The organism is Clostridium sp. 1001283B150210_160208_E6, from assembly GCF_015669365.1.
Classification (GTDB): Bacteria; Bacillota; Clostridia; order Clostridiales; family Clostridiaceae; genus Clostridium; species Clostridium paraputrificum.
This window is the reverse complement of record NZ_JADPAA010000004.1, coordinates 57,672-102,760: the sequence shown is the minus strand read 5'-3', so window position 1 is coordinate 102,760 and position 45,089 is coordinate 57,672. Positions and strand designations below refer to the sequence as shown.

40 protein-coding genes and 1 other annotated feature (1 of these 41 only partly in view) are annotated in these 45,089 nt (G+C 30.6%); of the genes, 3 read left to right on the top strand and 37 right to left on the bottom strand.

The features are described 5' to 3' along the window. Positions 1-304: 304 nt before the first annotated feature. Both smpB and rnr read right to left on the bottom strand, forming a co-directional pair. The gene (gene smpB / locus I4V16_RS06615; protein WP_027098730.1) at positions 305-775 is read right to left on the bottom strand and encodes an SsrA-binding protein SmpB; all 471 of its coding nucleotides are present in this window, start codon (positions 773-775) and stop codon (positions 305-307) included. A gap of 36 nt (positions 776-811) precedes the next feature. Further along, positions 812-3,040, bottom strand: a complete 2,229-nt coding sequence (gene rnr, locus I4V16_RS06610) for a ribonuclease R (RefSeq protein WP_195966593.1) — start codon at positions 3,038-3,040, stop codon at positions 812-814. Between the two features lie 298 nt (positions 3,041-3,338). On the opposite strand from rnr, the gene I4V16_RS06605 reads away from it, so the two are divergent. Further along, on the top strand, positions 3,339-5,162 hold the full coding sequence (locus tag I4V16_RS06605) for a hypothetical protein (protein WP_195963257.1): 1,824 nt from the start codon (positions 3,339-3,341) through the stop codon (positions 5,160-5,162). 96 nt (positions 5,163-5,258) lie between these two features. On the opposite strand, the gene I4V16_RS06600 is transcribed toward I4V16_RS06605, so the two are convergent. The 4 genes from I4V16_RS06600 to I4V16_RS06585 form a co-directional block, all read right to left on the bottom strand. Then, positions 5,259-7,283 (bottom strand): sodium-translocating pyrophosphatase, encoded by a 2,025-nt coding sequence (locus I4V16_RS06600; protein ID WP_099328981.1) that lies wholly within the window; start codon positions 7,281-7,283, stop codon positions 5,259-5,261. Positions 7,284-7,434: 151 nt separating this feature from the next. Next, positions 7,435-7,665 carry a preprotein translocase subunit SecG gene (gene secG, locus I4V16_RS06595; protein ID WP_049178285.1) on the bottom strand — a complete coding sequence of 77 codons (231 nt, stop codon included), beginning with the start codon at positions 7,663-7,665 and terminating at the stop codon, positions 7,435-7,437. Positions 7,666-7,838: 173 nt separating this feature from the next. After that, a complete protein-coding gene (gene eno / locus I4V16_RS06590; protein WP_099328980.1) occupies positions 7,839-9,131 on the bottom strand; it encodes a phosphopyruvate hydratase in 1,293 nt (430 codons plus the stop codon). A gap of 151 nt (positions 9,132-9,282) precedes the next feature. After that, positions 9,283-9,909, bottom strand: coding sequence for a hypothetical protein (locus tag I4V16_RS06585; RefSeq protein ID WP_049178908.1), 627 nt, complete (start codon positions 9,907-9,909; stop codon positions 9,283-9,285). 176 nt (positions 9,910-10,085) lie between these two features. Here I4V16_RS06585 and I4V16_RS06580 point away from each other — a divergent pair, with 176 nt between their 5' ends. Beyond that, positions 10,086-10,304 (top strand): hypothetical protein, encoded by a 219-nt coding sequence (locus tag I4V16_RS06580; protein WP_049178909.1) that lies wholly within the window; start codon positions 10,086-10,088, stop codon positions 10,302-10,304. On the opposite strand, the gene I4V16_RS06575 is transcribed toward I4V16_RS06580, so the two are convergent. From I4V16_RS06575 to I4V16_RS06485, 19 genes are all read right to left on the bottom strand, one after another. Then, the gene (locus I4V16_RS06575) at positions 10,288-11,535 is read right to left on the bottom strand and encodes a HAMP domain-containing sensor histidine kinase (protein ID WP_111918360.1); all 1,248 of its coding nucleotides are present in this window, start codon (positions 11,533-11,535) and stop codon (positions 10,288-10,290) included. The two genes, I4V16_RS06580 and I4V16_RS06575, sit on opposite strands and share 17 nt — an antisense overlap. Then, positions 11,535-12,221, bottom strand: coding sequence for a response regulator transcription factor (locus tag I4V16_RS06570; RefSeq protein WP_049178911.1), 687 nt, complete (start codon positions 12,219-12,221; stop codon positions 11,535-11,537). The genes I4V16_RS06575 and I4V16_RS06570 overlap by 1 nt, the downstream gene beginning before the upstream one ends. 438 nt (positions 12,222-12,659) lie before the next feature. Continuing rightward, positions 12,660-15,188 (bottom strand): ABC transporter permease, encoded by a 2,529-nt coding sequence (locus I4V16_RS06565; RefSeq protein WP_099328977.1) that lies wholly within the window; start codon positions 15,186-15,188, stop codon positions 12,660-12,662. Between the two features lie 11 nt (positions 15,189-15,199). Next, on the bottom strand, positions 15,200-15,865 hold the full coding sequence (locus I4V16_RS06560) for an ABC transporter ATP-binding protein (RefSeq protein ID WP_099328976.1): 666 nt from the start codon (positions 15,863-15,865) through the stop codon (positions 15,200-15,202). A gap of 149 nt (positions 15,866-16,014) precedes the next feature. Further along, on the bottom strand, positions 16,015-17,550 hold the full coding sequence (gene gpmI, locus I4V16_RS06555; RefSeq protein ID WP_049178914.1) for a 2,3-bisphosphoglycerate-independent phosphoglycerate mutase: 1,536 nt from the start codon (positions 17,548-17,550) through the stop codon (positions 16,015-16,017). A 211-nt stretch (positions 17,551-17,761) separates the two neighbouring features. Continuing rightward, positions 17,762-18,508 (bottom strand): triose-phosphate isomerase, encoded by a 747-nt coding sequence (gene tpiA, locus I4V16_RS06550; RefSeq protein ID WP_195966592.1) that lies wholly within the window; start codon positions 18,506-18,508, stop codon positions 17,762-17,764. A gap of 268 nt (positions 18,509-18,776) precedes the next feature. Next, entirely contained in the window at positions 18,777-19,955 is a 1,179-nt protein-coding gene (locus I4V16_RS06545; protein WP_027098744.1) for a phosphoglycerate kinase, read from the bottom strand. Between the two features lie 109 nt (positions 19,956-20,064). Beyond that, positions 20,065-21,075, bottom strand: a complete 1,011-nt coding sequence (gene gap / locus I4V16_RS06540; protein ID WP_027098745.1) for a type I glyceraldehyde-3-phosphate dehydrogenase — start codon at positions 21,073-21,075, stop codon at positions 20,065-20,067. Positions 21,076-21,138: 63 nt separating this feature from the next. Next, positions 21,139-22,176 carry a sugar-binding domain-containing protein gene (locus tag I4V16_RS06535; RefSeq protein WP_049178915.1) on the bottom strand — a complete coding sequence of 346 codons (1,038 nt, stop codon included), beginning with the start codon at positions 22,174-22,176 and terminating at the stop codon, positions 21,139-21,141. A gap of 274 nt (positions 22,177-22,450) precedes the next feature. Next, positions 22,451-23,833 carry an RNA polymerase factor sigma-54 gene (gene rpoN / locus I4V16_RS06530; RefSeq protein ID WP_049178916.1) on the bottom strand — a complete coding sequence of 461 codons (1,383 nt, stop codon included), beginning with the start codon at positions 23,831-23,833 and terminating at the stop codon, positions 22,451-22,453. 201 nt (positions 23,834-24,034) lie between these two features. Further along, positions 24,035-24,883, bottom strand: a complete 849-nt coding sequence (locus tag I4V16_RS06525) for a DegV family protein (protein ID WP_049178917.1) — start codon at positions 24,881-24,883, stop codon at positions 24,035-24,037. A 20-nt stretch (positions 24,884-24,903) separates the two neighbouring features. Next, a complete protein-coding gene (gene trmL, locus I4V16_RS06520) occupies positions 24,904-25,365 on the bottom strand; it encodes a tRNA (uridine(34)/cytosine(34)/5-carboxymethylaminomethyluridine(34)-2'-O)-methyltransferase TrmL (RefSeq protein ID WP_049178918.1) in 462 nt (153 codons plus the stop codon). A gap of 107 nt (positions 25,366-25,472) precedes the next feature. Continuing rightward, positions 25,473-26,480, bottom strand: a complete 1,008-nt coding sequence (gene splB, locus I4V16_RS06515) for a spore photoproduct lyase (RefSeq protein WP_049178919.1) — start codon at positions 26,478-26,480, stop codon at positions 25,473-25,475. 61 nt (positions 26,481-26,541) lie between these two features. Further along, entirely contained in the window at positions 26,542-27,384 is an 843-nt protein-coding gene (locus I4V16_RS06510) for a Cof-type HAD-IIB family hydrolase (RefSeq protein WP_161954383.1), read from the bottom strand. A 19-nt stretch (positions 27,385-27,403) separates the two neighbouring features. Continuing rightward, positions 27,404-28,843, bottom strand: a complete 1,440-nt coding sequence (locus tag I4V16_RS06505; RefSeq protein ID WP_099328974.1) for a VanW family protein — start codon at positions 28,841-28,843, stop codon at positions 27,404-27,406. Between the two features lie 186 nt (positions 28,844-29,029). Then, a complete protein-coding gene (locus I4V16_RS06500; protein ID WP_099328973.1) occupies positions 29,030-29,974 on the bottom strand; it encodes a glycoside hydrolase family 25 protein in 945 nt (314 codons plus the stop codon). Between the two features lie 66 nt (positions 29,975-30,040). After that, a complete protein-coding gene (locus I4V16_RS06495; protein ID WP_049178923.1) occupies positions 30,041-31,540 on the bottom strand; it encodes a HAMP domain-containing sensor histidine kinase in 1,500 nt (499 codons plus the stop codon). Then, positions 31,530-32,237 carry a response regulator transcription factor gene (locus I4V16_RS06490; RefSeq protein WP_049178924.1) on the bottom strand — a complete coding sequence of 236 codons (708 nt, stop codon included), beginning with the start codon at positions 32,235-32,237 and terminating at the stop codon, positions 31,530-31,532. Before I4V16_RS06490 ends, I4V16_RS06495 begins: the two co-directional genes overlap by 11 nt. 120 nt (positions 32,238-32,357) lie before the next feature. Then, complete coding sequence (locus I4V16_RS06485) at positions 32,358-32,963, bottom strand: CoA pyrophosphatase (RefSeq protein WP_049178925.1); 606 nt, start codon at positions 32,961-32,963, stop codon at positions 32,358-32,360. 126 nt (positions 32,964-33,089) lie between these two features. On the opposite strand from I4V16_RS06485, the gene I4V16_RS06480 reads away from it, so the two are divergent. Then, positions 33,090-33,269 carry a hypothetical protein gene (locus tag I4V16_RS06480; RefSeq protein ID WP_049178926.1) on the top strand — a complete coding sequence of 60 codons (180 nt, stop codon included), beginning with the start codon at positions 33,090-33,092 and terminating at the stop codon, positions 33,267-33,269. A gap of 35 nt (positions 33,270-33,304) precedes the next feature. On the opposite strand, the gene I4V16_RS06475 is transcribed toward I4V16_RS06480, so the two are convergent. From I4V16_RS06475 to I4V16_RS06420, 12 genes are all read right to left on the bottom strand, one after another. Continuing rightward, the gene (locus I4V16_RS06475) at positions 33,305-34,210 is read right to left on the bottom strand and encodes a D-alanine--D-alanine ligase (RefSeq protein ID WP_099328972.1); all 906 of its coding nucleotides are present in this window, start codon (positions 34,208-34,210) and stop codon (positions 33,305-33,307) included. Positions 34,211-34,400: 190 nt separating this feature from the next. Next, positions 34,401-34,778 (bottom strand): RidA family protein, encoded by a 378-nt coding sequence (locus I4V16_RS06470; protein WP_049178928.1) that lies wholly within the window; start codon positions 34,776-34,778, stop codon positions 34,401-34,403. 17 nt (positions 34,779-34,795) lie between these two features. After that, complete coding sequence (locus tag I4V16_RS06465) at positions 34,796-35,968, bottom strand: aminotransferase class I/II-fold pyridoxal phosphate-dependent enzyme (RefSeq protein ID WP_195966591.1); 1,173 nt, start codon at positions 35,966-35,968, stop codon at positions 34,796-34,798. Then, complete coding sequence (locus I4V16_RS06460) at positions 35,968-36,726, bottom strand: MurR/RpiR family transcriptional regulator (protein WP_099328970.1); 759 nt, start codon at positions 36,724-36,726, stop codon at positions 35,968-35,970. The genes I4V16_RS06465 and I4V16_RS06460 overlap by 1 nt, the downstream gene beginning before the upstream one ends. Positions 36,727-36,756: 30 nt before the next feature. Then, positions 36,757-38,046, bottom strand: coding sequence for a PTS sugar transporter subunit IIC (locus I4V16_RS06455; protein ID WP_099328969.1), 1,290 nt, complete (start codon positions 38,044-38,046; stop codon positions 36,757-36,759). A gap of 175 nt (positions 38,047-38,221) precedes the next feature. After that, a complete protein-coding gene (gene nth / locus I4V16_RS06450; RefSeq protein ID WP_099328968.1) occupies positions 38,222-38,881 on the bottom strand; it encodes an endonuclease III in 660 nt (219 codons plus the stop codon). Continuing rightward, on the bottom strand, positions 38,882-39,586 hold the full coding sequence (locus I4V16_RS06445) for a lysophospholipid acyltransferase family protein (RefSeq protein ID WP_195542048.1): 705 nt from the start codon (positions 39,584-39,586) through the stop codon (positions 38,882-38,884). A gap of 25 nt (positions 39,587-39,611) precedes the next feature. Then, positions 39,612-40,628 carry an oxidoreductase gene (locus I4V16_RS06440; protein WP_099328966.1) on the bottom strand — a complete coding sequence of 339 codons (1,017 nt, stop codon included), beginning with the start codon at positions 40,626-40,628 and terminating at the stop codon, positions 39,612-39,614. A 254-nt stretch (positions 40,629-40,882) separates the two neighbouring features. Next, a complete protein-coding gene (gene queG, locus I4V16_RS06435; RefSeq protein ID WP_099328965.1) occupies positions 40,883-41,869 on the bottom strand; it encodes a tRNA epoxyqueuosine(34) reductase QueG in 987 nt (328 codons plus the stop codon). A gap of 3 nt (positions 41,870-41,872) precedes the next feature. Next, complete coding sequence (gene epsC / locus I4V16_RS06430) at positions 41,873-42,457, bottom strand: serine O-acetyltransferase EpsC (protein ID WP_049178941.1); 585 nt, start codon at positions 42,455-42,457, stop codon at positions 41,873-41,875. Positions 42,458-42,483: 26 nt separating this feature from the next. Further along, complete coding sequence (cysK, locus tag I4V16_RS06425) at positions 42,484-43,392, bottom strand: cysteine synthase A (protein WP_099328963.1); 909 nt, start codon at positions 43,390-43,392, stop codon at positions 42,484-42,486. Positions 43,393-43,521: 129 nt separating this feature from the next. Then, positions 43,522-43,757 (bottom strand) — a binding site (T-box leader). A 130-nt stretch (positions 43,758-43,887) separates the two neighbouring features. Then, positions 43,888-45,089, bottom strand: partial view of a CBS domain-containing protein gene (locus I4V16_RS06420; protein WP_049178943.1) — the 3' portion only. It continues 61 nt past the right edge of the window; the window shows 1,202 of its 1,263 coding nt (coding positions 62-1,263); the start codon falls outside the window, past its right edge; its stop codon occupies positions 43,888-43,890.

The following is a 45,089-nucleotide window of genomic DNA, read 5'->3' as shown; positions in this document are numbered from 1 at the left end:
TCGCTCTCACAAACTCAACTTAAAATCAAAATCCTATTCCCACAAATAAAACTTTCATAATTACCACTGCCGATCTATATATTCCAGAAACTCTAGCGATAGCAGAGTTTCCTCTTCAACTTTATTATCTCTTTTATCCTGATTATCCTTTTTACCTTTTTACCTCCTTACTTTACTACAAAAAAAGGCAGAGAAATTACCAAGCAATTTCTCCACCTTATCTCTCTTACTCACAGAGTACCCTCATATTACTAAATCATAGATTTAGATATTCAGGCATCTTTATTCTCTTTTTTTATCCTAACTAATATCTGCCACTATTTTTAATAGCTCTATCCATATCTCTCTTAGCAGCTTTTTCTAGCATAGAATCTCTCTTATCATAATTCTTCTTACCTTTACAAACCCCAAGAGCAACCTTAACTCTACCATTCTTTAGATAAAGTGATAATGGAATTAAAGTATATCCATCCCTTTGAACTAATCCTTGAAGTCTAAAAATTTCTTCCTTATGAAGTAATAACTTTCTATTTCTCATAGGATCAACATTAAAAATGTTTCCTTGTTCATATGGGCTTACATGCATTTGCTTTATAAGAATTTCACCATTCTCTATATCTGCATAGCTATCCTTTAAATTACACTTACCTCCTCTAATTGATTTAACTTCTGTACCAACTAGAGCTAATCCTGCCTCCATAGTTTCTTCAATAAAGTAGTCATGACGTGCTTTTCTATTTTCAGCTAAGGAATTACTATTCTTTTTTCTTACCAAATTTCTCACCTACTTAGCTTTTATTTCTTTTATAAATTATAATATATTATCATCTGTTTCTTCAACGTCTTCCTCTTTAAGTTCTTGCTTAACTTCAGATATTTTTTCAGCTAATTCCTTGCTAGCCTTAATTTCTTCCCTAATATATTCATCTTCTACCATATCAAAATATATTTCACGGTTTGGAATATCTACCTTGCTACATCTAACCTTAACAAAATCACCTAATCTATAAATCTTCTTACTTCTTTCACCCATTAAGCATAAATGATTTTCATCATAAATATAGTAATCATCATCTAAAGCTGTTATATGAATTAGTCCTTCAATTGTGTTAGGTAATTCTACAAACATACCAAAAGAAGTAACTGAAGATACAATACCTTCAAACTCTTCTCCAATTCTATCTAACATATATTCAGCCTTCTTAAGGTCATCAACTTCTCTTTCTGCCTCTGTTGCAATATTTTCTGTTTCACTAGATTGTCTTGCTGCATAATCAACAAGAGCTGTTAACTTCTTACTTCTATCATCATCTATCTTACCATTTATAAATTCCTTAATTATTCTATGAATTTGTAAATCTGGATATCTTCTAATTGGTGAAGTAAAGTGGCAATAATACTTAGCTGCAAGACCAAAGTGCCCTACACATTCAGGAGAATATTTTGCTCTCATCATGCTTCTTAAAAGTAAAGTACTTACAACTGTTTCTTCTTTCTTACCCCTTACCTTTTCTAAAATTTCTTGAAGATTTCTAGGTTTAACCTCTCCATTCCATTTAACAATATAGCCTAGGTTATATATAAATTCTCTAAACTTTTCAAGCTTTTCTTCATCTGGATCTTCATGAATTCTATAAACAAATGGTAAGTGACTCCAGAACATATGCTCAGCCACTGTTTCATTACAAACAAGCATAAATTCTTCTATTATTCTATTTGCTATTTCTCTTTCATAAGGCTTAATATCAATAGGCTTACCAAATTCATTTAATATAATTTTAGATTCCTCAAACTCAAAATCTATAGCCCCTCTTTTTGTTCTCTTCTTATATAAAATATTACAAAGTTCTTCCATTGCTTTAAAATCATCTAAAAGATAGTCATATCTCTTACTTAGCTCTGGATCATTATCCTTAAGTATCTTAGTTACATCTGTATAAGTCATTCTTTCATTTGTTCTTATTACAGATTCAACAATTTCATGGTCTAAAACCTTACCACTACCATCTATGACCATGATACAAGAAAGTGTTAATCTATCTACCTTAGGATTTAATGAACAAATACCATTAGATAACTTCTTAGGAAGCATAGGTATAACTCTATCTATTAAGTATACTGATATACCTCTCTTTAAAGCTTCCTTATCTAAAGGATTCTTTTCTCTAACATAATGAGATACGTCTGCTATATGAACCCCTAATCTGTATCTTCCATTATCAAGTCTTTCTATAGAAACTGCATCGTCTAAATCCTTAGCATCTTCTCCATCAATAGTTACCATTCTAACATCTCTAAGATCTTTTCTTCTCTTATATTCTTTTAAAGGTATTTCCTCGTCAATACCTGCTGTAAAAGCTTGAACCTTAGGTGGGAACTCTTCTGGAAGACCATACTTTTTAATTATAGTTAGAATATCTAACCCCTTATCACCCTTTTGTCCAAGCACTTCTTTAACTACACCTTCAGGACTTCTTCTCTTCTCTGGCCACTTAGTAATTTCTACAACTACAACATCTCCGTCTTTAGCACCATTTCTGTCCTTTTTAGATATAAATATATCTTGGCTAATCCTTGTATCTTCTGCAATTACAAATCCAAAGTTTTTGCTGTCTTCATATACACCAATAATCTTTGTATTACCTCTTTCTAGAATTTGAATTACTTCTCCTTCTCTCTTCTTTCCGTTCTTATCTTCCCTAGTAATTTGTACAAGTATTCTATCTCCATTCATAGCTCCATTTATAAAAGAACTTGGAATAAAAACATCCTTTTCTCCCTCTACTTCTGGAATTAAGAAACCAAATCCTTTAGCATGAGCTTGTAGTTTACCTGTAATAAGTCCTAATCTTTCTGGAAGCGCAAACTTATCTTTTTTAGTTCTAAAAATAAGCCCTTCCTTCTCCATTGTTTTTAATGTCTTTTTAAATGCTCTATATTCATCAGGATTAATGTCAAAAACTGAAACTAGTTCTTGAATATCCATCGGTCTATATGCTTCTTCACGCATGAATTCTAATAATGTATCTTTTATTCCCATTATTACCTCCTATATATTTGAATAATATTTCATTAATTATATTTCCCATTCTAAAAATAACTAATCTATTTATTATATTACCATATTGCACTACTTTAGGATACTTTCATATATTCTACTACATTCTTTATTTTGTGACATTTGCTTTCTAAATATTATTCATGAGTAATATTTAGAAAGGATATTTTAAAAGTTTTTGTCAACTTTTTGTGAACGATTTGTAACTTTTCTTATTGATAGCATTCCCATTAAATGGATATAATTGTATTTGTATTTACATTTTGTGGGAGGTAAATTTATGAAAAGAAAATTTTTATCATTAATTCTTGCAGCAGCTCTTACAACCTCATTAGTAATAATGCCTGTTGTTTCTACAAGTGCTGCTGAAGAAAAATCCAATTCAATTTTGACTTTATACAGCGATACTGAAGATTACAAAATTTCTAATGATTCTTTATTAGTTAATGCAATTCGTGGTGGTCAATTTACTATTATGACCACTGGAGGAGACCCAACAAATGATAATGATAATGACGTCAGATTATTGTTTGGATATACAAATGCTGAAGTTCTAAAAGTAGGTGATGATTTAGAGGTATTAACCACAGGTGACTTAGGTGAATATACTGGAAGCTGGCAAAATACTTCAAAAAGCGGAAATTCTATAAAATCTTCATATCAATCTGATAAAGGCATTAAAGTAGATCGTAATTTAGGCTTAGCTAAGAGTCCAGGATCTTCTTATGAAGACTCTACTGCTATGACTTATACTTTCACTAATACTAGTAATGAAGCTAAAACTTTCTCATTTAAAACAATGCTTGATACTTATGTTGGTACAAATGATCGTGCACCTTTTAATGTTCCTGGTGTAGGAAGCTTTGATACAGGAAAAGAACTTACTGGTACTCAAGTTCCAAATTATTGGTTTGCTTATGATAATTTAGAAAATCCTTCAGCTGTAGCTAAATATACTTTTTCAAGAGATTCAAAACCAACTAAAGTTCAATTTACTAATTGGTTAGCTGATGATGCAAGCAATATATGGAATAATGAAATAAACGAAGATTACCACAATGGGGATAGTTGTGTAGTTATGTATTGGGAAGATATAACTATTCAACCTGGCGAAACTAAAACTATTACAAGTAACTATGGAGCATCTTCTTTAAATTCTCAAGTTAATAGTGATATATCTGTATCTGTTTTAAATAATAATACTATAGAAGCAAATGAAGATGGAACTTATCCAACTTACGAAACAACTGCAACTGTAAAAAATAGTGGTGATATTCCATTAAATAATGTTACTTCAGCCATTGAAATTCCAGAAGAATATAGAGATTTATTATCTATTGTAGGAGATGCTACACATAATATAGGAACCTTAGCACCTGATCAAAGTGCTAATTCAGATATCCAATTAGAAGTGGCTGAAGGTACCTATTATGATGATATAAATGCTTATTTTAATGTAATTGTTAAGTCTGATTCTACAGAAACTAAGATTGTAAAACAAAATCTTACTATAAAGGCTAATGCTGAACGTAATATTACAGCTTCTTTAGCTGGCGGAGAAAATGTATCTATTAATCCAAATGAAGATAATGAATATACCCCATATAAAGTTGATGTAACAATAAACAACAATGCTGAAGAAGATCCTAATTTTAATAATGAACCAAACGTTCATGTTGATTTAGAAATTCAAGAAGAATTTAAGGATGATTTAACTTTATTACCACTTCCAGTTATGGGTGAAGAAGGTGAAAGTGAAGAAGACTCATTAAATCACTTTATTCCAGTAGCTCCAGGTTATGGTGCTGGAGATGGATGGAACTTAGCTATAAAACCTAGCTATGAAGATAGGGTTATAACTTATAATGTTAAAGTAACTTATGGTGATGAAGCTCCAATAGTATTAACTCAAACATTAACTATTAAAGGATTAACTCCTCCACCAACACCAGAAGTTCCAGAAACTCCTGTTACACCTGAAGTTAAACCATCTGAACCAGTTAAAACTGGAGACCCTTCAAACATTGCAGGGCTTTTAATAGCATCTATGACTTCATTAGGTGGCGTAGTAGCATTAAGAAAGAAATATAGACCAAAACATTAGTTTAAGATAAGAAAAAAATTTAAATAATAAAGATAATAAGGATGTAGTTTAATTACTAAATCCTTATTATCTTTTTCTATTTTTTAACCAATATAATTATTTAATTAGATTAAGAAGTATTCCTCCATACTTAATGATAAGTGGTGCAAATACTAATGAAACTATTGTCATAAGCTTAATTAATATATTCATGGATGGACCTGATGTATCCTTAAATGGGTCTCCAACCGTATCTCCTACTACACCTGCTTTATGAGCTTCACTTCCCTTACCTCCATGAGCTCCACCCTCTATATATTTCTTTGCATTATCCCAAGCTCCACCTGCATTTGACATCATAATAGCCATTAGAACACCTGTAACTACTCCCCCAGCAATAAGCCCAGCTAATGCTTCTGCTCCAAGAATAAGACCAACACCTATTGGAATTACTATTGCTAATATTCCAGGTAAAACCATTTCCCTTAATGCAGCTTGAGTTGATATCTCAACACATCTTGAATAATCTGGCTTTTCTGTTCCTTCTAATATGCCTCTCTTTTCCTTAAACTGTCTTCTTACCTCTTCAACCATTTGAGTTGCTGCTTTTCCTACAGAAGACATTGTTAATGCCCCAAATAAGAAAGGTAGCATTCCACCAATAAATACTCCTACTAATGTTGTTGGTTCTAAAAGATTAATTTTTTCTAAGTTAACAGCTTGAGCATATGATGCAAATAGAGCTAGGGCTGTAAGTGCTGCTGAACCAATAGCAAAACCCTTGCCAATTGCTGCTGTTGTATTTCCTACAGAGTCCAATTTATCAGTAATCTCTCTTACCTCTGGATCTAGATTTGCCATTTCAGCAATTCCTCCAGCGTTATCAGAAATTGGTCCATATGCATCAACTGCTACTGTAATAGCTGTTGTTGATAGCATACCTACTGCTGAAAGGGCAATACCATAAAGGCCTACTTTAGCATCTGACGCTCCTCCTACACCAAAGTAAGCTACTAGGATTCCAATTGCAATTAATATTATTGGAATAACTGTTGATTTCATTCCTACTGATAATCCTGAAATAATGTTAGTTGCTGCTCCTGTTTCTGATTCATCAGCAATAAGTTTTACTGACTTATAATCTGAGGATGTATAAACTTCAGTTATCTTACCTATTATCATTCCAACAGCCAGTCCAGCTATTACCGGAATAAATAGTTTTAGTGAGTTAAACATAGAATAACAAGCTATTGCTCCAAATATAACCACTAGTATTCCTGATATTGTACTACCTGTATTTAATATTTTCTGAGGGTTATTACCCTTTATATTTTTAACAAATAATATTCCTATAATAGAAGCTATAATTCCAAGCCCTGATAATATCATAGGATATATTGCTCCATCTCTTCCTGATACATTGGTTAATAATGACCCTAAGGTAATTGCAGATATTATAGAACCTACATATGATTCAAAAAGATCTGCTCCCATACCAGCAACATCCCCTACATTATCTCCTACATTATCGGCTATAACAGCAGGATTTCTTGGGTCATCTTCCGGTATACCAGCTTCAACTTTTCCCACTAAGTCAGCTCCAACATCAGCAGCCTTAGTATAAATGCCTCCCCCTACTCTTGCAAATAAAGCTATTGAGGATGCTCCAAGTCCAAAACCCGTTATATATTCTGTATTTAAATCAAAAATAATTGTAAGTAATCCTAATCCAAAAAGTCCTAGTCCAACAACAGATAAGCCCATAACTGTTCCACCTGAAAAAGCTACAGACAAAGCATCTTTAATTCCTGTTTTTGCTGCTTGTGCTGTTCTAACATTAGCTTTTACTGCAACTCTCATTCCAACATAACCTGCTAAAATAGAGAATACTGCTCCTATTAAAAACGCCACTGCAGTTTGCACTTTAAGGAATATTGCTATAGTAAGGCCAACCACTACTATGAAAACAGCTAAATATCTATACTCTTTCTTTAAAAAAGCCATAGCTCCCTCTTCAATATGTCCAGCTATTTCCTGCATTTCATTGTCCCCTGGATCCTTTTTAACAATTCCTTTTATAATGAAAATATTTCCTAGTAGAGCTGCTATACCACAAAGTGCAGATATTATTAATAAGTTCACTTTATCATCTCCTTAATAAAAATTAGCAGTCCATTATTATCTCACTATATGCTATTCATCTTCTCCATAAAAGAGTCACAAGAAGATTAGGAAATTTTATTTTAAAGCAAAAAAATAAACAGCTACATAAATAGCTGTTAATTTATCTTATTTATATTATGTTTAATACTAAAGTAGTAGCTGCAAAAAGAACCATTGAAATAACTGTTAATCTTTCTAACATTACTTCCTTTGTTCTTACTTTATTTTTAGCATAGAAAGTTTCATTTTTGCTTCCTTGTACTAATCCACTTAAAGCATCTGATTTACTTGGTTGCATTAATATAGATACAATAACTATTAATCCTAATATAACTTCTACAACTAATAATGCAGTTTTCATAGGAACACCTCCTGCTTAGTAAGCCTAATAAATACATATTACAATAAAATTATCATATCACACTATGCATTTTTTTACAAATATTTTTAAAGAAGTTTTCTTAAATAATAGCATAAAAAAAGTAATAGAAGTAATAATTAACCACTTCTATTACTGATTTTAATCTTTTTAAACTATTTAATATTAAAGAAGGCTTTTCTTCCTCTAAATTCAGCTACATCTTCTAATTCTTCTTCAATTCTAATTAATTGATTGTACTTAGCAACTCTTTCAGATCTTGCTGGTGCCCCAGTCTTAATTTGACCTGCATTAACTCCTACAACTAAATCAGCTATTGTTGTATCTTCAGTTTCACCAGATCTATGAGAAACTACTGCAGTCATTCCTGCTCTATTAGCCATTTCAATAGCATTTAAAGTTTCAGTTAATGTACCTATTTGATTTAATTTAATAAGAATTGAGTTAGCTACTCCCTTTTCAATTCCCATTTCTAATCTTTCAGTGTTAGTTACAAATAAGTCATCTCCAACTAATTGAACCTTCTTACCTAATCTTTCAGTAAGTAACTTCCATCCTTCCCAATCTTCTTCTGCCATACCATCTTCAATTGAGATTATTGGATACTTGTTAACCCAATCTTCTAAGAAGTCTACCATTTCTTCAGCAGTTAAAGTCTTTCCTTCGTTTTCTAAAACGTACTTTCCATCTTTGTAGTATTCAGAAGAAGCTGCATCAATTGCAATGAACATATCTTCTCCAGGCTTATAACCTGCTTTAGTTATAGCTTCTATTATAACATCTATAGCCTCTGCATTTGATTTTAGGTTAGGAGCGAACCCACCTTCATCACCAATTGCAGTTGAATATCCTTTTTCATGTAAAGTCTTTTTAAGAGTATGATATACTGTAGCACACATTCTCATAGCATCTGAGAAAGTCTTAGCCCCTACTGGCATAACCATAAATTCTTGTAAATCAACTGAGTTATCTGCATGAGAACCACCATTTATAATGTTCATCATTGGAACTGGTAATACCTTAGCGTTAACTCCACCGATATATTGATATAAAGGTAATCCTAAAGAATTAGCAGCTGCTTGTGCACATGCTAAAGATACACCTAAAATAGCATTAGCTCCAAGTTTTCCTTTGTTTGGAGTACCATCTAATTCAATCATTGTTTTATCAATATATGTTTGGTCAAATACATTACAACCTATTAATTCTTCAGCGATAGTTTCATTTACATTTCTTACAGCCTTTTCAACGCTCTTTCCTAGATAGTTGTCTTTATCGCCATCTCTTAGTTCTACAGCCTCATATATACCAGTTGAAGCCCCTGAAGGTACAGCTGCTCTTCCTACAGTACCATCGTCTAAATAAACTTCAACTTCAACTGTTGGGAAACATCTAGAATCTAGAATTTGTCTTCCAACAATATCAACGATCTCAACATAACTTTTCATAACTCTTCCTCCTTAAAAACTTATATATTTCTAATATTTGTTAGTTCAAGTAACAAGAATAGTATTTACTAAATATTATTCTTATATTCATAAAATTAATTAAGAGGGCCTCAAAATAACTCACTTTTACTTTGACTCCCTCTTGTAAAAACTATAAGTATAAATCTTCATCATCTCTTTGGTATTTCTCTTTTTGACTTTCTTTTTGCCAATACTTATCAAACTTATTCTTCCATTCCTTAGCTTTCTTCTTATCAATCTTTTCCATATACTTTATGAAATCATCTAAAACTTCAAGCTTTAAAAAACCTTTCATTAAATGTCTTGGAAAATTCACTTTTCTTTTATAACACTTTTTAGGGTCAATAAGCATTATTGTACAATCATCTTTTACATATACATCTTTGCATCTTGTGTCTATTTTAGAGAAGTCTAACCTTTTAAATTCTTTTATTAGCTTATAGATATTTCTTGTTAGTTCTAAGTTTAGCCCGTTTTTCTTTATGTATTTATCAAGCTGAATCCCCTCTACCATTTCTCTTACAATATATAATTTGCCTATCTTATATATTCTAGGAAAGTATTTAGACCCGTTAGTCCTTGAAAGAGTATATGATTCGTCACTACAGACCTTTTCTTCAACAAAAATTTTTATTACCTTATTCTCAGGCAACTTATACACAACCCCATTATTTCCTTGTCCTAAGAATATAGCTTCTCTAAATAACTCTTCTGTTTTATCATCAAAGCTTGCTGAATAACAATGATATTTTTTCATAGAATCTACCTTTATATTATTTTGATATATTTATATGTTTAATAATCACATAATATGAAAAAACAAAATACCATTAACTTAATTATTACTAATTTGTAATTCTTGTAGTAATCTCCTAGTAATATTGATCGCTTATTATTAAAACATAGAATCAAATAAAAAAGGTGGTAATAAAAATGAAAAATTTACTAAATAAAGATGATATTAAAACTATTTTATTAGGAAGCATGGCTTTTGGTATTATGACTGGTGTAGGTAATACACTTGCATATTTAAGAGGAAACTTTTCAATGGAAAGTATTATGATAGGATTAATCTCAGCTTTATCAGCAATTATTCCGTTTACCATAGTTATGATTATATTAAAAAAGTTTGATTTTAATCCATTTCTATAAAACTAATAATAAATGTAGTTCCTTCTCCCTCTTCACTAATAAGCCTTATTTCTCCACCTAATTCTTCAACTATACTTTTAGATAAGGATAAACCAATCCCTATACTCTTTGGATCTGTACTACTTTCACCCTTATAAAATCTCTTAAATACCTTTTTTCTAATATCCTTAGGTATTCCAGGTCCATTATCTTTAATATAAATATTCTTTATAATTTTCCCCTCAGAAACTCGAATTTCTATTTCTCCGCTATCCTGAGTATGTTCTATAGCATTCTTGGTAATATTAGATATGGCTTCACCTAACCACTCTCTATCATGCACAACCTCACAGTCTAAATCTCCAGTTACTATAAGCTTTTGATTTTTTCTTTCAGCTTCTCCAATTAAAGAAGAAACTGCTAGCTCTATAGTTTCCCTTAAAGGTTGTCTTTCTCTTTTAAAGTTTACTGCTCCTGCCTCTAACCTTCCAACTTTTAAAAGATTCATTATAAGCCATTCCATTCTTACTTCTTGCTCATCACACTTATCTAAAAACTTTGCCCTATCCTCCTTAGGCATATCCTCATTTTCCTTCATTAAATCTGTAAACATAACCAAAGATGCTAATGGAGTCTTTAATTGATGAGAAATATCCGATAAGAAATCTTTTAAATTATCTTTATCTTCATTTAATTTTTGAATAGAATTATTAACTCTTTCTCCCATATAATTAAGAGAAGTTGTAAGTATAGCTACATCTCCCTCTTTATACTTAGGTTCAATCTTCTTAAATTTACCATTTGAAGTGTCTGAAATATTTTTTACTATATTATCAACTTGGACATATATATCCTTCAATTCTTTAATAAATATTAAGTAAAGCATTATAGTAAATAGAATAATTATTGGTATGAATATAACTAGTATCTCTGTATAAAATTTATTTGTAACCTCATTAACCATTATAGATAAGTCATCATCATATCCATAACTTTCAAGTATCTCCTTAGCTTCTACTAACTCATTTCCATCCTTTATCTCATAAAATCCTTTAATAACTTCTGATATTTCCTTATTTTCTATAACACTACTAATAACAGAAATATTTTGATCAAGTAAAGTTTTGTTTATATTCTCAACAACATAGTAAGTTGCTCCAAATATTGATATAACTCCAACTAAAAAAATAATAAGAAATTTTGATGTTATTTTCTTAGCTTCTGGATTATTATATAACCTTTTTAAATTCATTATTTTTCACCTATCCACTTATAACCTATTCCTCTAACAGTTTCAATATAAGGATTTTCCTTATCCTCTTTAAGTTTTTCTCTTAATCTTTTTATATATACTGTTAATGTGCTCTCTTCAATAAAATCTCCTTCTATATCCCAAAGCTTTTCTAACAATGTCTTTCTAGTTAATACATTTCCAGAATTCTCTATTAAAAGTAAAAGTAATTTATATTCTACTGAAGTTAATTGAAGTTTTTCTTCTCCCTTATAAACTTCATATTTTAAAGGCAACACTTTAATATCTCTAACAATAATTTTATTATCTTCTTTATCTTTAGATACTACACCTTTTCTTCTAGCAACTGCATTTATCCTAGCTACTAATTCTCTAACTCTAACTGGTTTAGTTATATAATCATCAGCACCTAAATCTAATCCCATAACTATGTTAACCTCTTCGTCACAGGCAGTTAGAAAAATTATTGGAACCTCACTATCTACCCTAACCTCTTTACATAACTCATATCCATTTCCATCTGGTAAATTTACGTCTAATAAAATAATATCTATATGTGAATTACTTATCTTTTCTTTTGCATCTTTTATTTTTCCTACTGTATGGACATTAAATCCTTCATTTTTTAGAGAATATTCGATTCCCATTGCTAAAGTAATATCATCTTCAACTAATAAAATATTCATTTACCTCTCCTTAAAATTATTATTCCATTTTATTCTAATATATTTCCCCGGAAATTACAAAAACCCCTTCTCTTATTTTACATTTTGTGGTAGAGAGTGCCTATGATTACTTCAGGAGGCCTATCATGAAAACTAAAACCAGGTTGATACTTATTATAATTTTATGATTATGAATTTCCAGACAGTCATAGTGATATATATAAATTCATAATTTATTCGTGGTGAATTGTAGGAATAGTTCTGATATTCCAAATAAAAAACCTTTATAAGATAAGAAAGATGCCTGAGATAAATGAGATAATAAAGATAATAAAAAAACTTTGCACCTGCAAAGTTTTTTTATTTAAGGAGAGAAATTGCCAAGGGCAATTTCTCCTCCTAATCCCTATTATCCTTTTTAATCTTTTTATCTCTATTATCTCTTACCTTCTTACCTGCCTACTCTTCTTCACTTATTCCCTCAACTATAGTAAGCTTCTTAAGTTTATTCATTGGAATAACAGTTGCAATATAAGTTACTCCTATTGCGCATATTATTGAAATAGCGAATGCAATAAAGTCAAAGTTATATTGAACTTCTGCAAAACCTGCTCCAAGTTTAACTAATAATCCTAGAAGCACTGCTGATACTCCTCCACCAATTATAGCTGATAAGATTCCATAAAGGGTACCTTCAAGCAATACGCTCTTCTTAAGTTGCTTTTCGGTCATACCTATAGCTTTTAAGGTAGAAAACTCTTTTCTTCTTAACAATAAATTGGTTGATATTGTATTAAAAATATTAACTACTGAAATTATTGTAACAATTGCTATAAAGCAATAAACAAAGAATTCAATTTGTCCATATATGCTGTCTACTTCTTTTAGTAAATCTCCTAAATCTTGATAAACAAGTTCCTTTTCATCTGCTACATTATTAAAATACTCAAGTGCTTTTTCTCTTGCTTCCTCGTCTCCCTCAAAGTCAAAGAACAGACCATTATAATTAAAATCCTTAACCATAGTCTTAAACAAATCTTCATGGAACATTAATTGTGGTGCACTATAAAGTGTATTTCCCATTAATGGTTCTCTATTAGCTATAGCAACAACCTCCAATTCATAGTAATCCTTATTCTTTATTGCTTCTTCTATATTTCTACTAGCATTTTCTACATTTCTACTATAATTATCTAATTTAGGTATTCTGATCTTGTCTCCAACCTTATATTTAGTAGCCTGTACTGATTCTATATCTCCATCTTCATTACGTATTTGGTAGCCATCTAAAAGAATTACTCCATTTTTCTTAAGCTTATCTAAATCTACTTTTCCATCAACTATATATCTGTCTATAATATTTAATTCATCATTTCCCCCAACATATATTTGTGTTCCACTAGCATCTATCATATCTGACGAAGGGAAATTATCGTAAAATGGATTTCTTCCTACTTTGTTAGCATAATCTGGGTTCACACTATCTTTTGGTATAGCTAAATTAGCATAATCAATATAAAATTTATATTCTTTTCTTATAAAGTCTTTACCTTCTATTTCTTTAATATCTTCACTTTTTAATCCACTATCTGTAACTTCATTAGAAAGCTGAGCATCAAAAGGTGAATACATAAATTGTTGCATTACAGATTGTTTAGCAAAATCAACAAATCCATAGAATACATTAAACATAATAATTGATACTGTTAATGCTAAACAAGTAATAATGAATCTAAATGGTGTTCTCCTTATATTCTTATAAGCAATACTACCTTCAACACCAAATATTTTTCCAACTATTCTTCCTTTTCTTCTCTTAAGCTTCCCTAACTTTATTTCATTTTTATTCCTTATTGCATCAACTGCCGATATCTTATTTGCCTTCCTAGCTGGCATTAGAATTGATAAAAATATAGTAATAGCAACCAATATGGCTGTAACTAAAATGATTACAGGATAAAATCCAACTTTAAAGCTCTCAATAAACATTAAGGTATCTCCAATAAATATTTTAATACCATACTTTAATGCCAAGAATCCTACTATACAGCCTAATGGTAAAGCTATAAGCCCCATTAAAAAGCCCTCTTTGTATATGATTCTTTTTATTTGTTTAGGGGTTGCCCCTATAGCTTTTAATATTCCAAAATACCTTATTCTCTCTATTACTGAAATATTAAAGGAATTATAAATAACAACTATGGTACAAACTATTATTGTAGCTATTACAAATATAGCCATATTTCTTAAAGCTCCTGATACATATTCATTTCCACCATTACCTGTTAAATATAGTACATTAGAATTATTGTTTATAGATTCCTTATTTATATTGTTTTGCTCTGTTATCTTTGCAATAATCTCTTGTTTATTTTTACCTGACTTTAGATTTAAATATAAATTATACTCAGCATTTTGATCTAAGTTTTTATCATTTAAATAGTCTTTTACATAAAATACATTATTACCTGAATAAAGTGTCCCTTCCTCTATTCCAACGACTTCAACCACTTTTTCATTTCCATTTGCATCTTTTAAGTCAATCTTATCTCCAACATTAACTTTTAATAAGGACTTTACAGATTGATTAATTAGAATTTCGTTCTCCTTAGTAGGTACTCTACCTTCTTTAATTGGTGATGTCTGCATCTTTTCATAATAATCTTTATTACCATAATCAAAAGTTAATATTTCATCTTTTCCTTCCATTGTATATTCATCATCACTTGATAGTAATAAAGATGTATCTTTTACTTCTGCATTATTTTTAATTTTATCTACTTGCTCACTTGTTATATTTCTCAATATAAACTCATAATCCCCACCAGTTCTTCTTTGCTCTACTAACATAGAATCTCTAAAGCTTAAAAGAAAAGTACCAACTGCAAATATTAATATTGTAGCTAATGTTATTCCAAGTATTGTTAGGGAAGTACGCTTTTTATTTTGCTTCATATATCTATTAGATATTTCACTATAATTTTTCACTTCTTACCCCCCTATTCGATTACTTTTCCATCTTTAATCTTTATTACTCTATCAGCATTTTCTGCAATGCTTAAATCATGAGTGATTACGATAGCTGTTTGATTATACTTTCTTACAGATAGCTTTAACATTTCCATTATTTCTTTTGATGTTTCACTATCAAGATTTCCTGTTGGTTCATCAGCTAGTATAATAGCTGGCTTATTTATTAAAGCTCTTGCTATAGCAACTCTTTGTTGTTGGCCACCTGAAAGCTCAGATGGAAGATGATTTAATCTATCACTTATTCCTAAAGTCTTAACCAAATCTTTAAAGTATTCTTTATCTACTTTTTGATGATCAAGTAGAGCAGGCATTTTTATATTTTCTTCTACAGATAAAACTGGTATTAAATTAAATGATTGAAATACAAATCCTATTTTCCTTCTTCTAAATATAGCTAGCTTTTCTTCTTTAAGTTTATATATATCTTCATTATCAATAATTACTTTTCCACTTGTTGGTCTATCTACACCACCAACTTGATGAAGTAATGTACTCTTACCAGAACCGCTTGCTCCAACAATTGCAACAAATTCACCTTTTTCAATTTCTATATTCACATTATCTAATGCAATAACCTTATTTCCGTCTTTTCCATAAACCTTACTTAAACTATCTGTTTTAATAACTACCATTTTTATTTCCTCACTTTCTCTCTTTTCATTCTATACCTATATAATAAAATCTAAATATTACTATAATATTAAATGAAAAATTACAGTTTTGTAATTTTAGCAAAAAAGAGACTCACCTAAGCGAGTCTCTATCATAATTATTAATAAAATTATTCAACTATTAAATTTTCTCCAGTCATTTCAGCTGGTACTTCAACTCCCATAACACCTAACATAGTAGGAGCTATATCAGCAAGCTTTCCTTCTTTAAGCTTTCTTCCATCAACATGGTTTGATACCCATACAAATGGAACTGGGTTTGTAGTATGTGCTGTAAATGGATTTCCTGTTGAGAAGTCTATTTCAGTTTCTGCATTTCCGTGGTCAGCAGTTATGAATAATGTACCATCTTTTTCAAGTACCTTTTCAGCAACTTTTCCAAGACAAGTATCTACAGTTTCTACAGCCTTAATAGCAGCATCAACAACTCCAGTATGACCAACCATATCTGGGTTAGCATAGTTAAGTATGATCATATCGTACTTATCTTCATCTAATCTAGCTATTAATTCATCTGTTACTTCAAAAGCAGACATTTCTGGTTTTAAGTCGTAAGTAGCAACCTTTGGAGAAGGTATAACCTTTCTTTCTTCTCCTGGATTTTCCTTTTCAACTCCACCATTGAAGAAGAATGTTACGTGAGCATATTTTTCAGTTTCAGCAATTCTTAATTGTTGTAATCCCTTACCTGAAACATATTCTCCTAATGTGTTAACTAATGTTTGAGGCTTAAATGCTATTTCAACGCCTTCTAAAGTTTTATCGTATTGAGTCATAGTAACGAAAGTTAAGTTTAATGTTTCTCTCTTAAATCCATCAAATACTTTATCGTTAATTGCTCTTGTTATTTCTCTAGCTCTATCTGGTCTAAAGTTGAAGAATACAACTGAATCACCATTCTTAATTGTAGCAGTTGGATGTCCATCTTCTAAAACTACACATGGTAATACGAACTCATCTGTCTTATTGTCATGGTATGATTTTTCTATAGCTTCAACAGCAGAAGTTGCAGTTTCACCCTTACCTAATACTAAAGCATTATAAGCAAGTTCAACTCTTTCCCATCTGTTATCTCTATCCATTGCATAATATCTACCACTTACTGTAGCAATTTGACCTACACCAACTTCTTTCATCATTTCTTCTGTTTTAATTATAAAATCTTTACCTGATGATGGTGGTACGTCTCTTCCGTCCATAAATGCATGAACATAAACTTTTTGAAGTCCTTCTTTCTTAGCAAACTCTAAAAGACCTCTTAAGTGTTCTATGTGAGAGTGAACTCCACCGTCTGATAATAATCCCATTAAGTGTAATGCAGCATTATTTTCTTTAGCATTCTTCATAGCCTTTAATAATGCTTCATTTTCAAAGAAATCACCATCTTGGATAGCCTTAGTTATTCTAGTTAACTCTTGGTATACTATTCTACCAGCACCAATATTTAAGTGACCAACTTCTGAATTTCCCATTTGACCTTCTGGAAGACCAACAGCCATTCCACTTGCTTGTAATTCTGTAGTTGGATATTCACTTACTAACTTATCATAATTTGGTTTATTAGCTAATGCTACAGCATTTCCTTCAGACTTTGGAGCAATTCCAAATCCGTCAAGTATCATTAACATTACAGGTTTCTTTGCCATAATTCCCTCCAAGTTTACATTTAATTTATTCGTAATACTTCATTAGTATTATTTTTCTTTTAATCAATATTATTATACTACAAAAGATTTAAAACTCCTAACTATGTAAACCTTTATATTTTTAAAATTTCTGTTTTATCTGATAAATTAAGTTAATTATTTCTTCACTCAATTTAAAAAGCTGTTGTACAATGTACAACAGCTTTTGATATTAGTAATTTACGATTTGAGCAAAATCAGTAGCAACTAAGCTAGCTCCACCAACTAAAGCACCATCTATGTCAGACATAGCCATTTGGTCTTTTATTGTGTTAGGCTTAACTGATCCACCGTATTGGATTCTTACCTTGTCAGCAACTTCTTGACCAAACATTTCTGCAACGATTCCTCTGATTGCAGCTATTGTTTCGTTAGCTTGTTCGTTAGTAGCAGTTTTACCAGTTCCAATAGCCCAGATTGGTTCATAAGCTATGATAACTTTTTCTGCTAATTCTTTATCTAATCCAGCTAAATCAGCTTTAATTTGAGCTCCAACTACTTCATTAGTAACTCCACCTTCTCTTTGTTCTAGTGTTTCACCGCAGCAAAGAATTGGAATTAAGTTGTGAGCGAAAGCAACCTTAACCTTCTTGTTTAAAGCTTCATCAGTTTCGTTGAAGTATTCTCTTCTTTCACTATGTCCTAAAACAACATAGTCAACTCCCATTGCTTTTAACATTCCTGGAGCAACTTCTCCTGTGAAAGCACCCTTTTCTTCAAAGTGCATGTTTTGAGCACCTATCTTTATGTTTGATCCCTTAGCAGCCTTTATAACAGCATCAAGATCAACAAATGGAGCACAAATAACAACTTCACATGTTGCATCCTTTACTAATGGCTTTAATTCTTCTATAACTTTAACAGCTTCATCTGGAGTGTAATGCATCTTCCAGTTACCAGCTATAACAGCTTTTCTCATTAAAATCACCTCATCATATTTTGGATAATAAAGAAAATATAGTTAATTAGGATAATAAGGTTAATCAAAATAATCAGGATAAGGATGAAAATCCTTTGGATTTTCTAATGATGTACTCTTTAGAAGCTCCCTTAAGGAACTTCATCCTTATCTCTTTTATCTTTATTATCTTTCTTATTTCTATTATCTTTATTATCTCTTTTATCTTTTTTATTTTAATTACTTTCACTTTGTAAAGTTCGACTAGCCAAATCAAAGATTTAGAGTCTTACTTATCGTTTAGAGCAGCTATTCCTGGAAGAACTTTTCCTTCTAAGAATTCTAATGAAGCTCCACCACCTGTAGAGATGTGAGTCATCTTATCTCCAAAACCTAAAATGTTAACAGCAGCAGCAGAATCTCCTCCACCGATAACTGTTGTTGCATCAGCATCAGCCATAGCCTTAGCTACTGCAATTGTACCCTTGTTGAAGTTTTCGAATTCGAATACTCCCATTGGTCCGTTCCAGATAACAGTCTTAGCATCTTTAATAGCATCAGCATATAAAGCTTCTGTCTTAGGTCCGATATCTAATCCCATGAATCCTGCTGGAATGTTTTGATCTTCAGTTACTGTAGCTTCAACATCCTTGAATCCATCAGCAATTCTGTGATCTACTGGTAATAAGAATTTAACGCCATTAGCTTCAGCCTTAGCTATCATTTCTTTAGCATAGTCCATTCTATCGTCTTCACATAAAGAAGTTCCGATTTCATATCCTTGAGCCTTTAAGAATGTGTAAGCCATTCCTCCACCAATGATGATTGTATCAACTTTTTCTAATAAGTTGTTTATAACAGCGATCTTATCAGAAACCTTTGATCCACCTAAGATAGCAACGAATGGTCTAACTGGTGCATTTACAGCTTCACCTAAGAACTTTAATTCTTTTTGAATTAAGTATCCACATACAGCTGTATCTAAGAATTCAGTAACACCAACTGTTGAACAGTGAGCTCTGTGAGCAGTACCGAATGCATCGTTAACGAATATATCAGCTAAAGAAGCTAATTCTTTAGAGAATTCTTCAACGTTCTTAGTTTCTTCTTTTCTGCATCTTGTATTTTCTAATAATACAACATCTCCATCATTCATAGCAGCAACTGCAGCTTTAGCATTTGCTCCTACAACTTCTTCGTCTCTAGCAAATACTACTTCTTTTCCTAACATTTCGCTTAATCTCTTAGCTACTGGAGCTAATGACTTAGAAGCATCTTTTCCTAAATGTGAGCAAAGGATTACTTTAGCTCCATTTTCCATTAAGTACTTAATAGTTGGAAGTGCTCCATTTAATCTATTTTCATCAGTTATTACACCATCTTTTAAAGGTACGTTAAAGTCACATCTAACTAAAACCTTTTTACCCTTAACATCGATATCTTCAATAGTCTTCTTGTTAAAGTTCATTCTTTTCACCTCTTAATTTATTCTATATTTTAAAATAGTCTGGCTTTATAGCCTTATACTACAAAACCAGACTTATTTTACTTTTTATACTTTATGCTAATTCTAAATCTTATAGGCTAGCGAAGTATTTGATTGTTCTAACCATTTGGCTAGTGTATGAGTTTTCGTTGTCATACCATGCAACAACTTGAACTTGGTATAAATCTTCTCCGATTGGAGCAACCATAGTTTGAGTTGCATCGAATAATGAACCATAAGTGATTCCGATGATATCTGAAGATACTAATTCTTCTTCAGTGTATCCGAAAGATTCGTTAGAAGCAGCCTTCATAGCAGCGTTTATAGCTTCCTTAGTAACGTCCTTTCCTTTAACTACTGCAGTTAAGATAGTAGTTGATCCAGTTGGAACTGGAACTCTTTGTGCAGAACCGATTAATTTTCCGTTTAATTCTGGAATAACTAATCCGATAGCCTTAGCAGCTCCTGTTGAGTTTGGAACTATGTTAACAGCTGCAGCTCTAGCTCTTCTGAAGTCACCCTTTCTGTGTGGTCCATCAAGTACCATTTGGTCTCCAGTGTAAGCGTGGATTGTTGACATTATACCAGATTGAATTGGTGCAAAGTTGTTTAATGCATTAGCCATTGGAGCTAAGCAGTTTGTAGTACAAGATGCAGCTGAGATTATGTTATCTTCAGCAGTTAAGATATCTTGGTTTACGTTGAATACAACTGTTGGAAGGTCGTTTCCAGCTGGAGCTGAAATAACAACTTTCTTAGCACCTGCATTGATGTGTGCTTGAGACTTAGCCTTTGATACGTAGAATCCAGTACATTCAAGAACTACGTCTACTCCGATTTCTCCCCAAGGAAGTTTTGAAGCGTCAGCTTCAGCATAAATTTTGATTTCTTTTCCGTTAACAACGATAGAATCTTCTTTAACTTCTACTGTTCCGTTATATCTACCTTGAGATGAGTCATATTTTAATAAGTGAGCTAACATCTTAGGATCTGTTAAGTCGTTGATTGCAACAACTTCATATCCTTCTGCTCCGAACATTTGTCTGAATGCAAGACGTCCAATACGTCCAAAACCATTAATCGCTACTTTAACATTTGCCATTAAAATTACCTCCTAAAATTTGGTTTTTATAAAAATTAATTTTTATAAACTTTTTTATATATTCTAATTACTGTGCTTCAACCTTTCAAGAATCTCTCTTCCAGCTGCTTCATCAGTAACTAAAATTCCATTTGTATTATTACGCTGAGTAGAAATAATTGACTCTACTTTATTTTTTCCACCTGCAACAGCAATATGCGTGTTAATTTTTCTAGATTCTTTAATATTAATTCCAATAGCAGTTGTTTGAGACACTACTTCCGAATTTTTATTAAAATAGCAACCAAACGCTTCACCTATTGCTTCTAAGCTTTCAAGTCTTTCTATCTCTTTTTCAGATGCACCTCTCTTCACTGCCATTTCTTTGGCATTACCTACACCATACATTAATATATCTGCTTGATGTATTGAATCTATAACATCTTTAATTTCTCTTTCTTTTAACAAAGTATCGAGAATATCTGATGATAGATTTTCTGGTATGTGAAGTAATTTATATGTTCCATTTAGCTTTTGAGCTAATGATGCTGCTAATGTATTGGCCTGGGTTTCAACTTTTCTTCCCATTCCACCTCTAGCTGGAACAACTAATGCATTTGATAAACCTGTGTTTTGCCTTGGAAAGGCTTCAACAACTTCTTTTATAGTACTTCCTCCAGTTAAAGCAATTATGCAATTGTCGTGGATAATATCTTTTACATATGCCGCACATGCTTTACCAAGATCTTTTAAGATTGTAGGATTTTCCTCTACATCTCCTGGAACTATTATAACCTTTCTAAGATGTAAAAGTGATTTTATCTGATTTTCTATATCAGATAGTCCTTTTATCTCATGTATAAAATCTTTAAGGTTATTAACAATTTCTTCGCCACTGCTTGTTACTGTCATGCCAGGAGTATTTATCTCTATCAATCCCTGTGACTTAAGAAAGTTTATCTCGGTTCGAACTATTCTTTCCCCTAAATTCAACTGATTAGCTAAAATTCTTCTACCAATTGGTTGATTATAGTAAATAGTTCTTAGTACATTGTACCTTTTTTCGAGTACTTCTACAAGTTCAGGAACTATTTTCTTTTGTAATCGCAATATTTCCTGCACCTCTAACACTCCTTTGGGCGAAGTATGTCCCACTCGCCATTTTTACGTCCCACATGTATTATTATAAATCACTAATTGGAATTTTTAAAGAGGTATTGGAAAGTTTTTTTGTAATTTATTAAAGCTTTCCATTTTGTATAATCTATTTTTCGTAAATCAATATTTAGTATATGTTAATCTTATAAAATTATAATTTAGTACAACACTTTTTCAGGTGGTAAAGTTAATACATATATGTATAAAAATAAAGCCTTGAATTGCTCAAGACTTTATTTTAAATTCTTTTTCTTTTACTAGAAGATTGTATTCCTAATTCTTCTCTATATTTAGCTACTGTCCTTCTAGATATATTTATCTTTTCATCATTTAAATTATCACAAATAACTTGATCTGATAGTGGTTTCTTTTTATTTTCATTATCTATCATATCTTTTATTTTTTTCTTTATGATTGTTACAGCAACATCTTCATCATTTTTCCCAACTGATAACTTAGATACAAATAAATCTTTAATTTTTATTGTTCCAAAGCTAGTTAATATATATTTATCTTTTATAGCTCTACTTACTGTTGATTCATGCATTTTTATATCTTCTGAAATCTCTTTTAAAGTCATTGGTTTTATATAGTTAATTCCCTTTAAAAGAAAATCTTTTTGTTTTTCTACTATCTTTTCAAGTACTTTATATAAAGTTGATCTTCTCTGTTCTATACTTTTTACTATAGATATAGCTTTGTTTAACTTCTCTTTTACATATTCAGTAGTATTCTCATCTGCATTAGTATTTAAAACTTCTTTATAAGCATTATTTACTGATAGCTTAGGTAGAATTCCATCATTCATAATTATATAAAACTCACCTTGAATATTTCTTATTTCAGCATCAGGAATTATAAATTTCACATCTTCACCTGTAAAAAATCCTCTTGAAGGTTTTGGTTCAAGCTTTCTTATAATATCACCATATCTTTGAGCCTCTCTAGGAGAAATATTTAATGACTTAGCTATGTTTCCATATCTACTATTAGCTATATCTTCTAGATTATCATCTACTATTTTCTCCAATATATCATCTATTAATCCTAAATTTATAAGTTGTATCTTTAAGCATTCCTTTAAATTTCTAGCCCCTATTCCATAAGGCTCTAAATCTTGAACTACCTCTAAAGCTTCTTCAACTAAAGCCTTATCAATATTAATTTCTTTTGCTATTTCCTCTACGCTTATTTCAAGATATCCTCTATGATCTAAACTTTCGATAATATAACCTGCTATACTTATTATTAAATCGTTTTCCTCAATCTCATTAATTTGTTCATAAAGGTATTCTTTTAATGATTTTTTTTCTGAAATAAAATTAAAAGGGGATATTTCTTCATCATCATAACTGCCATAACTTTGAGCCCCGTAATTGTCAAACTCAAGATATTTTATCATTTCTTTATAATCGTATTTATCTAACTCTTTATTTTTACTATCAGCTGAATTACTTATATTTTCTTGCATTTCTAATATAGGGTTCTCAGCAAATTCATCATTTATATACTCTCTCAACTCATTTGCAGACATTTGTAACACTTTAATAGATAACTGCATTTCATGAGTTAATATTAACTTTTGTTCTTGCGTAAGATTATAGCTATAATCCATTCTCATCCTTATCACCTACTTATATGCTTGTACATATCTTTTATATTAGTTTATATTGTTATTTTAAAAATTTCAACAATATATGTATACATTTTCAAAAAGTTTATAAATAAAAAAGGTGTAGCGGATATTTATAGCTAATTGAAATTTTATACTTTCCTAGACAGTAAAAAAGAGAGTATATAAAAATACTCCCTCTAGTTATTTCTATTTAGATTTCTTATTTGACATAAAGAATACACCTGTTGCATTATTACCTGAATGTATACCAACAGTACATCCAACAACTGCATCAATATAATTTAAATTATGTTCATCTAAATATTCTTTTATAGGCTTATAAACATCCTCATTATTTACATTTAATAAAACTATAGGCATATCTTCTTTTAAGCCATAATGTTCTATATCCTTTATAATTCTCTTTACAGCTTTTTTGCTGCCTCTTACCTTGTCTTTAACAGCCATTAAACCATCTTTAACTTCAAGGATTAGCTTTATTCCTAAAACTCCAGTAACAACACTTACAGTCTTAGTAATTCTTCCCCCTCTAACTAAGTTATCTAATGATTCAAAGCATAAAGAAGAACTAATATATTCTTTTGATTCTTCTAAATCCGCTACTATTTCTTCAACGCTTAATCCTCTATCTCTAAGTATTGCTGCTCTATAAGCTAATAATCCTAATCCAGAGGTAACATTTTGAGAGTCAACAACATAAATATCATCACTTTCTAGCATTTGCTTCGCAAGACATGCTGACTGATATGTACCACTCATACATGATGATAAATGTATAGATATTATTTTATATCCTTGTTTTAAATACTTTTCATATGCTTCTGCAAATCTTGGCGGTGTTACTTGTGCTGTGTTAGGGAAAACATCACTTGTTTCTATTTTTTCAAATAACTCTTCAATATTTATATCTACACCATCTAGATGGCTCTCTTCTCCAAAGTTAATCAATAGAGGTAAGACATCAATATTAAGCTTCTGGAATACCTCGTTTGGTAAATCTGCTGAACTATCTGTTATTATTTTAATTTTATCCATTTCCCTCATTCCCCTCTATTCTATTTCATATTAGGAAATCCTATTTGTCTTAATGCTTCATATACAATTATAGCAACTGTATTTGATAGGTTCAAACTTCTAGTACTACTTTGTATCATTGGAATTCTAATATTTTCATGGGCTTCATGAACATCTTGTGGAACCCCAGAAGATTCTCTACCAAACATTATAAAATCTCCTTCTTGGAATTTCACCTCATCATAATGTTCACCACCATGAGTTGATGCTAAAAATATTTTTCTATCTCCATACTTTTCAATAAAAGCTTCATAGCTTTCATGAACCTCTAAGTCTAAATCTTTCCAATAATCTAAACCTGCTCTTCTTAGATGTTTTTCATCCAAATCAAATCCAAGTGGTTTTATCAAATGTAACTTTGAATCTGTTAAAACGCAGGTTCTTGCAATATTCCCTGTATTTTGTGGTATTTCAGGTTGATATAAAACTATATTCAAATTCACTGTTTTGACCTCCAATTCAAGCACTTTAATGCTATCATAAAAATGATACTACAGGGTATACATTTAGTCAAAACTTTTTATCCATATAAGGTATTATAAGTATATAACTATATTATATAATTTATACTGCTATCTCCAAATCTTTCTTCTAAGCTAGATTTAAAAAACTCTTTCATTTCATTTAATTCTTCCTTAGGATACACAAACTTTCCATAACCAAATTGTCCGTATTTGTATTTTCTTTCCTCTTCATTCATAGGTAATTTGCTGTTTGGATATACTTCTAATATTCTCTCTTTTGCTCTCCCTGTAAATCTATGAGATATTACTTCAAACATTAGATCATCTGTAGTTATATACTTTTTTATTTTATCTAATAAATCCAAATACTCCTCTTTCCAATTGGGATATATAAACACTGGAGCAATAATAAATCCTAAATTATATCCTGCCTCTTTAACTTTTTTTGCCGCTTCTAATCTTCTATCTATATTATCTGTACCATGCTCGAATTCCCTTATTATCTTTTGAGTATTTATACTAAATCTTATTGTTGTATGTCCATTATGCTTAAGCTTTAAAAGAGAATCAACATCGGAAAACTTACTTACAAATCTAAACCTAGTAAGTTCGTTTTCTCCAAACACTTCAATAGCTTTTGCTAAAGCTCCTGAATAATATTCAACTGGTATTGGATCTGAGGTTGCTGCACCTTCAAAAATTGTTATATCAGGCTTTCTTTCTTCAACATACTCCATTGCTTGATTTAATATTTCCTCTATATTTACATTTATTTTAGTATAAGGTCTTTTTCCAAGTTGTGTATTTAAATAGCAATATTCACACATTCCACTACATCCACTTATTAATGGTAACTGATAGTGTGCTGATGGCTTACAACTTTGAAATGGTATCTTTTTTCTTACACCTACAATTAAAGTTCTTTTACTATCCATAAATTTTTCAGCCGGTGTTGTGTTTCTTGTGGATGGATACCTATTACTTTTCACTATGGTAGTATTTATATTGAACTTTTTAAACTTTTCTAATATTTCTCTTCCCTTTTCATATTCTAATGCCTTTTCTTCTATTACTGCTTTATCGGGTATAAACAATACTATCACCTCTTTTATTAATAGTATTGTATTAATAAAACAAAAAAATCCATGAATTTCATCATGGATTTTTTGCTAAAATAAATTTATTTATTACCTTTGCAACGCCACTATTTATATTGGTATCAGTAACGTAATCAGCCACTTCTTTTAGGCTATCAACTCCATTACCCATAGCCACTCCCAAGCCTGCATACTTTACCATTTCAATATCATTTTCATTATCTCCAATACATATAACATCATCTATATTTATATTTAAATAATTAGATAATATCTTAACAGAACTACCTTTAGACACTCCCTTTGGACCAATCTCTATTGAATAACTTCCAGCTCCAAATATAGACATGTCTGAGGTATCCTCTATTTCTTTTCTAAATCTACGCAAACTCTCTTTATCTATGGAATATAGTACACATTTAACAATATAGCCTTCTAAATCTTTAAGTTTTTTTCTTAAGGATTTTAATGTAAGATAAGAATCAACATATATCTTATTGCTTTTACTATAATTCTTCATCTTATATACTAAAGCAGCAATACTCCCAATAGCACTATAAGCTATTACTCTATCCATTGTATAGAAATGTGCTACTAGTTTATATTTTGATAATAGCTCTAATAACTTTTCATACTCATCTCTTTTAAATGATGCGTGGAATATTGTTTTACCATTATACCAATCCTTAACTACTGCACCATTTGCAGCTATAACAGGTGATTTTACCTGTATTCTCTTAGCAATTTGTACAGCATTGCTATATATTCTTCCTGTAGAAATTACTACTTGTACACCTTTTTTGTAAGCTTGTTCTATTGCTAGAATATTCTCTTCTGGAATTATTCCATTTTCACCTAGCAATGTTCCATCTACGTCTATACATATTAATTTATAGCTCATACCATCCTCACTAAAATATTTATACTGTTGGTGTTCCTGTAGCTCCTTCATCTGTTGATTTAGGTGTATTTGGTTCAACTACTGGGCCTGTACCTCTTCTAATAACTGTTTGTTGTGGTGCATAAGTATCTGTAGATACTAGTTCCTTATTAATTTGTTTTCCATCCTTATAAGTAACTAAATATGCCTTTGCTTTACGCCCTGCTGCACCTTTTGTCTCTACAACTTCTGTCCCCTTAGGTAAACTTGCATCATCCTTATACTTAACTGCTTGAGGTATAGTTCCTAAATCCTCGCTAACTAGTTTGTAAGTTTTTCCATCAAGGGCACTTGGCTTTCCATATATATTTATAGTAACAACCTTATCTTGTGTATATCCTTCAATATAAATTGGGAAATCATATGGGTTCTTAAACTTATAATCTACTCCCCCCCAAGCCATTGTTGCATCTAAGCCTGGAGGCACATATCCAACAGGTAATGAATGATTTCTTCTCTCAGTAGATCTTATATTAGCTTGCATAGCTGCATTATATAATGTACTTGATACTTGACACACTCCACCAGCTTCTGCAGGAACAACCTTATTATTCACATACATAGTACCTATTTTATACTTACCTTTACCTCTTTGTGATAGTTCACTGTAACTAAATTCTTCACCTGGCATAAGTACAGTACCATTTAATAAAGATGTTACAAAAGCTATATTATAGCTTCTATCTTCTGTAGATGACTTATATTGAGTAGAAAATGTTGACATTTTCCCATTAATCTTAGCTAAATCTGACTTTTTAACTTTAGCTTGTACTTCTTTTAAGTTAAATGTTAAATCAGTAGATTCACCTAAGTTTCCATTTAATGCTTCTTTCATCTTTGCATCTAAATCCGTTGAATCAAGAGTATACCCAACTTTATCATTAGAAATATTAAAACTTTCTCCTGATTTAGAAATCGTTGCATTAACTGGTGCTATATCTACAGCTTTTTTTATGTTTTTCTCTATATTTGCTATTTTAGTTTCGTCATAAACCAAACTCATTTCTATATCATGAGTCTCTTTATCTTTATTCTTTATTAGTTTATTTTTATTATATGCACTTTTATCCTTACCATATAGAACTGCCTCTTCTGCCACTTCATCTATATTATACTTAGCATTTAAGTCACCATACTTGTATGAAAGCTTCTTGTCTCCAACAGTTATGTTAATTACCTTTTCACTTAACTGCGACGCAAACTTTTCATTAAGAATTTGTGCCACCTCTTCTTTTGTTTTGCCACCAATATCTACCCCTTTAACAGTCACCCCTGGGTATGTTTTGTCATCCCAAGACTTTACTTGCTCACTTAACGATACTGTATAAGCTAAATAAGCACCAATTATAAAAACTATAATTCCTGAAATAATAAAATATTTTGACTTTAAAACTTTAATAATATCTTTTTTATCCTTCATTATGTCAACTCCTTTCCTATAAAGTGATAAAAAACGTCTCACATTAATTATATATTAAATACTAAGAAAATATAAGATGAAGTATATAGTATTTCATCTTAAATTTTTATTAATATTGGTTTCCTAAAGAATAAAAAAATTATATCAAGAATAACACTATTCTTGATATAATTTTTTCTTAGTTTTTTATTGTAATGTAACTGTAGCTCTTCTCTTTGATACTTCCCCATCATAGTCAAAAGCTTCAATTGCAATTTTTACTGCCGTTCCTGCCTTAACAGGTATTTTATTTCTATTAATTCTAAATTCTGTGTCCTCTGCATCTACAGTTCCAAGCCAATTTCCATTAGCAAAAATATTATATCCTAATAAATCAACATCAGGAACTCTATTCCAAGAAACAATTATCTGGCCGCCGCTTTCTATAGCTTTTAATCCAGTTACTATACTAGGTTGAGTTAATAGATCCACATTATTAGGTCCCCAATTAGCGTCCACAGGGTTTCCTACACCTTCTACAACTAAATCTTCGCTAAATTGCCATATTCTCCACTTAGTCCAGCCACCTTGATCCTTAGGATATGGAGGGTTTCCAGGTATCTTTGTATACATTGCAATCCACAATAACATATTTTTAAGTGGGTATCCTCTACCAGGAATATAGAAGTTGTTGTATTCATCAATAAAGAATGCACCTGTATATAACATTAATCTTCTTCTAGTTTTCTTTTCAAACCTCTTCCTGAATCTGTCTATCCAATCTATTAATGTTGCTGTTGGAAGTTTGTTTTCAACAGGAGTTTCTATATCCAATACTGGAAACAAATCGCCATAATCCTTTGCACCAAATCCCTGTTGAAGCGTATCTATAAAGTCATCACACTGTCTATCTGCATCAGTTAGGTCGTATGATGGTACTCCAAAATGATATGCACCTACAGGAATCCCATAATTTCTAGACTCTCTTGCAAATCCTATAAACTTTTTATCTACCCTAAATCTACCTGTAGCAGACCCTGATGCTCTTAAGTATAAAAAGTCAATCTTTGTTGCTAATACTTGAAAATTTACATCTTGAGTATACTCATTAATATCAATTCCAAATCTACTATTTGGACTTTTATTTTGCATATTTCCTCCAAAATAAAAATACTTTCTCTCTAACATGTTATTCCATATATAGAGAGAAAGTTACTTTTATTCTGATATTTTTAATTTTACATAGAAACTAATATCTTCACCACAACATTCAGCCCAAATTTGCCCTTCATGCAAATCCACAATATTTTTAGCTATGGCAAGACCTAATCCTGTGCCACCAGTTTGAGTATTTCTAGACTCCTCAACTCTATAAAATCTTTCAAACAACTTTTCTAATTTTTCTTTTGGTATTGTCTCACCCTTATTTCTTACTGCAACAGTTGCATATCCATTACTTTCATAAACTCCAATCACAATATTTCCAGGCTTAAAAGAATATTTTATTGAGTTAGTTAATAGATTTTCAAATACTCTTAACATTTTGTCTGCATCTAAATCAACCATTATTCTATCTTCTGTTGCACTCTTTATTATACTTAATCCATTCTCTTCAAATAATGGTGTTAATTCTTCTGTAAGTTGAAATAAAAACTCTGTTAAATTAACCTTGCTCTTATTTAACTTTATTCCTCCATTATCAAGTTTTGTATACTCAAATAGATCTTCTATTAACCCCTTAAGTTTTTCAGCTTTATTAAAGGCTATACCAAGATACTCTTTCATTGTTTCTTCATTCTCATATCTACCCTCTTTAATTAATCCTATATACCCCATTATAGATGTTAAAGGAGTTCTTAAATCATGAGATACGTTAGTAATTAAGTCAGCCTTAGTCTTTTCTGCCTTTCTTTCTGCTTCAATCTTTCTATTAACCTCTTCAGCCATATAATTTATATTAGATGCAAGATTTCTTATCTCATCACTTCCTCTTTCTTCAATATGATGATTTAAATCTCCATTTGCAATAATTTTTAATCCTGAAGCAATTTCATCTAGATATTTCATCTTTTTATTTGTAACTATAATAAATATAACTATAAAAACAAGACAAGAAAGAATTAAGGCTAAAAAAGAATTGCTCACAATATATGTATCTTCCTCAATATGTGCAGATGGTGTATTTGAATATATAAAATAGCACCTTTGCCCTGATATGTTAAGAGGATATATTACCTTTCTTTCCATTGGTCTGTAACTATCATACTCGCTACTATTAGCACTAGAAAGTACAGAGAATATATCAATTTTATCTTCAACTACATTAGAAGACTTTTGAAGTACATTCCCATCTAAGTCTGTAATATAAGCCTTTCCACTTTCATTTGAAAATAAATTAATAAAGTAATTATTATCGTCTAATTTTAATGCTTCTTGATTATTAATTGAGTTAACGTAATTTCTAGCACTATACTCTATTTGTTCATAGTTATATGCTATGTTCGAATTAGTATGTTCCTTTCTCATTGCATTATTAGCCATTCCATAAAAGATAAAGGAAACAGCAAAACATATACCAACAACAACCATTAATTCAAATCGTATAGATTTTTCTATTTTAACCATAAGCATATCTATATACTTTCTTAAAGGGTTAAATATTCTTAAGTTGTATATCTTTTTTCCTAATCTTTTTATAAAGTTATCTTTATTTTTCAATTTTATATCCAACTCCCCATACGGTTTTTATAAATCTAGGCTTTCTTGGATCAGACTCTATTTTTTCTCTTATCTTTCTTATATGAACCATAACAGTATTATCGGACTCCATAAACTCTTGGTTCCATACACTTTCATAAATATTAGAAATAGAGAATACCTTGCCCCTGTTTTTTGCAAGCAAAACTAATATATCAAACTCTGTTGGTGTAAGCTTTACTTCTTTACCATCAATAAATATCTCATGTGTATCTAAATTAATTTCTAAATCTTCTATTGTTACAATATTGCTTATTTCCTCAATGACCTGTGCCTTAACTTTAGGATTAAGTCTATAATATCTTCTTAACTGTGATTTTACTCTAGCTACTAGCTCTAATGGATTAAAAGGCTTTGTTAAATAATCATCTGCCCCCATATTTAATCCTAATATTTTATCCATATCTTCCGACTTAGCAGAAAGCATTATTATTGGCACTTCTCTCTCTTCCCTTATCTTCAAACATGCCTCTATACCATTTAACTTTGGCATCATTACATCTAAAATTATTAAATCTATCTCAGGATCATTTCTTAACGCATATAATGCTTCTTCTCCATCCCCTGCTTTTACAGTCTTATATCCTTCGCCTTTTAAATATATTTCAACTAAATCTCTTATTTCTTTCTCATCATCAACTATCAATATTTTTTCCATTTTAATCTCCTCCAAATTCCTTTTTTCACCATAGATATTATCAGAGTTTATGTTTTTATTCTACTTCCTACTTCTTAATATAAAAGTAGATAACTTCTTAATATTTTCTTAACGGTGAAACTACTTTATATTATTGATAAAATCCTTTAACATTGATGCTGTTATTCCCCATATAACGTAATCTTTATATTGATAAAATGTAGATATATACTCACCTGTTTTAAACTTATAGTTTTTCCCACCTTCGATTAGGTGATATGGAAAGTTCTCTCCTCTTTCAATTATCAGCTTATTTTTTACATCCATAGGGGTATACTCTAAAAGATAGGATAATGGAAGATAAAATATTTCCTCCACCTCATCCTCATTTATATCTAATTCTTCTATATTATTAACCTTTGCCACAAAAGGATGTATTATCATACCATCATGTCTAATTAAAATATCCATTTCTTTTATTATTTCAACATCTTTTAATCCAAGTTCCTCATTTATTTCTCTTAATGCAGCTTCCTTTGGCGTTTCACATTTATCTATTTTTCCTCCTGGAAAACAAACATCTCCTGGCTGACTTTTTAATTTTTTTGCTCTCACTTGAAATAAAACATAAACTTCTTCGTTTATATCTATGAGAGGAATTATTATGGATGCTCTTTTCATCTTTTCCCATCCATTTATATAACTTTCTTTAGAGTTTAATTTTTCTTTTATATCATTAATTTTCATTGCTGTCACTCCTAAAATTATTCAATTATACATTTATTATATTATATCTAAACTTTTTTTATATATTTTGAAACATTTAATAGGTTTAAATACTCTAATAAATAGAAGATATAAGCGGGGGCTTTTATGTTTAAGAAAATTTATTTATCAGATAAACAATGCGAATACTTAGCTAAAGGAATTGTTCTGGGGGTAGGTCTAGGAACAATACTAGGAGCTATAATTGGATATGTAGAATTATTCTTTGCTTTAGGAGGAGTTTTGGGGATTCTAATTTCACTTATTTATTCTGCAATAAAAAAGTAGGAAAGCACTTATAACAAATACTTTCCTACTTATATTTATCTTTTTTCTTTTAGAGAATTTTCAATTATTAAATCAATTAATCCACTGAAGTCTATTCCTTTTCCTGCTGCACTCTTAGGGAATAAACTTGCCTTTGTCATTCCTGGTAGAGTATTTACCTCAAGAATATATGGAATACCTCCTTCAGTAATAATCATATCTATTCTTGCATACACTGAACACTTAAGTGCTCTGTATGTGTCTAATGCCATCTTTTCTACTTCTTTGTGTAAAGATTCTTCAAGCTCAATTACAAATTCATCTGAACCACCATCTGCATACTTAGCTGTATAATCAAAGAATTCTGCATGAGGTTTAATAGCTACAACAGGGAACATTTCTCTCCCCATTACAGGACATGTTATTTCATCTCCCTTTATAAACTTTTCAATCATAACTTCGTTATCCCACTTAAAAGCTTCTTTAACAGCATTTTCAATCTCTTTTTCTTCTTTAATTATAAATGTAGCAACACTTGACCCACCATGAGTAGGTTTTACTACAACAGGATATCCTAATTCTTTTATATCCTCGTAGTTAATTTCATCTTCAGATCTTAAATTAATCCAAGGTGCTGTTCTAATTCCTGCTGCTTGAAGTAAGCTCTTTGTCATATCCTTATCCATACATGCTGCGCTACTTAATGGGCCACACCCTGAATAAGGTATTCCAAGTGTTTGTAAAACTGCTTGAACTGTACCATCTTCTCCAAATTGACCATGTAAAGCAAGCAAAGCGAAATCAATTCCCTTTACTTTATTTATTATGTCTTCCTTCTTGTCTATAACTATAGGAATCACTTCATACTTATTCTTATCTATATTTTCAACTACTGAATTACCACTTTTTAAAGAAATCTCTCTTTCCGACGAGATTCCTCCCATAATTACTCCAACCTTCATTACAATCCTATCCTCCATTACAAGTTCATTTACTTTTCTATAATATTATATTCTATACTGCTTGCCAAGTTAAGTACCACTTATATAGAAAAATACCCTTGATGTGGAATAGCTATATTTTAACTAAATCTTAATTCAATATATTATAATTCTATTTATTTTAAATAAAAAACTGCCCTAAGGCAGTTTCTTAAACATGTGCTATAACTTCAATCTCAATAACAGCATCCATTGGAAGCTTTGCTACTTGCACACAGCTTCTCGCAGGTGAATTTTGTCCAAAATATTCACTATATACTTCATTAACTTCTCCAAATTGTCCTAGGTCTTTTACAAATACTGTCGCCTTAACAACTTTATCCATAGATGATCCTACTTCTTCTAAAATTCCTTTAACATTCTCTAAGCTTTGTCTTGTGGCAGCTTTTATTTCTGTTATTAATTCTTTTGTTTCTGGATTTATTGGTAGTTGTCCAGATGTAAATATTAAATCTCCTATTTTATTTCCATGAGAATATGGTCCAATTGCTGCTGGTGCTTTTATTGTATTAATTATTTCTCTATTCATTATCATCTTCTCCTACTCTATTTATATTCTTTATAAAAATCTACAAATCTATCAATAGCTTCTTCCAAAATACTTTTGCTAGTTGCAACATTTATTCTTACAAAGCCTTCATAATCATTAATAAATCTGCTTCCAGTCTCTAATAAAACTTTCTTTTCTTTTGCTAATTCTAAGATAAACTTATCCACATCATTAACCTTATCTAACTTAACCCATAGTAAATATCCCGATTCAGGCATCATTATCTCAACACCTTCTATATCGATCTTATTAATTACCATGTCCATATTTTCTTTTATGTTTTTTCTTAAAGCTTCAACCCATTGAAATCCAGTATTATAACATATAGTTAACACTTCAATCCCAAATCTATTTACATGAAGCTTTCTATTGTTAAACTCATTTTCTAAAATCAACTTCAATTCTGGATTACCACATAAAAATGTAGATATATTTAGACCTGCTATATTAAAAGTCTTATTAGGCGATGAAATAACAATTATATTATCATTTTCTTCTAGATATCCTGAAAGTGAATTAAATTTATTTTCACCTAAAACTAAATCACCATGTACTTCATCGCTTATAATTTTTATATTATTTTGTTCACATAAACTTACTAATTTATCTAATTCGTCTTTACTCCAACACCTTCCTGATGGATTGTGTGGATTGCAAAAAATAATACCATTTATATTATTTTTTTTAATAAATTCATTTAATTCTTTAAAGTCTATATAATATCTATCTTTATGAATTTTTAATTTATATTTATATAAATTCATATTATTATTTATTACTACGTCTTTAAAAGGTCCATATACTGGGGTAAAGATTAATAAGTTATCTTTTTTATTAAATATCTTTTCTACAATAAGATGCATTGATGATAATGCCCCTATAGATGGTACTATCCATTCCTTTTTTATACTGCATGAATAATTCTTTTTATACCACCAAATTACACTATCATAAAATGAATCTCTTACATCAAAATAACCAAAATCACCTTTTGTAATTAATTCATTTATAGGATTTATAATTTCCTCTGGTAATTTATAATCCATATCAGCAATAAACAAAGGATAGTTTTCTTCATCACTTATTTTAAATCTTTTATTAATGTACTCTCTACTCCATTTCTTAGAACCATTATCTTTTCTATCTAGTATATCTTCAAAGCTGTACATCATTCCCTCTTTTCTTCATACCTTTTAATAAATTCCTTTATTATATAATCCATTGCTATATGAAAGTTTAGTCTAGTATCAATATTGTTATCAAAGTCATGGGTGTATGCAGTATATACCACATACTTTGATAATTTTTCACTAGTAGAATTTCTAGATTCAGTTATTAATACAACATCTATGCCTCTCATATTAGTTTCCACTAATACTTCTAATAACTCTGGAGTTTCTCCGCCTCTTGATAGAACAAATACTAAGTCCTCATCTTTTTTTAATATTCTACTTGATAATCTCATAAACCTAGAATCATCGTGTTGTTCTGCTGGAATGCCTAGAAGCTGTAACTTAATTTGAAACATTTTACCTAAGTAATTGCTCATTCCCATTCCATATATAGTTATTCTTTTACATTTCAACATCTTACTCACAATTTCATCTATATTAGATTGTTTTACAAGCTTATAGGTATCAAGCATATTTTCTATAAACTCCTTGTCTTCCGGCATAAGTATGCTTTCATCTTCTTGCTTATCTTTTTCAAAATATTCATCTTTAAATTGTATAAAACTTTTATAGCCTAACTTTTTAGAAAGTCGGTGCACACTTGTACTACTTATATTAAATTCCTCTGAAATATTTATAATTGTAAAAGTATCATAAGTAAATTTACTCTTATTCTCTAATAATAACTGCAAAAGCTCTTTTTCTAATTTTGTTAAGTATTTTGCATTCACTGAAATTCTTTTATGTAGTTTCATGTGTGCGCCTCCTAAAACATTTTTATATTATTATGCCACTTCTTCTGCTCTATATTGCTTGTCTAAGGCTAACACAAATGGATAATATATTGCAAAGGCTGCTATAATTGCAACTACTTGAACAACTGCTCCTTGCCATCCACTTACTAAGAAACCACTAAATATTGGTGGTGTTGGCCATGGTGCTACTACTCCATTGAACGGGTTCATAAATCCTATTACTATTGCCCCATATGCTATAAGTACAGATACTATTGGTGCTAAAGTAAGTGGAATTAACATTAACGGATTCATAATTATTGGTAATCCAAATACTATTGGTTCATTTATGTTAAATACTGCTGGTACTGTGCTTAATTTACTTAACATCTTCATTCTTTGAGATTTAGCTACTACAAGCATTGCTAGCACAAGACCTATTGTCATACCTGCTCCACCTATAGTTGCAAATTGGTCAATCATTTGAATTGTACCTATGTTGGCATTTTCTAAAGTTAAAGCTCCTTGCTTAAATAATTCAAGATTTTCTACTGAGTTTGCATTTAATAATGGATTTACAATTGAGTTAACAACTGTTGGATGAATACCAAACCACCATAAGAATCCATTTAAACCTGCTACTATTGTTATTGCTATAGGAGATGCTGTTAATCCTTGTAATGGTACTTGTAAAATATCATAAATAAATTCATGCATTGATTTACCCATTGTAAGGAATATACCATTAACTAGTAATGCAAATGCAACTACAATTACGCCTGGAACTAATGAAAAGAATGATTTATATACCATTGGAGGTACATTCTCTGGTAACTTTATTACTAAATTCTTTTTAACAATAAATCTATATATCTCTGTGGACGTAATACTCATTATTATTGCTGTTATAACACCTTTTGTTCCAAGCCAAGCCATTGGTAAAACTTTATTTATGACTTCGCCTGATTCAGCTGTCACAAATTTGGGTGTAACAATTACGTATGCAACTATTGAAATTATCATAACTGGTAATGGGTCAACTTCATCGCTTTCTGCTAGCTTGTATGCTATTGTACCAGCTAATAATATACCCATCATATCAAAGGTTGCTCTATATGCTGGAGAAAGGAAACTATCCCACTCTGGCCCAAATATCTTTGCCATAAACTCCGGATATCCAGTAATAGGGAAATCAGTAATTAATAAAAATACTGATGCAATAATTGTAAGAGGCATTATCACCATAAAGCCTGACTTTAATGCTCTCATGTATCTAAGGGATGCAAATTTTGATACAACAGGAACCATTTTTTCTTCAATAAAATTAGATATAAAATTCATTAATCATTCCTCCTTTGTTATCTTAAATAACGTTTACAATACTTATTATATGGACTTTTTTACACAAATCCATTCCTAACTCCGGAAAATTTTCCACACCTACTACTTACATAAAACTTTTCTAAACAAAAAAAGAAACTGCTAAACAGTTTCTATTCTATATTATTTTAATTTATTATCTTTTCTTTTTTATTTTCTTCTCCTCTTTATCTTTTTGCTTCTTATATTTACATAGATGTGCTAGTGGACACACTTCACATTGTGGCCTTCTAGCTATACAACACCTTCTACCATGAAATATTAATAAGTGATGTGCTAATGACCATTCCTTTTTTGGTAATTCCTTTTGTAATTGTTTTTCAACTTCTAAAACATTATCAGAATCAGCCAATCCTAAAAGATTAGATACTCTAAAAACATGAGTATCTACAGCTATTGAAGGAACACCAAAAGCATTTGATAAAACTACATTTGCAGTTTTTCTTCCAGCTCCAGCAAGAGATGTTATTCCCTCCATAGTATTAGGAACTTCTCCATTATATTTTTCTTTAAGCTGATGGCACATCATTATTAAATTTTTAGCCTTACTTCTATAAAGTCCTATTTGCTTTATTCTTTCTTCAAGCTCTTCATTAGAAAGTGTTAAAAAAGCATCTAAATCCGGATAATCTCTAAATAGTGTTTCTGTAACTTCATTAACTTTTTTATCTGTAGTTTGAGCAGATAAAATTGTTGCTACTAATAACTGAAACGGAGTCTCATGATTAAGCTCACATTTTGCATCTGGATAAGTTTCTTTTAAAATTTCTAAAATTTCTTTTGTTTTTTTCTTCATCTATTTATAAACTCCTCTATATTCTTCAGGTAATAATTCAGCTATTGACCTCATCAGAATATACATGCACTTATTATCATATTCATGTTTATCTTCTTCCTTAATTCTTTTAGGTAATTCTACTGGCTTTCCAAACTTAACAGTAACATCTGCTTCATGCCAAGTTTCGCTGCCCATATTACCCCCTTCATCAATTGGAAGAAGCTTATCTGTTCCACTCATTCCGATAGGTACAATTTTAGCTTTAGTCATTCTTGCTAATAATAATATACCCTTTTTTCCTTCAATCATTGCACCTGTTCTACTTCTTGTTCCTTCTGGAAAAATCAATAAATTTTCTCCACTCTTAACTGTCTTAACCATTGTTGTTATTGCTTCTTTGTCTGCGGTATTAGGTTTAACAGGTATATTTTTTACCATTTTTGTTCCTACATTTGTAATAGGGTCATTTGTTAATTTAACTCCTGCAACAAAATATGGATCATACTTTTCCTTTAATAACTTATTTAAAACAATACCATCTGAATTACTTAAGTGATTACAAATAAATATAAATGGTCCCTCATATTGTTCTAGCTCTTCAAATCCCTCTATATGTAATCTTGCAAACTTTTTTAAATAATTATTAGTTATTTTCTTTGCTACTGTAACAACTAACCCTTCTGGTAATATTTTCAACACTTTAACTGTAAATGGTGATAACATACTTAACTTACACCTACCTTCTGTACTACTTTAAATCCTTTATACCTTTTTCTAATATTTCCATCAACAATAAGGTTTCTTCATCTTTAATCTTTTTAGGAGCTCTATTTACTATAGCTTCATATAAATCGTCATATACTCTACCATAATCACCACGAACAGATTTAACCTTTTCCTCATGAATCTCACCATTATCATCAATATAAGTTATATCCCCATAATGCATTAATGTATCAACTCCGAAGTCTTTGTTATCTGGCATATAGAATAACTTTAGATGTTCCTCTTGACGGTCTTTAGTTTGTTTTATAAAGCACCCTTTCTTTCCATACACTATAAAGCTAGGTCTTTCCTTTATTCTAAAATAACTTGATCTAACAGATACCTTTAAATTATCATAAAACATATCCACTTGGAAGTAATCATTCATTTTTCCTTCCCCTAGTAATTGTCTCACATCATAATTAATCTTATCCGGCTTTCCAAAATAACTAATTACTTGATCTATAGTATGACAGCCATGTCCATATAGAAAAGAATTATTAGCGCCTTTATATTTACTATGTTCTGGTACCTCTTGGCGATAATAATCAAAATTCATTTCAATTTCAAACAATTCTCCAAGTTTTCCTTCCTCTATTACTTTTTGAACTGTTAAAAAATCACTGTCAAAACGTCTATTCTGATAAGTTTGAACTATAAGTCCCTTTTCTTTTGCCAATTTAAATATTTCTTTTGCTTCCTCTGATGTCTTCATAAATGGTTTTTCGACTAAACAATGTTTATTGTTTTCCAAAACCATTTTTGCATACTCATAATGACTATCTTGATGGGTGCATACTACTACTAGATTAATTTCATCATCATTTAATAATTCATATATATCTGATGTGTATTTAACTCCTGGAATCTTGCTCCAAGTATCATGTTCTGGATTTCTCCTATATATAGTTTTAATTCTTATATTATCTCTTTCTAATACGAATGGAATATGATATCTATTAGTACTCTTTCCATTACCTATATAACCTATATTAAACATAAACTCCTCCTAATAAATTGTAACTTTTATCCACCGAAATATATTATATCACATATGAATTTCTTGAAGAACTTCTAGAATATATTTATGAAATGTTATTAAGAAATCAAAATTCTAAAAAAGACTTTTGGGATGTTATAAGAATTAATTCGACAGTTTCAAAACTTTGGATGTGAAATAATATTTATAAAAAGCCTTAGTATAGATGTATTTTTTTATTCATCTAATACTAAGGCTTAAATTATACTCTTTATTTAATATTTTTTTATTCTATTAATATATTCTTGTATATATGGAGAATCAGTTTTTATTGCACTAATATCTTTTCCACTATACATTTTCATCCTAATTAGAACATTTCTTTTTAGTACATTCTTACCTCTCCACCCACAAGATGTATTCTTTAATGTAGATTTAAATTCTCCATTTCCCATATTAACTATATTATCACTGTAATCTTTCTCCATAAATTCTAGTGGTTTAAACCCTTCTATCTGAGAAAATTTGATTTCTTTATTATATGGACATCTTAGTTGGCAACTATCGCACCCAAAAGTTCTTCCCTTCAAGGCCTTAATTTCCCACTCTTCTAGATCCTTTTTTTGAGTAATATAAGATAAACATATATTAGAATTTTTTTTATTAGGATTGATTGACTTTGTAGGACACTCTCCAAAACAAATAGCACATTCTCCACATTCTTTATATTTCATAAGTTCTTCAAAGTTACCATTATCATCATCATACATCTCTAAATCTGTAATTATCTCTCCCAAAAATACATAAGAACCATATTCTTTAGTAATTAACATATTGTTCTTTCCTATAAAACCTACACCAGCTAAATAAGCTATATATCTTTCAGGTAAGGTATTGCTATCTACAAAGGATATAGCCTTTCCGCCCCTTAATATTATAAATTCACATATTTTATCTAGGTAGTCCTTTAATACCCTGTGATAATCATTACCTCTAGTATATAATGAAAATCCATTATCAAAATGTTCTTGGTCATGAAGATAAGGGAAAGCTATAGAAATTATAGTCTTTCCCTCTTCCATATAATGATTTGGATTTATTCTTTTTTGAATATCTTCCTCTTCAAACTCATTTTGTACATTTAATTTTTTTCTATTTTCATAGAAATCTTCAAGCTCATTAAATTCTCTGCACTTTATAAAACCAATGTTGGTTAATCCTAAACTGTTGCAGTATGACAAAACTTCTTCCTTTAAACTCATTTTTTATATCACCATATCATTAAATATTTTTTTCTTTGCTCCCCTAAAATCACTTATTTCAATAATAGTAGCACTAGTTCTAATAATATTTTTTGCCGGAATCCCTACTGCTGTTGCTCCTTCTGGAACATCTTTAACAACTACAGCATTAGCTCCTATCTTTGCATTATCTCCAACTTTTATAGGTCCTAATACTTTAGCCCCTGCTCCTATTACCACTCCATTACCTATGGTAGGATGCCTTTTTCCTTTATCTTTTCCTGTTCCTCCAAGTGTTACACCATGATAGATTAAAACATCGTCACCAATCTCTGCTGTTTCTCCAATAACAACACCCATTCCGTGATCTATGCATAATCCCTTTCCTATTGTAGCACCTGGATGAATCTCTATTCCAGTAAAGAATCTAGCTATTTGCGATATTAATCTAGCTAAGAAAAACCATTTATGCTTATATAAAAAATGTGATAATCTATGAGCAATCTCTACATGAATACATGGATACAATAATAATACTTCTAATTTGCTTCTTGCTGCTGGATCATTTTCTACAATTCTGCCTAAGTTATAATTTAAAGTTTTGAACATTGCCACAACTCCTTTGCTTCTATTTTCTAGTCATATAAACCCATTGATATATATTTTTCTCCTCCATCTGGAGCAATAGCAAGAATCTTCTTGCCCTTTCCTACCTTCTTAGCTAACTCTAATGCTGCAAACACTGCTGCTCCTGATGATATTCCTATTAATACACCTTCTTGTGCAGCAAATTCCTTTGCAGTTTTAAATGCATCTTCATCTGTCACTTGTACTACTTCATCTATAATTGAACTATCATAGTTTCCTGGAATAAATCCTGCCCCTATACCTTGTATCTTATGTGGTCCTGGATTTCCTCCACTTAAAACTGGAGATTTAGATGGTTCAACTGCAACTACCTTTACTCCACTTATTTTTTCCTTTAAGTTTTTTCCAACACCTGTTACAGTTCCACCTGTTCCAACTCCTGAAATAAAGTAATCTAAATCATTTATATCTTCAAATATTTCTTCTGCTGTTGTAGCATAGTGCTTTTCTGGATTTGCTATATTTTCGAATTGTTGCGGAATAAAGTATCCACCTTGTTTTTCATATTCTAGGGCCTTTTCTATAGCACCCTTCATTCCCTTGCTACCTTCTGTTAATACAAGCTCTGCTCCATATGCCTTGATTAAATCTCTTCTTTCTTTGCTCATTGTTTCAGGCATAATTATTATAACCTTATATCCCTTTAATTTTCCTATCATAGCTAAACCTATTCCAGTATTCCCACTTGTTGGTTCAACTATTGTTACTCCTGGTTTTAATAGTCCTTCTTTTTCAGCTTTTTCAATCATTCCTAAAGCAGCTCTATCCTTAACGCTACCACCTGGATTAAATTTTTCTAGCTTTACATATACCTCTGCACTATTTTCATCCACTAAACTATTCACCTTAAGCACTGGTGTTTTTCCTACTAATTCTAATATTCCATTATAAATCATGTTTAAAAACCTCCCAAAATTTATTGTATTAATAACTTTATTTTGCCTAGGGTGAAAGCTATCCCGGAATGTTTAGCTAAAACTTTCATCCTAATTTTTTATAAATAAAAAAACCCCGACTCTATTAATTATAGAGACGAAGTAAAATTCGCGGTTCCACTCTAATTGGATTATAAAAATCCCACTCTTTTATCAGGTACGTGCACATACCGTATCACTATAACGGGTGAACCCGGATAATCTTACTACTATTTCAGACCTCAACTCCAAAGGGCACTTCACAATTAATATGGATGAAAAGTTCTCAACTACCTTTTCTCTCTGTAAACCTCATAAAAGCTACTTTCCTTCTTCACTGTTTTTAATTCAGAGTATTTTGCTATGCTTTATAATCTTATTATATGCTTTATCCTAAAATTGTCAACAGTTTTTTATTTTTTTCTTTATACAATAAAAAGAGAAATTGCAAAACAATTTCTCTTCTAAACTTATTCATTACTTAGTTGATTTGTTCTTCTTTTTCCATAATGGATAGAATTCTTCATCTATTATATCGTGAATTAATACTATACCAATTAACCTATTATCTTCATCTACAACAGCTGTTGATAATAAATCGTACTTAGCCGCCTTATCTATTACTTCTTCTATAGATTCGGTATGCTTAACTGTGGTAATATTTTCTTCCATAAGTTCTGAAAGCTTTTTCTTACCATCGCTTAATAATAGATCTCTTAATATTACTAATCCTTTAATTTTATCCTCTTCATCAGTTACATAAATATAATACATAACTTCTTCATCAGGTTGCATTTCCTTAAGTATTTCAACTGTTTCTTCTACAGTAACATTTAATCCAAAAGAAATAAATTCTTTTGTCATTATACTACCCACTGTTTCATCTTCATATTTTAAAAGTTCTTGTACTTCTTCTGCATCCTCATGCTCCAAGTTTACTAAAACTTTTTCTTTTTCTTCTTCGTCTAGTTCATCTAATAAATCGGCTATTTCATCATTACCCATATTTTCTAGTAATTCAGCCGTTTTTACTTCTGATAAATCCTTAATTATGCTTCCTTTATATTCGTCTTCAATTTCTTCGAAAGTTTCAGCAGCTAAATCTTCATCTAAGGATTCAAATAATGCTCTTCTTGAACTTTCGTCTAGATCTTCTAATATATCAGCTAAATCAGCTGGATGTAAGGCTGTTAATTTCTTATAAGACTTTGATAACTGCAAATTATTATTAACCATCTCTATAGACTCAACATCATCCCACATTAATATTTTATCTTCATAATCTTTCTTTAGGAACTTATATAACACCTTACCAACACCACTCATGCCCATTCTTCTGAATTTAGCTAACGGTCCTGTTTCTACAGCTACAACTCTATACTCTCCAGCAATTTCAGCCATTCTCATATCATTAACTCTAACAACCTGTTTACCATTAATATCTACTATATTCTTATCTAATAAATTCCTAGATAATAAATAAGTATAAGTTCTAGCTAATATTTCTCTACTACCTACTGTCTTGATAACAATTCTTCCATTATCATCGTAGACACCTATGCTCTTAAACTCATAGTTAAATGTGGAACCATCTTTTTTCACCTTATATCCGATTACTCTTGGATATCCCTCATCAGTAGTTACATAAATATCTTTTAGGGAACCTAAAACATCATTAA

What these genes read in the sequence shown, in the direction of transcription:
- I4V16_RS06480 (WP_049178926.1), top strand. Translation starts at nt 33,090, where the DNA reads ATGTTTAAGAAAATTTATTTATCAGATAAACAATGCGAATACTTAGCT.
- I4V16_RS06575 (WP_111918360.1), bottom strand. Translation starts at nt 11,535, where the DNA reads ATGAATTTAAAAAGGTTATATAATAATCCAGAAGCTAAGAAAATAACA.
- gap (WP_027098745.1), bottom strand. Translation starts at nt 21,075, where the DNA reads ATGGCAAATGTTAAAGTAGCGATTAATGGTTTTGGACGTATTGGACGT.
- I4V16_RS06455 (WP_099328969.1), bottom strand. Translation starts at nt 38,046, where the DNA reads ATGAATTTTATATCTAATTTTATTGAAGAAAAAATGGTTCCTGTTGTA.
- I4V16_RS06580 (WP_049178909.1), top strand. Translation starts at nt 10,086, where the DNA reads ATGAAAAATTTACTAAATAAAGATGATATTAAAACTATTTTATTAGGA.
- I4V16_RS06485 (WP_049178925.1), bottom strand. Translation starts at nt 32,963, where the DNA reads ATGAAAATTAATGATATAAAAGAAAAATTAAACTCTAAAGAAAGTTAT.
- I4V16_RS06460 (WP_099328970.1), bottom strand. Translation starts at nt 36,726, where the DNA reads ATGAAACTACATAAAAGAATTTCAGTGAATGCAAAATACTTAACAAAA.
- I4V16_RS06500 (WP_099328973.1), bottom strand. Translation starts at nt 29,974, where the DNA reads ATGCAAAATAAAAGTCCAAATAGTAGATTTGGAATTGATATTAATGAG.
- cysK (WP_099328963.1), bottom strand. Translation starts at nt 43,392, where the DNA reads ATGATTTATAATGGAATATTAGAATTAGTAGGAAAAACACCAGTGCTT.
- I4V16_RS06490 (WP_049178924.1), bottom strand. Translation starts at nt 32,237, where the DNA reads ATGGAAAAAATATTGATAGTTGATGATGAGAAAGAAATAAGAGATTTA.
- I4V16_RS06560 (WP_099328976.1), bottom strand. Translation starts at nt 15,865, where the DNA reads ATGGTAGTTATTAAAACAGATAGTTTAAGTAAGGTTTATGGAAAAGAC.
- I4V16_RS06470 (WP_049178928.1), bottom strand. Translation starts at nt 34,778, where the DNA reads ATGAATAGAGAAATAATTAATACAATAAAAGCACCAGCAGCAATTGGA.
- I4V16_RS06525 (WP_049178917.1), bottom strand. Translation starts at nt 24,883, where the DNA reads ATGGATAAAATTAAAATAATAACAGATAGTTCAGCAGATTTACCAAAC.
- rnr (WP_195966593.1), bottom strand. Translation starts at nt 3,040, where the DNA reads ATGGGAATAAAAGATACATTATTAGAATTCATGCGTGAAGAAGCATAT.
- I4V16_RS06505 (WP_099328974.1), bottom strand. Translation starts at nt 28,843, where the DNA reads ATGAAGGATAAAAAAGATATTATTAAAGTTTTAAAGTCAAAATATTTT.
- I4V16_RS06510 (WP_161954383.1), bottom strand. Translation starts at nt 27,384, where the DNA reads ATGAGCTATAAATTAATATGTATAGACGTAGATGGAACATTGCTAGGT.
- I4V16_RS06605 (WP_195963257.1), top strand. Translation starts at nt 3,339, where the DNA reads ATGAAAAGAAAATTTTTATCATTAATTCTTGCAGCAGCTCTTACAACC.
- gpmI (WP_049178914.1), bottom strand. Translation starts at nt 17,550, where the DNA reads ATGGCAAAGAAACCTGTAATGTTAATGATACTTGACGGATTTGGAATT.
- nth (WP_099328968.1), bottom strand. Translation starts at nt 38,881, where the DNA reads ATGAAGAAAAAAACAAAAGAAATTTTAGAAATTTTAAAAGAAACTTAT.
- I4V16_RS06440 (WP_099328966.1), bottom strand. Translation starts at nt 40,628, where the DNA reads ATGTTTAATATAGGTTATATAGGTAATGGAAAGAGTACTAATAGATAT.
- tpiA (WP_195966592.1), bottom strand. Translation starts at nt 18,508, where the DNA reads ATGAGAAAAGCTGTTATAGCTGGTAACTGGAAGATGCATTACACTCCA.
- I4V16_RS06545 (WP_027098744.1), bottom strand. Translation starts at nt 19,955, where the DNA reads ATGAACTTTAACAAGAAGACTATTGAAGATATCGATGTTAAGGGTAAA.
- eno (WP_099328980.1), bottom strand. Translation starts at nt 9,131, where the DNA reads ATGAAAAGTTATGTTGAGATCGTTGATATTGTTGGAAGACAAATTCTA.
- epsC (WP_049178941.1), bottom strand. Translation starts at nt 42,457, where the DNA reads ATGTTCAAAACTTTAAATTATAACTTAGGCAGAATTGTAGAAAATGAT.
- I4V16_RS06585 (WP_049178908.1), bottom strand. Translation starts at nt 9,909, where the DNA reads ATGAAAAAATATCATTGTTATTCAGCAAGCTTTGATGATAAAACAGAA.
- rpoN (WP_049178916.1), bottom strand. Translation starts at nt 23,833, where the DNA reads ATGAGAATGGATTATAGCTATAATCTTACGCAAGAACAAAAGTTAATA.
- I4V16_RS06465 (WP_195966591.1), bottom strand. Translation starts at nt 35,968, where the DNA reads ATGTACAGCTTTGAAGATATACTAGATAGAAAAGATAATGGTTCTAAG.
- secG (WP_049178285.1), bottom strand. Translation starts at nt 7,665, where the DNA reads ATGAAAACTGCATTATTAGTTGTAGAAGTTATATTAGGATTAATAGTT.
- queG (WP_099328965.1), bottom strand. Translation starts at nt 41,869, where the DNA reads ATGAGTTTAAAGGAAGAAGTTTTGTCATACTGCAACAGTTTAGGATTA.
- I4V16_RS06445 (WP_195542048.1), bottom strand. Translation starts at nt 39,586, where the DNA reads ATGTTATCACCATTTACAGTTAAAGTGTTGAAAATATTACCAGAAGGG.
- I4V16_RS06475 (WP_099328972.1), bottom strand. Translation starts at nt 34,210, where the DNA reads ATGAAGGTTGGAGTAATTATGGGAGGAATCTCGTCGGAAAGAGAGATT.
- I4V16_RS06570 (WP_049178911.1), bottom strand. Translation starts at nt 12,221, where the DNA reads ATGAATATTTTATTAGTTGAAGATGATATTACTTTAGCAATGGGAATC.